Here is a 48,151-nt window from a genome sequence, read left to right on the forward strand (position 1 = left end):
CCGTCGCGGCAGCGATGGCGGGAGGGGGACCGCCCGCCGAGCGCAGCGGAGAGCGGGTGGTGGAGGGGGCGAGCTTCAGGCTCGGCGGATGGATCGGCTGTAGCGAGCTCGACGGATGGGGCTCGCCCCCTCCACCACTCGCTCTACGCCCGGCAGGCCGGGCTCGGCGAGCGGTCCCCCTCCCGCCACTGCTGCTGCAGTGGGGGAGGTGAGGCGTCAGGCCAGCAGCTTCCTCAGCACGGCGCGGTAGGGGGCGGCGATCTCGCGGCGGCGGACGTGGCGGCCGTCGGCGACGACCTGGCGGCCACGGCGCCAGACGGCGGCCACGGCCCTCGCGCCGGCGCCGAAGATCCAGGCGTCGAGGATGGCGTCGCCGCGGCGGCCGACGAGGCTCGGGTGGTCGAGGTCCAGCGCGACGATGTCGGCGGGCCGGCCGGGCTGAATCGCGGCCGCGGGGTCGGCCAGCGCCTGGGCGCCGCCGGCGAGCGCGCGGGCGAAGAGGACGGCGCCGGTGGAGGCGCCTTCGCGGTCGGCCAGGACGTTGCGGGCGCGCCGCGTGAGGCGCTGGGCGTATTCGAGGGCGCGCAGTTCCTCGGCGGCGTCGATGACGACGTTGGAGTCCGTGCCGACACCGAAGGCGCCGCCGGAGGCCAGGTAGTCCGCGGCCGGGAAGACGCCGTCGCCGAGGTTGGCCTCGGTGATCGGGCAGAGGCCGGCGACCGCGCCCGCCCTGGCGAGGCCGGCCGTCTCGTCGGCCGTCAGGTGCGTGGCGTGGATCAGGCACCAGCGGGCGTCGAGACCGCGGTCGAGGAGCCACTCCACCGGGCGGCGGCCCGACCAGGCCACGCAGTCGTCGACCTCCTTCACCTGCTCGGCGGCGTGGATGTGGACGGGGCCGCCGGTCATGGCGGTGACGGCGGCCAGTTCGTCGGGGGTGACGGCGCGCAGGCTGTGCGGGGCGACGCCGATGCGGCCGTCGGGCAGGCGCCCGGCGATGGCGGCGCTCGCCTCCAGCAGCCGGCCGAAGCCGTCCACGTCGCAGACGAAGCGGCGCTGGCCCGGCAGCGGCGGCGCCCCGCCGAAGGTGGCGTGGGCATAGAACACCGGCAGCAGGGTGAGCGCCGCGCCGGTCTCTTCGGCCGCGGCGGCGATGGCGGCGGCCATCTCGGCGCGGGCGGCGTAGGCGGCGCCGTCGGGGGCGTGGTGCAGGTAGTGGAACTCGCCGACGCGGGTGAAGCCGCTCTCCAGCATCTCGGCGTAGGCCTGGGCGGCGATGACGCGGACGTCGTCGGGGGTGAGCCGGTCGAGAAACCGGTACATCCACGCGCGCCAGGTCCAGAAGTCGTCGGCCGCCGGGCCGCGGGTCTCGGTGAGGCCGGCCATGGCGCGCTGGAAGGCGTGGCTGTGCAGGTTGGCGAGGCCGGGGACGGCGCAGGCGTGGCGGGCGTCGGCGGGCCGGGGGTCGACGTCGGGCTGGACGGTGGTGATCACGCCATCGGCGTCGATGGTGAGCCGCACCCGCTCGGCCCAGCCGGTTGGCAGCAGCGCGTGTTCGAACCAGAGCGTGGCCATCGGTCGTTCTCTCTCACGCCCCAACGTACGTCATCCCGCGACTTGTTCGCGGGACCCATGAGCTCCGTGATGCCGAAAGGCCCGGATGGCGACGCTGCGGATCACCACGCTCTCCCGTGTTCATGGGTCCCGCGGACAAGCCGCGGGATGACGTATGTGTGGGGTTAATGTCTAGACATTATTGATCGCAGCGCCAAGCATCGACTAAAGGGAGTCCATGCAGGTCGATCGGATCTGGACGAACGCGCGGCTCGCGACCCTGGCCGGGGACGGCCTGGGGATCGTGGAGGACGGCGTGGTGGCGTGCGCCGACGGGCGGATCGCCTACGCCGGGCCGGCGGCGGGCGCGCCGGGCCTCGACGGCGGCGAACGGATCGACTGCGCAGGCCGCTGGATCACGCCGGGCCTCATCGACAGCCACACGCACCTGATCTGGGCCGGCGACCGGGCGCACGAGTTCGAGCTGCGGCTGGCGGGCGCGTCGTACGAGGAGATCGCGCGGGCCGGCGGCGGCATCGTCTCGACCATGGCGGCGACCCGGGCGGCGGGCGAGGACGCGCTGGTGGCGGGCGCCCTGCCCCGCCTCGACGCCCTGATGGCCGAGGGCGTGACCACCGTCGAGGTGAAGTCGGGCTACGGCCTGTCGCCGGAGCATGAGCTGAAGAGCCTGCGCGCCGCGCGGCGGCTGGGCCAGGCGCGGGACGTCACGGTGCGCACGACCTTCCTGGGCGCGCACGCCCTGCCGCCGGAGTTCGCGGGCGACGCGGACGGCTATATCGACCTCGTCTGCGGCGAGATGATCCCGGCGGTGGCCGCCGCCGGGCTGGCCGACGCCGTGGACGCCTTCTGCGAAGGCATCGGCTTCACCGCCGAGCAGACGCGCCGCGTGTTCGAGGCGGCCCGCGCACACGGCCTTCCCGTGAAGCTGCACGCCGAACAGCTCTCGAACCTGCACGGCGCGGAGCTGGCGGCGTCGTTCGGCGCGCTGTCGGCGGACCACCTGGAGCACCTGGACGACGCGGGCGTGGCGGCGATGGCGCGGGCCGGGACGGTCGCGACGCTGCTGCCCGGCGCCTACTACTTCACCCGCGAGACCAGGCTGCCGCCGGTCGAGGCGCTGCGCGCGGCGGGCGTGCCGATGGCGCTCGCCACCGACTGCAACCCCGGCACGTCGCCGCTGACCTCGATCCTGCTGACCATGAACATGGGCGCGACCCTGTTCCGGCTGACGGTCGAGGAGTGCCTCGCCGGTGTGACGCGCGAGGCGGCGCGGGCGCTGGGGATGGCCGCAGAGGTCGGCACGCTGGAGGCCGGCAAGCGCTGCGACCTCGCGATCTGGGACATCGAACGGCCGGCCGAGCTGGTCTACCGCATGGGCTTCAACCCGCTCCATGCACGCATTCGGAGGGGCCGTTGAGCGTTGTCGTGATGAAGCCGGGCGACGTGCCGCTGGCCGACTGGCGGGCGATCTGGCGCGGCGCCGAGGTGCGGCTGGACCCGGCGTGCGGGCCGGCGGTGGCGCAGAGCGCGGCGGCCATCGAGCGCATCCTGGCGAAGGGCGCCCCGGTCTACGGGATCAACACCGGCTTCGGGAAGCTGGCCAGCGTGCGGATCGAGGCGGCGGACCTCGCGACGCTGCAGCGGAACATCGTGCTGAGCCACGCGGCGGGCACGGGCGAGGCCACGCCGGCGGCCATCGTGCGGCTGATGCTGGCGCTGAAGCTGGCCAGCCTGGCGCAGGGCGCCTCGGGCGTGCGGCCCGCGACGGTGGAGATGCTGGAGCGGCTGCTGGCGGCGGGGATCACGCCGGTCGTGCCGGCGCAGGGCTCGGTGGGCGCCTCGGGCGACCTGGCGCCGCTGGCGCACATGGCCGCGGCGATGATCGGGGTCGGCGAGGCCGACACGCCGGCCGGGCGCAGGCCGGCGGCCGAGGCGCTGGCCGCGGCGGGGCTCGCGCCCCTGGCGCTCGGGCCGAAGGAGGGCCTCGCGCTGCTGAACGGGACGCAGTTCTCGACGGCGAACGCGCTGGCGGCGCTGTTCGAGGCCGAGGGGCTGTACCGGAGCGCGCTGGTGACGGGGGCGCTGTCGACCGAGGCGGCCAAGGGCTCGGACACGCCGTTCGACCACCGCATCCACGTGCTGCGCCGCCAGCCGGGGCAGATCGAGACGGCCGATGCGCTGCGCGCCCTGATGGCCGGGTCGGCGATCCGCGCCAGCCACCTGAAGGACGACGGGCGGGTGCAGGACCCCTACTGCCTGCGCTGCCAGCCGCAGGTGATGGGCGCGGCGCTGGATGTCCTGCGCCAGGCGGCGGCGACGCTGGGCTTCGAGGCGAACGGGGTCTCGGACAATCCGCTGATCTTCGCGGATACGGACGAGGCCTTGTCGGGCGGCAACTTCCACGCCGAGCCGGTGGCCTTCGCCGCCGACATGATCGCGCTGGCGGTCTGCGAGATCGGCAGCCTCGCCGAGCGGCGGGTGGCGATGCTGGTGGATCCGGCGCTCAGCGGCCTGCCGGCGTTCCTGACACCGAAGCCGGGGCTGAACTCGGGCTTCATGATCCCGCAGGTGACCGCCGCGGCGCTGGTCTCCGAGAACAAGCAGAAGGCCTATCCGGCCAGCGTCGACTCCATCCCGACCTCGGCGAACCAGGAGGACCACGTCTCGATGGCGGCGCACGGCGCGCGGCGGCTGCTGTCGATGACGGCCAACGCGACGGCGGTGATCGGGATCGAGCTCCTGGCCGCCACGCAGGGCTGCGACTTCCACGCGCCGCTGAAATCCAGCGCGCCGCTGGAGGCGGTGCGGGCGCGGCTGCGGGCGCGGGTCCCGCACCTGTCGGACGACCGCCACGTCCACCCGGACCTGGAGGCCGCCAACGCCCTGGTGCGGTCGGGCGCGGTGGTCGAGGCGGCGAGGGCCGTCGCGCTGCCGGGTGTCGCTTGATGGACTGGCTGGAGGTCCACCGCGGCGACGCGCCGCTGATCGTCAGCTTCCCGCATACGGGGACCGAGCTGCCGACGGCGGTAGCGGCGCGGCTGATCTCGCCGTGGCTGGCCCGCAAGGACGCCGACTGGTGGATCGAGCGGCTCTACGACTTCGCGCCGGGCCTGGGCGCGACGACGGTCCGCACCGCGATCAGCCGCACCGTCATCGACGTGAACCGCGACCCGTCCGGCGCCTCGCTCTATCCGGGCCAGGCGACCACTGGGCTGTGCCCGACGACCACCTTCGACGGCGAGCCGCTCTACCGGGCGGGCGAACCGGACGCGGCGGAGATCGCCAGGCGGCGCGCGGCGTACTTCGAGCCGTACCACGCGGCGCTGGCGGGCGAGGTCGAGCGGCTGCGCGCGATCCATCCGAAGGTGGTGCTGTACGAGGCGCACGCGATCCGCTCGGCGATCCCGCGGCTGTTCGAGGGCGAGTTGCCGAACTTCAACGTCGGGACGAATTCCGGCGCGAGCTGCGATCCGGCGCTGACCGCCGCGGTCGAGGCGGCGTGCGACGCGAGCCCGTTCGGCCGGGTGACCGATGGCCGCTTCAAGGGCGGCTGGACCACGCGCCATTACGGGCGGCCGGGCGACGGCGTCCACGCGATCCAGATGGAGCTCGCCTGCCGCGGCTACATGGACGAGCCCGAGGGCCTGGCGACGCCGCTCACCTGGCCCACGCCTTACGAAGACGCCCGCGCCGCCCCGATGCGCGCGGCGCTGACGAACGTGCTGCAAGCCTGCCTGGAGTTCGCGAGATGCTGAGGTTGGCGACTCCCTTCCTCCTCGACGGAGGAAGGGCCGGGGATGGTGGTGTGCGCACGGCCTCTGCGGCTGGGCGCATGAGGCGTCGACATCTCGCGCGCCACCTCCACGAACTCAGCAGCCACACCACCACCCCCGCCCCTCCTCCGTCGAGGAGGAGGGGAGGAAGAGGGACTCAATGACCCGTCACGACCCGAACCGCGTCATCCGCCCGCCGACGGGGCCTGAGCTCACCTGCCGGAGCTGGCTGACCGAAGCGCCGCTGCGGATGCTGATGAACAACCTGCATCCGGACGTGGCCGAGAACCCGGCGGACCTGGTGGTCTATGGCGGCATCGGGCGGGCGGCGCGCGACTGGGAGAGCTACGACAAGATCGTCGAGACCCTGAAGCGCCTCGGCGACGACGAGACGCTGCTGGTGCAGTCGGGCAAGCCGGTGGGGGTGTTCCGCACGCATGCGGACGCGCCGCGGGTGCTGATCGCCAACTCGAACCTCGTGCCGCACTGGGCGACCTGGGACCACTTTCACGAGCTCGACCGCAAGGGCCTGGCCATGTACGGCCAGATGACGGCCGGGTCGTGGATCTACATCGGCACCCAGGGGATCGTTCAGGGCACCTACGAGACCTTCGTGGAGATGGGCCGCCAGCACTACGGCGGCGACCTTTCGGGCCGCTGGCTGCTGACGGCGGGCCTGGGCGGCATGGGCGGGGCGCAGCCGCTGGCGGCGGTGATGGCCGGCGCGAGCTGCCTCGCCGTCGAGTGCCAGCCCAGCCGGATCGAGATGCGCCTGCGCACCGGCTACCTGGACCGCGCGGCCGGGACGCTGGACGAGGCGCTGGCGATCATCGAACAGGCGGGCCGGGACAAGGCGCCGGTGTCGGTGGGCCTGGTGGGCAACGCCTGCGAGGTGCTGCCGGAACTGCTGGCGCGCGGGGTGCGGCCGGACCTGCTGACCGACCAGACCTCGGCGCACGACCCGGTCAACGGCTACCTGCCCAAGGGCTGGACGCTGGAGCGCTGGTTCGCCATGCGCGAGCAGGCGCCGGAGCAGGTGGAGGAGGCGGCGCGGGCCTCGATGGCCGAGCACGTCCGGGCGATGCTGGACTTCCAGAAGGCCGGCGTGCCGACCGTCGACTACGGCAACAACATCCGCCAGGTCGCGAAGGACGCGGGCGTGGCCAACGCCTTCGACGTCCCGGGCTTCGTGCCGGCCTACATCCGCCCGCTGTTCTGCCGGGGTATCGGGCCGTTCCGCTGGGCCGCGCTCTCGGGCGATCCGGAGGACATCTACAAGACCGACGCCAAGGTGAAGGCGCTGATCCCGGACAACCCGCACCTGCACAACTGGCTCGACATGGCGGCGGAGAAGATCCGGTTCCAGGGCCTGCCGGCGCGGATCTGCTGGGTGGGCCTGGGCGACCGGCACCGGCTGGGCCTGGCGTTCAACGAGATGGTGGCCAAGGGCGAGCTGAAGGCGCCGGTCGTGATCGGCCGCGACCACCTGGACTCGGGCTCGGTCGCCTCGCCCAACCGCGAAACCGAGGCGATGCGCGACGGCTCCGATGCGGTCTCCGACTGGCCGCTGCTGAACGCGCTGCTGAACTGCGCGTCGGGGGCGACGTGGGTGTCGCTGCACCATGGCGGCGGCGTCGGCATGGGCTATTCGCAGCACTCGGGCATGGTCATCGTCTGCGACGGCACCGAGGCCGCGGCCAAGCGGATCGAGCGGGTGCTGTGGAACGATCCGGCCACGGGCGTGATGCGCCACGCCGACGCCGGCTACGGCGTCGCGCTCGACGTGGCGCGGGAGACGCGGCTCGACCTGCCGGGCATCCTGGGCTGATGGACAAGCCGCTCTACGTCGCGATCCGCGAGCGGCTGGAGCAGGCCATCGTCTCGGGCGAATGGCCGCCGGGACGGCGGCTGCCGTCGGAGAAGGAGCTGGCGGCCGAGTACGGCTGCGCACGGATGACGGTGAGCAAGGCGGTGACGGCGCTGGCCGACGCCGGCCTCGTCACACGCCGGCGGCGGGCGGGGACGGTGGTGGCCGAACCGCGCCCGCGCGAGAGCCTGCTCCAGATCCACGACATCCCGACCGAGGTGCGCGCCGCCGGCCGGGCCTACGGGTTCGAGGTGTTGGACCGGGCGGAGCGCAAGGCGACCGCCGCGGACGCCGGGCGGATCGGGCTGAAGCCGGGCCAGCCGGTGCTGGCGCTGACGGTGCTGCATCGGGCGGACGGGACGCCGTTCGCGCTGGAGGAGCGGCTGATCAGCCTGCGGGCCGTGCCGGACGCCAGGGCCGAGGCGTTCGACGCCGAGCCGCCGGGGAGCTGGCTGCAGGCCAGGCTGCCGTGGACGGACGCCGAGCACCACATCCTGGCGCTGAACGCCGACGCCCGGGTCGCGGCCCGGCTGGAAGTCGACCCCGGCGCGGCCTGCCTCTGCGACGACCGGCGGAGCTGGCACGGCGGGACGGTGGTGACCCACGTGCGGCTGACCTACCCGGGCGACCGCCGCCTCGTCGCCCGCTTCCATGCGCCGGGGAGCCGCGGCAAGACCTGACCGCATGAAGATCGCCATCGTCGGCGCCGGACTGGACAGCGTCGCGCCGGCCTTCCAGCATGGTGGCGGACCTGCAACCATGGACGCCGTGCGCTTCGACTGGAACGACCTGCGCTTCTTCGCCGCCGTGCTCGAGCACGGCTCGACGGCGCGCGCCGCCAAGGCCGTGGGCGTCGACCAGACCACCTGCGCGCGCAGGATCGCGGCGCTGGAGCAGGCGCTGGGGCTCGAACTCTTCGCCCGCGATGCATCGGGCTACCATCCGACGCCGGCCGCGCTGCGCCTGAAGCCCGCCGCCATGGCGGTGGCCAAGCAGGTGGACCTCTTCGCCAGCGAGGTCGAGACCGCCACGCGCCGCACGACCGGCCGGGTGAAGGTGACCAGCGAGGAATACCTCACCCGCGCCTTCCTGGTGCCGGCGCTGCGCCGCTTCGCCGCCACCCATCCCGACGTCCAGGTCGAGGTCGACGCCAGCTCGTCGTACCGTGACCTGCAGGCCGGCGAGGCCGACATCGCGGTGCGCGCCGGCGAGGCGCCCGACGGCGCCGGCCTCGTCCGCCGCAAGCTGCGCGAAGATCCGTGGGCCGTCTACTGCACGCCCGGCTACGCCGAGGCCCACGGGGCGCCCACCGGCCTGCACGACCTGGCCGAGCACCCGCTGGTCTCGCTCGAGGCGGCGGCGCCGGGCATGCGGGCGCTGGGCTTCGAGGGCCCCGTCCGCCAGATGCTGAGCTCGGTGGCCGCCGTGCGGGCCTCGATCGAGACCGGGGCGTGCGTCGGCGCCCTGCCGCAGATCGTCGCCGAGGCGGGCCCGGAACTGCGCTTCTGTTTCGGCGTCCCCGAGTCGTCCGGCATCTGGCTGGTCTACCCCGAGCGGGTGAAGGGCGTGCCCGAGGTCCGCGCACTGGCCGCGTGCATCGCCGACGTCTTCAGGAAAGGCGCAGGCGCCGCCGCGTCCTGAGGCTCGCGCCCGTTAGGCCGAAGCCCGCGATCATCAGCGCCCAGGCCGACGGCTCCGGCACGCCGGTGGGCGCGAACGCGAAGACCACGTCGTCCAGGGCCATGATGTCCCGGCCCGGGTTGAAGGTGACCGAGGTGATCTGCCGTCCGAAGTCCGTGAAGCCCACGAATGACGCGCCCTTGAGCGCGGGGACCGGCGCCGTGCGTTCCGTGCCGTCGTCGAACGTCAGTTTCAGTCCCTCGACCTCCCCGCCCGAGAAGTAGGCGCCGAAGGCGACGATCGGATGGGCGAAGGTGAACGTCACCGGGACGCTGCTGATGAAGACGAAGTTCCGGCCGCCCGTCGTCGTGTTGCCGCCGCACTCCGCGTAGAAGCCGCAGTAGGGGCTGGTCTTGATCGTCAGCGGCCGCGCGACGGGATTGTTGCTGGTCAGGGTGGCGCCGCCGCCCACGTCGTATGTGCCGACAACGCCCGTGGGGCCGCTCTCGAAGCTGTTCACGAGGCTCATCAGGCCGGCGATCTCGGCGGCGAACGCCGCGCGGGCGGCATCCGAATTCGGCTTGTCGCCGGGGCCGGTGGCCGAGGTGTCGTAGCCCGAGTAGATGCGCACCGCGGCGTTCGAGGCGGTGGGGGCGGCCAGGACGGCAGCCGCGAGTCCGCAGGCGCCGAGCGCGCCGATCCAGTGTTTCATATGTCGTCTTTCCAAGCGTTGTGGCGACCCGGGAGGAGGCCGCTCTGGGATGACGACGACGTACCTGGACGACGGGGCCGGAAAAACCCGAGGGTCCGCCGCGTGGGGCTGCAAATCTGCAGGGGCCTTGCCGACGTACGCGCGGAAGCCTTTGGTGCGGCCTCGTCCGCGTCGCCTGTCCGGGAAGCCATGTCGCTCAAAGTGAAATCAAAGCCCTCGAAGGCGTCGAAGTTCGCGGGCATGAAGCTGATCCGCGGCGGCGAGTTCGCCATGGGCTCCGACCGCCACTACCCCGAGGAGGGGCCCGCGCGGCTGGCCGCGGTCGGCGACTTCTGGATCGACGAGCGGCCGGTGACGAACCGCGCGTTCGCCGCCTTCGTCGCCGCCACCGGCCACCGCACCCTCGCCGAGATCGCCCCCGATCCGCGCGACTATCCCGGCATGCCGCCCGAGATGGCCGTGGCGGGCTCGGCGGTCTTCTTCCGCCCCGACGCGCCCACGGGCACGGACGATCCGTCGAAGTGGTGGGCCTATGCCTTCGGCGCCGACTGGCGCCATCCCTGGGGCCCCGACAGCGCCCTCGACGGCCTGATGGACCATCCGGTCGTGCAGGTGGCCTACGCCGACGCGGCCGCCTACGCGACGTGGGCCGGCAAGAGCCTGCCCACCGAGGCCGAGTGGGAGTACGCCGCCCGCGGCGGCGTCGAGGGCGCGGCCTATGCGTGGGGCGAGGAGTTCGAGCCCGACGGTAAGCCGATGGCCAACTACTGGCAGGGCCGCTTCCCGAACGAGAACACGCTGGAGGACGGCTGGGAGCGCACCTCGCCGGTGGGGATCTTCCCGCCCAACGGCTTCGGCCTCTACGACATGATCGGCAACGTCTGGGAGTGGACCACCGACTGGTACGCCGACAACGCCGCCGAGCCCGGCCCCACCTGCTGCGCGCCGGCCCGCGCGCGCACCGTCGCCGAGCACGAGAGCTACGACCCGGCGAGCCCGCAGGTCCCGATCCCGCGCAGGGTGCTCAAGGGTGGCTCGCACCTCTGCGCCGAGAACTACTGCCAGCGCTACCGCCCGGCCGCGCGCCACCCCCAGGCCATCGACAGCCCCACCTCGCACATCGGCTTCCGCTGCATCGTGCGGCGATAGGCGGCGGCCGGGGCGGTCGAAGCGATGAGCCCTCCTCCTCGACGAGGGCCATCCTCCATGGATCCGAGCGGCCGGCAGGCCCTTGGTCAAACCGCGGAGATCGCGGAGATACGCAGAGGATTCCGGTGGCCCCTCGACCTCTCTGCGTATCTCCGCGGTCTCTACGGTTCATGAATCGGGCGGACACGCCGCCCACAACCCTATGCGATCGCTCTCCTCCTCCCCCGGGACGCGCTGCTGCGCGGCCCGCCCGAGGGCAGGCCAGGAGGGTTGGGTGGTGGTGTGGCCTCCGGGTTCGACGCCCTGGCGTTCGTTGGCTCTGCGCCCCCGGGCGACCTCGCTTCCGACGTCCTGCGCACACCACCATCCCCGGCCCTTCCTCCGTCGAGGAGGAAGGGAGACCGGGGTCGGAACCGTCTCGGCGGATCGCGCCCTAGAACGCCTCTTCGTGGAGGTCGAAGTAGGGGCGGTAGGCGACGCCGCGGCCGGTCAGGAAGCCGGCGTCGACGGGCAGGACCACGCCGGTGATGGCGCGGGCGGCGGGGCTGGCCAGGAAGTGGCAGGCCTCGGCGATGTCCTCGGGCTCGACCACCCGCTGCAGCGGCAGGTTCGCGGCGCTGGCGGCCTGGCGGTCGGCCGGGATCGGGCCGCCGCCCATGCGGTTCGACATCGGGCCGGGCGCGACGGCGTTCACGCGGAAGCCGTGGCGGCCGAACTCGAAGGCCGCGTGCCGCACCAGGCCGTCCAGGGCCGACTTGCTGGCCGCGTAGTGGACGCCCGACAGGTAGGCGATGTGGCGGCTGGCGATCGACGAGATCACCGTCACCGACGCGCCGGGCCCGGAGGCGTTGGCGGCGGCGGCCTTGACGGTCAGGAAGGCGCCGGTGAGGTTCACGTCGATGACGCGCCGCCAGTCCCGGGCGCTCATCTGCGGGATGGTGTGGCGGCTCGAGATGCCGGCGGCGCCGGCGACGGCGTCCAGGCCGCCGCGCGGCTTCGCGAAGGCCTCGACCAGCGGCAGGAACGTCGCGTCGTCGGTGACGTCGCAGACGAAGCCCTCGGCGCTGAGGCCCGCGCCACGGATCGCGTCGACCACGGCGGCGACGCCGGCCTCGCGGGTGTCGAGCACGGCGACGTGCGCGCCGGCCTCAGCGAAGCGGCGCGCGATGGCGGCGCCGATGCCGGACCCGGCGCCGGTGACGAGGGCGGTCTTCATGCGGGAATCTCTCCTTAGGCGGACAGGAACTGCTGCAGCAGGCGCAGCACGAGGTCGGGGCGGTCCAGCAGCGAGGCGTGGCCCGTCATCGGCATGGCGTGGAGCCCGGCGCCGGGGATCTCGGCGGCCATGCGGCGCGAGCCCGCGAGGTTCGGGTCCTGCTCGCCGGTGGCCAGGAAGGTCGGCGCCGCGATGCCCGCGAGGCCGTCGGTCCAGGCGGGATGGCCGGCCAGCGTGCGGGCCGACACCCGGGCGCCGTCCGGGTCGCGCCGCGCGAACCAGCGGCGGTCGACCGGCGGCGTGGCGATCCCCGCGGCGTCGCGCAGCGCCCGCGCCTCGGCGCTGCCGGCCGCGCGGACGGCCTCGGGCGCGGGCGACCCGCCGGTGGCGTCGAACAGGATCAGGCGCTCGACCCGCTCGGGCGCCTTCAGCGCCATGCGCGTGGCGATCCGCGCGCCGTAGGCCATGCCGCAGACGCTTGCCCGCGCACGGCCCGCGGCGTCCAGCACCGCCAGCGCGTCGGCGAGGTGGGTGTCGAGCGTGTGCGATTCCGGCGGCCCCGCGTCGCTGTCGCCGTCGCCGCGGCGGTCATAGCGCAGCACGCAGTAGCGGTCCGAGAGCGCCTCGGCCGCGCCGTCCCAGATCGCCAGCGCCGCCGTCCCCATGGAGCACAGCAGCACCGCCGGCGCATCCGCCGCGCCGTCGCGCCGCCAGGCGATGCGCACGCCGTCGGGGCGGGTCAGGAAGGAGTCGGCGCCGGTCATCGTCGTCAGGCTCCTGCGATCGCGACGGGTGCGGCCTCGCGCGGGGCCAGCGACTTGGCCAGCTCGGCGATCGCCTTGACCACCGGCAGCTTCCAGTGGGCCTCCGTGGTCAGCATCCAGCAGGCGTACTTGGCCGGCCAGGTGATCGCGATCTCCACCAGCTCGCCGCGGCCGAGCGGCCCCTCGAAGGCGAACCGCGGCCCCCAGGCGATGGCGTCGGACGTGCGCGCGCAGTCGGCGATGATGTCGTAGTCCTCGCAGAGGATGGCGCCGGCGTTGCGCAGCTCCTCGGGCGACATCACGCCCGCCCACTCGCGGAACGCCGGGATCGAGCCGGCGGACGCCAGCGGGAACTTCAGCAGGTCGCGCGGGGTCAGCGCGCGGCGCAGGTCCAGCGCCGGGTGGCCGGGGCGCACCACGGCGGCGCGGCGGTCCTCCACCACCTTGACCCGCATCAGCTCGCCGAACGGCCGGGCGCTCTCGTAGTAGCTGAAGACGATGTCGTAGCGGCCCTCGGCCATGGCCTGGACCAGGGAGTCGCCGTTCTCCTCCCGCACCTCCAGCTTGAGCAGCGGGAACTTCTGCACGATCGCCGGGATCAGCGCCTTGAGCGGCTTGATGCGCGAGGCGGGGCCGGCGCCCATCCGCAGCCGGCCGCTGGCCCCGGTGGCGAGCAGCGCGATCTCCTGGCGCAGCGCCGAGGCCGAACCCAGCAGCGCCGGCCCCTTGTCGGCCAGGAGCTGGCCGTAGCGGGTCGGCCGCACGCTGCCGCCGCCGCGGTCGAAGAGCTGCACGCCGAGCTGCTGCTCCAGCCGCGCGATGCTCTTGCTGAGCGCCGGCTGGGTCAGGCTGAGGTTGCGCGCCGCGTCGGTGATGGCCCCGGTGCGGCAGACCTCCACCACCTGCTCGACATGCTTCAGCTCGATGAGGTCGTCGCTGTCCCAGCCGCGGGACAGGTGGGCCTCGTCGTTCGGGGGTGTGGGCCGCGGCATCATCGGGCTCCGTTTTAGGCAATGAATTCCGGGATACCACATTCCCAGAAGGAATTTCGGCATTCCCCTGGATGCATGGACCGGCCCCAGCCGCACGCGTACCGCTCGCTCGAGGCCGCGGCAGACGGCAGGGGACCGACCGGACGTGGGCGAGGGATCGACAGTTCGAAAGCCGTGGCCGCGGCGCGCCGCGACCGCCGTCGGCCTGTGGCTCGCGACGCTGGTCCTGCTGCTGGGCGCGGCCTCGGCGGCCCAGGCGCACAACCTGCCCTACGCCCTGGTCGACCTGCGCATCGCGCCTGGCGGCAAGCTCGACATCGCGCTCCGCTGCCACCTGACGCCGCTGATCCAGGGCCTGCCGCAGGGCGCGCCCGACGACGCGGCGGTGGCGCGCCTGACGGCGATGAGCGACGCCGAGATCGCCGCACGTTCGGACGAGGTCGCCGGCCGGATCCGCGGGATGCTGAGCCTGCGCGCCGACGGCCGGCTCGTCGACGTGGCGGTCCGGATGCCGACGCCGGCGCAGATCCGCGCCGAGGCGCTGACGCCGCGCCTTAGCCCCACGCCCTCGGAGCCGATCGCGATCACCGCGCAGGCGCCGGCGGGGACCGCCGTCGTCGACATCGCGCTGCCCCCGTCGCTGGGGCCGGCGGTGCTCTCGACGCGCTATCCGGACGGCACGACCACTACCGCGCCGATCCCGGACGGCCAGCGCAGCCCGGACCTGCGGCTCGCCGGCCCGGACCCGGTGCTCGACCAGGTCGACGCCGTGCTCCGCTTCGTGCGCCTGGGCTTCGGCCACATCCTGCCCGGCGGGCTCGACCACATCCTGTTCGTCGTGGCCCTGGCGATGGGCGCGCCGCGGCTGGGCCCGCTGGTGAAGCTCGCCACCACCTTCACCCTCGCCCACTCGCTGACGCTCAGCCTGGCGGCCCTCGGGATGGTCTCGGCGCCGGCCGCCATCGTGGAGCCCGCGATCACGCTCTCGATCGCGGTGGCGGCGGCGCTGTCGTTCCGCGCGTCCTCGACCGACGTGGGCTGGGTGCGGCTGGGCGTCGTGTTCGGCTTCGGCCTGCTGCACGGCCTGGGCTTCGCCGGCGCGCTCGCCGAGACCGGCCTGCCGCGCGGGGCCGAGCTGACCGCCCTGGCCGCCTTCAACGTCGGGATCGAGCTGGCGCAGATCGCCGTCATCGCCCTGGTCCTGGCCGCCCTGCGCCTCGCCGCGCCGCTGGCGCGCGACCCGCTGCTGATCTCCCGCCCCGTCACGGCCTGCGTCGCCGTGGCCGGGCTGCTCTGGACCGCCCAGCGCCTCGTCCTCGAGTTCGCGCCGGCCACCCTCGGATGAAGGATCCCCGCCCATGACCATCTGGTCCCGCCGCCAGACCCTGGGCGCGCTCGCGCTCGCGGGCGCCTCGACCATCCCGCTCGGCTGGGCGGCGTCGCAGACCCTGCTGCAACCCGAGACGCCCGCACCCGGCGACTACATGAGCCGGTCCCTGCGCAAGCGGGTCGAGCAGTTGAAGCGCGACGTGGCGCTGGCCCCGACGACGGTCGCGACCACGCGGGCGCGGACCGAGGTGCTCTACGCCTGGATGAACGCGATGTCGCTGACGGGGCAGTACCTGCACCCGGACATCCCGCAGCTCATCACCACCATGAACGCCCCGGGCTTCCCGGAGACCGGCGAACGCGCCCGCGACCGCATGCTGGCGGCCCTGGACCAGTACATCCGCACCCTGACCGCGCTGGAGAAGAACCCGAAGCTCACGGGCACGGTGTCGGCGAAGACCGAGGGGCCCTGGTACGTCGACAGCTACGTCCAGTTCGAACAGACCTACACGGTGGGCGAGGCGCCCCTGACGGCCGGCGGCGGGATCGTGATCCCGAACCACTTCTACTTCACCTTCGCCGACCTGCAGGCCACCGACCCGCACGCCGACAACTACATCTCCTGCCGCACGTCGAACCCGGCGGTGAGGATCGTGCGCGACACCTTCCCGATCGCGGGGATGTTCTCCACGGGGCTCGGCGTCGGCGAGATGCCGCGGGTCTTCTTCAGGATCGCCGAGGGCGAGCTCGCGCCGGGCGACACGGTGACGGTCACCTACGGCGATCGTTCCGGCGGCTCGAAGGGCCTCCTGCTGTTCCAGGTCTCCAACTCGGGCGTCCGCTTCCCGTTCTGGGTGATGACCGGGAAGGACGGCCTGCTGCTGACGCCGCGCGAGGTCACGACGCCGCTGCTGGGCGGGCCGGCCGCCAGCGTCCGCGGCTTCAATCCCTCGATCGTCAAGCCGAACGAGCCGTTCGAGCTGTCGGTCCGCACCGAGGACCGCTTCCGCAACCTCGCCACCGGCGGCGCGCCGGCCTGGAAGGTGCTGCTGGACGGCAAGCCGTTCCGCGAGATCCCGGCGTCGGCCAACGCGATCACCGTCCTGCGCGACGTGAAGGTCGCCGACCTCGGCGTGCATCGCTTCCAGATCGTCTCGGCCGACGGACGCTTCAGGGGCGAGTCCGCGCCGGTGCGGGTGGAGGCCGACCCGACCGACCGCATCTACTGGGGCGAGACCCATGGCCACTGCGGCTTCTCGGAAGGCATGGGCCTCGCCGACGCCTATTTCGAGTTCGCGCGCGACGAGTCGCGGCTCGACTTCGTCAGCCTCACCGAGCACGACCTCTGGATGGACGCGAGCGAGTGGGAGCAGATGCGCACCGCCGCCCGCAAGTTCGACGCGCCCGGCCGGTTCATCACCTACATGGGCTACGAGTGGACGGTGCTGTCGGCGTACGGCGGCCACCACAACGTGATCTTCCGCAATCTTGACGGGGTGCAGCCGGTCCCGAGCCAGCTCTTCCCGGCCCTGCCCGACCTCTACCGCGGCCTGCGCAAGCACTATGCGCCCAAGGACGTGCTGGTGATCCCGCACGCCCACATGACGGCCGATGCGACGCAGAACGACGCGGCGCTGGAACCCGTGGTCGAGATCGTCTCCGAGCACGGCATCTTCGAGTGGCTGGGCAAGCGCTACCTGGCGAACGGCTGGCAGCTCGGGTTCGTGGGCGGCGGCGACGACCACCTGGGCCACCCCGGCTACAAGATGCGGCCGCTGGGCCGCTTCTACTTCGACGGCACGGGCGGGCTCGCGGCCGTCAGCGCGCCGGCCAAGGACCGCAACGTCCTCTTCGACGCCATCAAGGACCGGCGCACCTACGCCACCACCAGCGACCGGATCATCCTGAAGGCGGCGCTGAACGGCGCGCGGATGGGCGCGGTGACGCCGAGCGCGGCGCGTCGCGTGGTCGAGGGCCTCGTCCACGGCACCGGCCCGATCCAGTCGATCACCCTGGTGAAGAACGGCAAGGACCTGGCCAGCCGGAACTTCGAGGCGCCGGACGGGGCCGGCGACGGCAACATGGTCGAGGTCGGCTTCTGGTCGACGTCCGAGCCCGCCAAGCCGCTGCAGGGCTCGCGCACCGAGCGGGTCTGGACCGGCACGATCAAGGTGACCGGCGCGAAGCTGGAGGGCGCGTTCAGCCCGCAGGTCGAGGCGCTGAACTACCTCTCCGAATGGGTCCGGCCGCAGCCGGGCGCCGCCGACACCATCACCTTCCGCCTGACCACCCGCGGCTACGCCAAGGCCGTGCGCCTGAAGCTGAGCGGCGACCTCTCCAAGGCCCGGATCCAGGTGAGCCTCGCGCTCGCCGACGGGACGGACGCCGTCCACGCCGCCGACGTGCCGCCGCCCGGACAGGCCAGGGACCTCACTATCCCGTTGCCCGTCGCCGCAAGGGGCGCGGCGCCGTCCAGCGCGTCGGACGACATGATCTCCGTGCGCCAGGTCCGGCCCGCGACCGAACGCGACCGCACCTTCCGCTTCGAGGACGCGGAAGGCCCGAAGGACGGCGACAACTACTACGTCCGCGTCGTCCAGGCCGACGGCGCCGGCGCGTGGTCGAGCCCCTGGTGGGTGGGCGCGGCGCCGAAGCGCCCGGCCATCAGGAAATGAAGAGGGGAAACGAGATGACCAACGAGAGCTCTGCGTTGCGCACCCCGCCGCGCCGGTCGTGGCGTCGGGCGCTGGCCTGCGGCGCGGCGGCCGTCGCGCTGCTCGACTTCGCCGGCACGGCGGCGTTCGCGGCGGAGCCCGACGGGACCGCCGCCACCGACGTCGGCGAAGTGATCGTCACCGCCACCAAACGCAATGAGCGTGTACGGGATGTCGCCGCCTCGGTCGCTGTCACCAGCGGCGAGCAGCTCGATGCCGTGGGTCCGGTCACGAACACGGCGGATCTGGTGAGCGCCGTCCCAGGGGCGCGTTTCAACAACCTGGCCAACCCGCTGCTGAGCGAGGTGTCGATCCGGGGTTCGGGAACCCAGCGGGCCACGGGCGCCGACTCGTCCGTCGGCCTCTACGCCAACGGGGTCTTCGTCGGCTTCAGCGGCACCGGCGGCCGCAACTTCGCGCCCATCGACTCCTTCGATGTCGAGAGGGTGGAGGTCCTGTCGGGCCCACAAGGCGCCCTCTACGGGCGCAACGCCGAATTCGGCGTGGTCAACCTGATCTCCACGCGACCAAGATTCGAGACGTCCGGGGAGGTGGAGAGCACCTACACGTTCGAGACCAATCAGTGGATCGGCAAGGCGATCCTCAACTACGAACTCAACGACAACGTCGCGATCCGCCTCAGCGCGCAGGACACGGAGCAGAACAAGGGCTTCGTCTACAACCCCACGCAGGACCGCTACTACGACCACACCAGCGGTTACCTCCTGCGCGGCCAGGTCCGCTACCGCACGGACAAGCTCGATGTCACCTTCCTGGCCCAGCGACAGGACCTGCGCCTGCCGTCGTTCTGGTCAGCCTTCACCTTCCTGCCGGCCGATCCCGCCACCGGCTTCCCGGGCAACGCCAACTATCCGAAAGGCTTCGTCCAGGATCCACGAAATATCCCGTCGAACGGAAGGGTGGAGGCGAATCAGGAGGTCGACAATCTCAACCTGTCGGTCGAGTACGACCTGAGCTGGGCGCAGTTGGTCTCGACCTCGAGCTTCCGAAAGACCAACATCGAACAATTCGCGGACCCGGATATCCTCGACGTCCCGACCCTCATCGCGCTGCAACAGCAGGGCAACCGCGGCGCCTGGCCATTTTCCCAGAACGAGAACCGGGGCGAAACCAAGAGCTACTATCAGGATATCCACTTGGCCGGCGCGCCGGTCATGGACGAGCGGCTGACCTGGCTGGTCGGCCTGGAGCTGCTCCGCCAGCCGCAGAGCTCGAACCAGACCGGAAATCAGAACCCCTGCGCGACCGACCGCGCGCCAAACCTCGTGATCGGTCAGGGCGTCTGCGGCGGGACACCGACCGCGCCCACCTGCACGCCGCTGCTGGGACCGACTTGTCCCGCCCCGGTGAGCCCCTACGGCTCGGTCCGGACGAACAGCGGCGTCTACAAATCCTGGGCTCCCTATGCATCGCTGAAGTTCAAGCTGGGCGGGGGCTTCGCGATCGGCGGCGATCTTCGGTACACGAAGGACCGCAAGACGGCCTATAGCCAGACCCGGCAGCTCTACACCGGCCTGCCCTACCCGTTCCTGAGCGGCGGGGTGATCCCCGACACCGACTACAAGCTCACCGACAGCAATTGGACCTACACGGCCACGATCAGCTACACGATCCCGGGCACCGGCAACCTCGTCTACGCCAAGACCGGCACCGGTTACCGGGTCGGCGGCTTCAACTTCGCGACCTCGCCGCCGCTGATCAACCCGCCCTTCCCGACGGGCATCAACGCAGCGACCAACTACGCGCCGATCACCAACAACTACGCCTCCGAGCGCAACAAGGCCTATGAGGTGGGCTTCAAGGGCGACGTCGCGCCGCGCACCTACGTCACCTTCGCCGCCTACTGGCAGGAGACGACCGACGCGCTGGCCGCCGTCACCGACGGCTGCATGGTGACCAACGCCTGCCTGGCCGGCCCGACCAACTACGTCGTCAACGCCGGCACGGTCCACGGCTACGGGATCGAGGGACAGTTCAACACCGCGTTCGACCTCGCCGGCGGGGTGCTCACCTTCCAGTCGTCGGTGTCGAACCAGGTGGCCAAGTACCACAGGATCCCGGCCGCCGGCCCGAACGGCGAGAAGCTGAACGGCCTGCCGGTCGTCGACACCCAGATCGCCCAGAACCCGCAGTGGCTGGTCGACGCGACGCTCAACTACAAGCGGCCGATCACCGAGAGCCTGCGCGGCTTCCTGAACCTGCGCTTCCATGGCCAGTGGGGCGGCATCCAGGACCCGCAGGTCTCGGCCGTCGGCGCGTTCCGGATGGACGACTACCGCAGCATCGACCTGCGCACCGGCATGCAATACCGCGCGGTCGAGCTGGCGCTGATCGTGCGCAACCTCACGAGCGAGACCCACCGGCTGGCCCAGTTCCAGGCCAACGGCACGAACACGATCACCCGCCAGCTCGTCGCCGTGCAGTCGCAGCAGCGGCTCAGCCTGCCCCGCAGCTTCGGCGTCGAGGCCAGCTACCGCTGGTGACGCCGCACAGGTCCCTCCCCCGAGACCCTGGCCGGCGGCGCCCCCCGGGCCGCCGCCGGCCCGCTTCTTCCGGGAGCGACGTCAGGAGAAGCGCCCCGCCGGCTTGCGGCGGGGCGTTCCCGGCGGTCGGACCGACAGGGTGCGATCGATCAGGCCGCCTGGTGGGCATCGTGTCACCGAAACCCTTTGAAACCCCCTGGCCGAGACCTTCGCGCGTCAGGCGGGGACCAGCCGCCGGCGCCGCAGGACCGCGCCGGCCAGGCCGAAGCCGCCGATCATCATGGCCCAGGTCGCCGGCTCGGGAACGACGCCCGTGACGGGGTTGGTGGTCGCCTGGTAGCGAAGCACGAAGCCCTGGAGTTCGAACGGCGAGGTGTCGCCGGGATCGAAAGGCGTGAGGTTCTCGATCGTTATGCCGACGAAGAGCTGGCTGAAGCTGAACGCCGGTCCGGGGGAGAGGATCGCCGAGCCGGCGGCGCAGTTGCTGCAGGCGCTGCCATAGGTTTCCCCGGCCAGGGATCCGTCCAGCGGCTGGACGGATCCCGTGCTGATGAAGCCGAAGCCGGGCGGGAACCCGAACTGGCCGGACGTCAGCAGGTCCACCCCGAAGAAGGTGATGTCCGAGGCCGGCACGTCGAGGAACGTGTCCAGCGTCACGGTCAGATTGAAGACGTCCCCGACCTGGAGCTCGAAGGGCGCGAAGTCGTCGCCCGCCAGCAGGTCGAGGGTGTAGAATTGCGTGTCGCCCGACGTGCCGGTGGAGCCGGCGGACACGACGCCGTTGAGGTTCAAGTCGTAGACGTCCGCCTGGGCGGCTCCCGCCGCGAGGAGGACGGCGCCCGCCGCCGTGATCGCGCCCAAGCGCTGGAATAGATCGCCCTTCATCGACTGACCCTTCATACTCGTATCGCGGCCATGGGCCGCCCACTTGCGCCCGCCCAGCTCGTGACGAGGCGGTCTCAGGGGCCAAGGCGCCGTTTGCGGGCCTTACGGCTCAGCCTGGCGCGATTATTTCTTGAGATTTGGGGCCGGCCAGGACGAGCGGACCTGCGCACCGGCGTGCAGCACCGCTGCGGTCGAGCTGGCGCTGATCGTGCGCAACCTCACGAACGAGACCCACCGGCTGGCCCAGTTCCAGGCTAACGGCCCGCCTCTTTCCGGGAGCGACGTCAGGAGAAGCGCCCCGCCGGCTTGCGGCGGGGCGTTCCCGGCGGTCGGACCGACAGGGTGCGGTCGATCAGGCCGCCTGGACGGCTTCGGCCCGGCGACGGCGGGACCGCAGCCTGGCGCCGAGGCCGGCGAAGCCGGTCAGCATCAGGGCCCAGGTCGCCGGCTCGGGCACGCCGCCCCTCGGCTCGCTGCTCCCCACCACGCGGAAGTCGAGATCGCAGGAGGCGCAACTGCTGAGGCTGTTGAGGGCGTGGCCGCCGGCATAGGCGTCGTCGCCGTAGACGACCGCGACCTTGAAGCTCGAGGTGGAGAGCGCCGCCGTATAGACCGCGCCCAGCGTCAGGCTCACGCCGCTGAAGTCGGTGTCGATGATCACCGGCGCGTCCAGCGTGGACGGTAGCACGGACGGCAGCGTGAAGACGCGCGACGCCACCAGCGTCCCGCCCACGCCTTCGCCCGCATAGAGGCTGAGGGTGATCGGGTCGTTCGGCGAGTCCGGATTGATGTTGCTGTAGGCGAAGCCGATCGAGATCAGGTCGGTGTCGATGGCCGTGAAGGTCTGGCCGAGCGGCGAATAGAAGGCGATCGACGCGTCGAAGACGCCGGCGGTGTTTTCGATCACCGCAGCCTGGGCGGCGCCGGCCGCGGCGGCGGCCGCGACGGCGCCCGCCGCCGCAAGAAGGACTCTACGCATGACGTACCCCGTGCCTGCCGGCGAGACTTGGATCCGCCGGCTCGATCCTGGCGGCCCAGCGCCGCGCAACAGCAGGGGAACGCTAGGAACGCGCCCGGACGGGCGTCCTCACGCGCATCTCAAGAAGTTCTAAAGGCCGGCCGCCGGCGCCGCCCGGAAGGCGAGTTTTTCGCGCCCCCGGCGACAAGCGCCCCTGCCAGGCCTCGCCCCCCCGAAGCGGCCGAGCTTCTTGATGTCCAGGTGGATCAACTCGCCGGGGTGCTCGCGCCACGAGCCACTCAAGGCTTGTCGACCAGGAACACGGACAACCATTCGAACGCTTGGCGCGCTGAGGTCGTCATGAACGTCTCGAAGGCCCGGAGGCCCGCGAAGGGAAGGAACTTCCGCGCCAGGAAGAGGACGAGCCAAAGGGCGAGCGCCATGCCGAGCAGGCCGAGCACCGTCCGGATGACCCGCGGCGCGGCGTCCACCACCTCTTCCAGGCCATACTGGACCTGGAACGGCGCACCGCCCAGCCGGCGCTGCGAGCTGATGATTCCGAAGCTCGCCAGCAGGATCGCCCAGCGCACGACGCGGGCTCCCAGCGCCACCACGATGGCGCAGAACAGGCAGAGCGCAAGGAACCCCCAAGGGAACCCCATGCTGTGCGCCAGGCCGACGATCCAATGCACGGCGTGACCGATCAGCTCTTGCCCGAGTCGTCTTCGACGGCCGGGACGGTGGGCTTTGTGGAGACCCCAAGCGTGAGAATGTCGCCCAGCGAGGCGCGGTTCAGTACGCTCCGCAGGAACTCGTCTCGGACGTTTGGCGGAAGGTGGTGACCCTCGATGTGGCCTTCCGCGAAGAGTTCACGCATCAGCGAGATGTCGTTCTCGTAGCGCTGGCGCTCCGCGGCCGACAGCTGCTCGAGCAGGCCGCTTATCATCCCGGGATTGGTGCGCATCACCTCCGCGAACAGCGGGCGCGGGCCTTCCGCGATCAAGGCCTCGTAATGCTTGCGCGCGTCCACCTGCACGTCGCCTTCGGCCCGCTGCGCATCGATCTTCAAACCTGAAAGCCCGATAGCTGCGGCCAGCTTCGCCGTTTCCGTATCGAAGTTCACAGTGGCGCTTAGATCCAGCAACTCGAGACCCCGCTTCCCGAGCCGCTCGTCCTTGAGGAGTTCCTTGCAGGCTTGATCCACCCGGGACTGGGCCTGATCCAGGTCCTCAAGCGTCAACTTGCCCTGAGCCCCGGTCGTCGAGCCGCCGGCTCCGGCGCCGCGGCTCGCCGCCTCGATCCTTGGCCAGACGATGCCCGTGATCGTGTCCCGCGCCAGACGCGTCGATCTCTTCACGGCCACGACCGGATCGGCGATGCAGTACTGGGCCGTGAGAGCTGCATCGAAGGAGAGTCCCGGAACCCGCGTCGGAACCTTCCTGGTCTGCGTCAACCTGTGTTCGGCGACGTCGACCTGGACGAAGGAATATCCGCCGAACACGCGCTCGCTGATGGACAGGCGGTGGTCTTTGAGGCGCGTCGGCTCGCCCTTGCCGATGGCGATGAGCTCCCATCCCACCTGGGGCTCGGGAAGCTTCTGCTTGTGCTCTACGATCAGTGGGCGTTCGGGCTTGTCAGAATCGTCCGTCGTCATCGTCTTCCCCCAGGCATTCCGGTGGGCAGGGCGCGTCCACGGCGCTCGCCGAAGAAGCGGATACGGCCCTTCGCGTCGTCATCGGGCGCGGCGGCCGCCATCGCTTCGACAAGGGCCTCGAAGGCCGCGGCCGCGGAGAGCGCCCGCGCGCGCTCCAGGAGGTGGTCCAGCGAAGTCCCCACGAACTTTCGGGTCGAACGGTTGCGCAAGCCGCGCTCGAACCACGCCGCGATGGCTCGGAAGGCTGCGCCTTGCTGGAAGGCTGTCCGAAGCAGGAGAGGCCGTTCGCCGGGGCGCTCGGCCGCCAGATAGTCGATCTCCGCACGAAGGGCGTTCGCAAGATGGATCATGGGCAGCACGCACACGATCGAGCGCCGGTCCCCCTCGTCCCAGTGACGAAGGCCCTTCGCCAACTGATCCATGACGGTCTCCGCGGTGTCGGGGATGAGCGCGGCCCATGCCCAATAGAGGTCGATGGCCCGCTGGACCCGCCCGAACATCCCGACCGGATCGAGCTGCTCCGCGCGGTGGAGGATAGCGAGGGCGTCCTCCAACTGCGCGACACCCCAGGACGATCCGCAGAGCCGCACGGCGCAGGCGGTCCGCTCGCCGGGGCTATCGGGGCCCGTCCAGGCCTGAAGGAGGGTGCGGATGCGGTCGTTGGCGCGGGGCGACGAGCGCACGGCCGCGCCCAGCGCCTCCCCCGCGGCGAGCAACGACGTCTCCGTCGGCTGCTGCTCGACCCAGGGCACGATAACCGCGTCGAGCAACGGTGCGAAGGCGAACGGCGCGCACGATCCCACACCGAGACCGAAGGCGAGCGCGGTCTCCGTATCCGCCACGCGAGCTTGCTCAGTCACCCACCTGACCAGACGAGGCCTGACGTCGATGAGCTCCTGCCAGACGTAGCGGCGGGTCTGGTCGTAGCGGTTCGGATCTTCGAAGCGAACATGCTCCTCGTCCTCGCCCTCGTCGGAGGGCAGGGTTTCAAGGCGCGCTTCGACGGCGCGCAACTGGGCCGAGCGTGACTTGCCGAACGGATTCTCGTTCGAGGCCTCGGCCTTTGGCGCAAGTCGCTCGACCAAGCGGTCGCGGGCCGCGAGGATCGCTGTCAGATCCGCCCCCGGCAGGAAGGCGATCGCGATGGCGAGGCTTCGCTCGGCAAGGTCGGCATGGGCGTCGAACCAGCCCTCTGCGCTCGCGCTGGCGTCCGGCGCGGCGGCTCCCGGAGCGGCAGACCTCGCGCCGATGTCGATATCGACCTCGGACGAGCCGACGACCACACCGGTGGCGACGCCGGAATTCCATACTCCGCCCTGGTTATGGAAATTGATGACGATCTGGGCCCCCTGCGGCAGCCCGCGGTTCGCCCCGTCCTGGGGGAGCAACGACTCGATCGCGGAGACAAGCTGCTCGACGCTGTCCGGCGGCCGGGCGCGGTCATCCTTCTCCCCCGCAGGCGCCTTGGGGGTGGCGGCTTCAGGCTTGTCCATGTGCGGGGCTCGACGTCGGCGTGAGGCCTATTTGCCGATCCTGATGCTGTTGTTCGAGCCGATGACGACCCCGGTCATGGCGCCCGTGTTGAACAGCCCTTCGCGGTTGTCGACATTGATGACGGGACCGACCTGCAGGATCGTCTGGAGCTCCGCGACCTCCTCGGGGGATGCCTCCAGTTGCTGAACCAGCGCCGCTTCGAGCCGCGCCTGGACTTCCGTATCGCCGGACTTGGCTTCGAGCTCTGCCAGCGCGACGGCGGTCTCACCACGGGCGCGGAGTCGGATCCATCCGGCCACCTGCCCACTCGTCTCGACGGCTTTCTGACCAAGCTTCTCGGCCGCGCCGTTGGCCACCTGGCCAAGGAACGGCATGGCCGTCGCCACAGCAACGGCCGCAAGTTCAGCGATCCCCATCTGCGCCCCCCTGAAGTGGCAATGCGATCACCCGTCGCGCGCTCGCTTCCTCCATGACATTGCAACTTGTCGTGGCGCGGAGTCCAGGCTGAGGCAGGTCGAAGCGAGAGGAAAACTCGCTTTCAGCGCGTTATGGCCAGATTTACAACTGGAGTTGCCGGACCGAGTCGAACAAGACTGCGCCTGCGCTGCGGCGACGTTGGGCAAAGCAGCGACAAGGGACGCCTCAGCGGGACGCCCTGACGAGGACGCTGCTCGCCTCGGCCTGGCCGACGATGCGGGCGGCATCGCGCGGCAGGAGGAAGCCCTCCCGCACGAGGGAGTCGGCCGCCGCTCGCACGTGGGCGACGAACCGGTCATGCGTTCCGTAGCGCTCTTCGAGAGAGGGCCGGGGATCGCCCGTGGCGAGGCGTTCGGCCTTCGTCGTCGCGAACGGGATGAAGCCGCCCTGAAAGCCGCAGGCCTGCCCTGCGCCATGGCCTTGGGCCTGCACGTTCCATCCGAGGTACGTCCCGAGCGGGGCCTGGAGCTGCGCGGAGCGGACGCCGGAGGTCTCGTTGCCGTCGGCGTCGATGCGCGGCACGAGGCTCGGGGCCTCGCGGCGGATCGGCGGCGGCGCCTTGTCGATGACGCCGGACAGGTCGTCGGCGCGGAAGCGCGGGCCGAAGTCGTAGATCAGCAGGGGATTGAGCTTGCCGGTCGGCGACGGCGCCCCCGGAATGCGGGGAAAGCCCGCCGCGACCGCCTCGGGCGGGACGAGATCGCCGTTCGCCAGGGTCGGATAGCGGCTGGCCGGCGGGGGCGTATCGTACCGCACCCAGGCCACCGTCGCCTGGATGAGCGCCCGCACGGTGTCGCTCGACGGGTTCGGATCGGCGGGCGGGCTGCAGCCGTTCGGCGGCGGCGGCGGCGCGAGCGCGAAGCCGCCCGAACCGCCGCCGTGGGTCACCGAAGGCAGGTAGTAGCGCCGGACGTTCCGCGGCAGCGGGATATCGGCCTTGGCGTCGAAGCCCACGAGATCGGGGGACATGCGCAGGCCCCAGAACTCGGCCGAGCCGAAGATCTCCACGATCCTGGGGCAGGTGGCCGAGGCGTCGCACCGCGCGAGCAGGCTGGTCCGTCCCCGCCCGCGGGCGGCGGCGTCGTGCATGCCCCACCAGAGCACGCCGTCGCTGCCGGGCTCGTAGAGGTTCGCGGCCCCGCCGGGGACGCCGAAACGGAGGTTGAGGGGAACCTGGCGCGCAGCGATCTGCGGCACGGCCGCATCGAACACGCGCCGCCCATCCTCGGCCTGATTGAAGCCGAGGTGGATGAAGCTGCGCAGGAAGTTGCCCGACTGCGAGACGCCGGTGGCGATCGTCCAGCGGACCTGGCCCCGCACGGGGTTGGGCGTGTCCGCCGCGCCCGGCGCGTCACGCAGGAAGGCGACCAGGTCGCGAACCGCCGCAAAGCCGACGCCGAGGACCGGCGGGTCCTTGGCCGTGTAGGTGAGCTCGTAGGCGAACGTAGGGTCGAAGCCCCCCTTCAGGCAGAGCCGGTGGGGATCCGGCGCGCCGGGGAATGGCGCGCGCCGGCAATCGCCGAACGCCCAGTCGCGGGCGGCGACGACGGCGCCGCGGGTATCGTCGCGGTGCTTGCGGACCAGCCTGGCCTTCCGCGTGTCGAGCGAGAGGGGCTCGGGCCGCGGCACGCCGGCCCCGAGCCCGCCGGTCAGGGGCACGGAGGTCGCGCCCCGCGGCGGATCCACGATGCGGACGAGCACCGGGCCGGTTACGGGCGAACCGTCCGGGTGGCGCGCCACGGGCACGGTCGCGCTCTGGACGCCGGCGGCGGGTGGAATGTCGCCCTGCCAGCCGCTGATGAGGTGGAGGTGGCCGTCAGGATCCCCGCGGGCCACGCCGTTGCCGCGGTTCGGCGTGTCGTAGAAGAGCACGCCGCTGGCTCTCGTCATGTCGAGCGGCTTGGCCAGGGCGAAGGTCGCGGAATATTCGACGCGCCCGCGGGCGTTGCGGGGCGCGAGCGCCAGGTCCGTGATGATCGCGTTCCTCGCGTCCCTCGGGTCCAGTTCGCCGAGGTAGCGCCCGGTGACCAGCTCGTAGGCGCCGGCTTCGCCGAAGGTCCCCGGGATCGGGGTGCGCGATTCGATGTCGACGCGGACGACCTCGGCCTGTCCGGCGGATGCCCAGGCCAGCGCCGCGGCGAGGGCCGTGAGGGAGGGTGCGCAACGCATCATGGCCTCAGTCCGGCGCGGCGGCGGCGGAGCGGGGCTCCACCAGGCGGGGCAGCCGGCCGGCCTCCAGCGCCGCGCCGACCGCCTTCAGCCGATCGGCTGCGGGGTCGCGCCCCGGACGCGGACCCGCGTTGGTGAACGTCATGATCCGGTCGGCCGCGAAACGCGGCCACGCCGGGCGGCCCGCGCCGTTCGGGTCTCCGTTCCGCACGAACGCCGCCCAGTAGGCGTGTACCGCTTCGCCCGCCGCGCGGGCGCGAGGCTCGATCGGGATCGCCGAGACGTCGTAGGTCCGGAAGACGTAGGGCCCCTCGGTGCCATGCACCGCGCCGCCGAGCATCTTCTGCAGCGTCTCGGCGGCGACGCCGAAGCGATAGACCCAGGTGGGCGCGCGGGACGCGTGCAGGGCGGCCAGCTTCACCGAAGGCTCCACGAAGATCACGTCCGAGGGCAGAAGGGCGGCGTAGCGGTCGGGGTCCGGATAGACCGCCTTCAGGTCGGCGGGCAGGCGGTCATAGGCCGGAATGCGCGCCTTGAGGATGCTCGGCTGCACGCCGGGCGGAACTTCGAGTTCCATCGCCCCGATGAGCAGCGGGACGCGCGCCTCGCGACCGGCCTCGAACGCCGCAAGCGTCGAGGTCGGCATCACCCAGCCGTCGATGATCGGGAACTCGCCATTCAGGACCCCGAAGTTCGAGTCCGCGTCCTCCGCCGCCAGGATACGCTCGACCGGCGCCGCCCGCAGCGCCTTCGGGCCGGAAGCGGCGGGCGCGCCCCAACGCGCGGCCAGCGCCGCGCCGAGCCGCTCGGCGCCGGCGAGGTCCAGGGTGCGTTCCCGGCCCAGGCCCGACTGCACGACCGCACGGTGGAAGAGGCCGCGGGCCGGCGGCGAGATCATCAGCGCCAGCACCGAGGCCCCGCCGGCCGACCCGCCCGCGATCGTCACCTGCCGGGGATCGCCGCCGAACGCGGCGATGTTGGCGCGCACCCACTTCAGCGCCGCGATCTGGTCCATGAGCCCGAAGTTGGCGCCGGGCCGGCCGCCGGCCTCCTTCGTCAGCGCGGGATGGGCGAAGAAGCCGAGGCGGCCCAGGCGGTAGTTGATGTTGACGAGGACGACCCCCGATTCGGCGAAGGCCCTGCCGTCGACCTCCGGGGTCACGCCCGTGCCGCCGGTGAACCCGCCGCCGTGGATCCAGACCAGCACCGGCGCGGGCTTCCCGGCCCCGCGCGCCGCGGTGAAGACGTCGAGGGTCAGGCAGTCCTCGCTCTGGACGCCGGGGATCTTCGTGCTCGCCGGCTGGACGCAGATATGGCCGGGCGTCGTCGCCGGGCGGACGCCGCGCCAGGCGCGCGGCGGCTGCGGCGGCCGCCAGCGCAGGTCGCCGACCGGCGGCTGCGCGTAGGGGATCGCCCGGAAGGCCTCGACGCCGTCCGTCCGGGCGCCGGCGACGGCGCCGCTGCGCGTGGCGACAATGGGCGCGCCGGGCTCGGCCGCCGCTGCGCCGCCCGCCAGGGCGATCGCCAGGAGGCCGGCGCAGAGACCTCTGCGCCACCGCGTCCGCCACGGGCCGTCGTCCATCGTATCCTCCCCTCGGCTCTGTGGGCCGAACATGAAACCGGCTGGCCGGCCGGAGCGGCTGTCAGGTTTCGCCCTTCTCGCGCTCGGCCCGGTCCCTGGCGGCCGCCTGGGGCGCCAGGACGTCCTGCGCGAACTGGGCGTAGCGCTGCAGCAGCTCGAGTTCCGCGGCCAGGTCCTCGGGCTTCTCCCCCGCGATCAGGCCCATCGTCAGGCCGCGCAGCGCGGCGACGTGGACGCGGCTCGAGGCGGTCCGCAGTTGTTTCATCGCCGGACCGACGGGATAGCGGCGCTGCTGCGAGTCCGCGGCGCGCTGGCTGACCTGCAGCAGGCCCTTGGGCAGCCGCGGCTTCAACTCCGGGTCGGCCGCGCCGCCAAGCTGGATCTGCAGGACCGCGATGCCGCGCGGGCCGGAGAACACCTCCCAACTGATCCGGCTCATGATCCGGGCGTACTCGCGCCCGGACGACACGCCCTCGAGGTGCTGGTCGTAGAACTTGACGTCCTCCTCGAACACGTGGTCGAGGACCGCGAGCATCAGGTCGGCCTTGCTCGGGAAGTTGTGGAAGATCGACCCGCGGCTGACGCCCGCGCGATCGGCCACCGCCGTGGTGCTGGCGGCGCCGTAGCCGCTCTCCGCCAGGATCTCGATCGCCGCTTCGATCAGCTTCCGCCGCGTGGTGGCGGTCCGTTCGGCCTGGGTGCGCCGGGGCCGCTTCGGCGGCGGCTTCGTGGACCGCGCCGCGGCAGGTGTGGCGCACGTGGCTTTCGTCGGACTGCGCAAGATCACCCCGGATCGTCACTGAGCGGCGGCGCGATCCCGCCGACGCCGACAGTTACAGACTGCCTTGTACGTTTTTCAACCTGAAACAAACAAACAGACTTGTCAGCATGTTTTTTCCGGGCCTAGGTTCGGCCAAGCTCGGAAAACGAGAGACACGAGGGGGAAACCGAAATGCGCGCTCAGTTCGTGGCGTTGATGGCCGGGTGCAGCCTGGCGGCGATGGCGTCGGCGGCCTGCGCCGCCGACGAGACGACGGTGAACGAGCTCGTCGTCACCGCGGCCAAGCGGACCGAGCGGCTGCAGGACGTGCCGGTGGCCGTCACCGTGGTCGGCGAGAACCAGATGGCGCAGCAGGGCATCACCAGCGCCGTCGACCTGTCGCGGGCCGTCCCGGCGCTGAGCACCGGCGTCGACCAGTTGCGCATCCGCGGGATCGGCACCTTCTCGTTCGCGCGCACGTCCGAGGCCAGCGTCGGCTTCATCCTGGACGGCGTCTCGCTGGCGAACGCCGGCCCGGTCGCCCCGCAACTGTTCGACGTCGCGCGCGTCGAGGTGCTGCCGGGGCCGCAGGGCACGCTGTTCGGCCGCAACGCCTCGGCGGGCGTGATCAACCTGGTCTCCAACGCGCCCGATCCGGGCGCCTTCGCCGGCAGCGCCCACGTCGAGGTGGGCGAGCGCGCCAGCCGAACCGCGCAACTGATGTCCAACCTTCCCCTCGGCGCGGACGCGGCGCTGCGGCTGACGGCGTCCTATGTGCGCAAGCCGCAGCGCATCCACAACCTGCCGAACGATAGCTGGAACAACGAGGAGGCCACCAACGGCCGCGCCCGCCTCCTGTGGCGGCCGTCGCAGGACGTGACGGTGAACCTGATCGGCGACTACAGCCGCGTCCTGAACAAGGGCGGCAACCTCTTCTCCGTCTACCTTGCGACCCCCGGGAGCACGCTGAGCGCCCAGCTCGCGGCCTGCGGCGTCACGGTGAGCCGCGACAACAACGAGACCTGCATCGGCGGCGGCAACAATTCGAAGAGCGAGGCCTGGGGCGTGTCCGGCCAGGCGGACTGGACGCTCGGCGACCTGACGCTCACGTCGCTGACGGCCTTCCGCGGCTACGACCAGGCGGGCGGCGGCGACGCGGACAGCACCCTGCTGAACATCCTCGACCTCAACGGCGGCACGGCGCGGGTGCGCAACTTCAGCCAGGAGCTGCGGATCACGTCGCCGTCGGGCGGCCGGCTCGAGTACGTGGCGGGCCTCTACTATTTCAACAGCAACCAGGACTACACCGGCGAGCAGGCCGGTGGGCTGGGCCTGCTGCCGGCCCCGCTCACCCTGGGCCAGGACTTCGCCACCGAGGCGCGCAGCCGCAGCTATGCGGCCTTCGGCCAGGCGACGCTGCACGCGACGGACGACCTGCGGATCATCGCCGGGCTGCGCCTGAACCGCGAGGAGCTGCGGGCGTCCACGACGCGGGTGGTCCATCCGGGCGCCCTGAACGCGTTCGGGTCCCTGCTGCCGATCCAGGGGTCGGCCAGGGACGACAGCGTGTCCTACCGCCTCGGCGCGCAGTACGACGTGAGCGACGCGGCGATGGCCTACCTGACCTACAACCGCGGCTACAAGGGCCCGGCGATCAACGACCAGGCGGCCAGCCCCACGCTGCCCCTGATCATCCGCCCGGAAGTGCCGAAAGCCTGGGAACTGGGCCTGAAGTCCGAGCTGCTGGACGGGCGCATCGCGCTCAACCTGGCGGCCTTCCGCACCCGGATCACCGACTTCCAGACCCAGTACTACAACCCGCAACTGCCGGGGTACGTGTTCGGCAACGCCCCGTCGCTGACGACCAAGGGCGTCCAGGCCGACCTCTTCGGGCGGGTCAGCGACGACCTGTCGGTCACCCTGGGCGCGATCTACACCGACGCCAGCTACGGCAAGGGCTACCTGGTGGCCTGCTCGCAGCGGCAGACGGCGGCGCAAGGGTGCTTCCCGGTCACCGGCGGGACGGCGCAGGACGCGGCCGGAACGCGCCTTTCCGGCGTGCCGAAGTTCAAGGCGACGGGCAGTTTCGACTATCGTGCGCGGCTGACCGATGGCCTGGAGGGCTTCGTCCAGGGCGACCTCGTCTACACGACGCGCATCTACTACGGGCAGGGCTTCGATCCGCTGAACTCGACCGGCAAGCACCTGGTCGTCGGCGGCCGCATCGGCGCGCGGACCACCGACGGGCGCTTCGGCGGGGCGATCTACGTGCGCAACCTCTTCGACGAGCGCGCGCCCTACCTCACCCTGGCGCAACCGCTGGCCGGCCAGCTCGGGGAGACGAACGGCTTCGTGCAGTCGTTCGGGCCCGAGGCCTTCCGCGTGATCGGCGTCTCGCTCGACGCCAGGTTCTGAACCGGGGCGCGGGGAACAGCATCATGGACCATGACGCCGTGGCGAAGACGTCGCGACGCGCCCTGTCCGCCGCGTTGGGGGCGGGCTTCGCCAGCCTGTGGGCGCCGGCCCCGGCGCGCGCGCAGGGCCTGCCCGCGCCGGACGATCCGTTGCGCGTCGTGGCGCCCGAATACGCGCCATACTTCCCCCTGATCCGGGAAATGGCGGCGTTGCCGCCGATCAGCCGGGAGAACCTCGCGGAGCGGCGCCGGCCCGACACGCGTTTCGCCGCCGAGCCGGCCGCATCGCCGTCCGTGGTCGAGCGGATCGTTCCAGGCCCCGCCGGAGCGCCCGACGTGCGCGTGTTCGTCGTCAACGGCGGCGGGACGGGGAAGCCCGCGATCCTGCACACCCACGGGGGCGGCTTCGTCACCGGATCGGCCCGAAGCGGCTTGCGCACATTGCAGGACATCGCGCGATCGCTCGGCTGCGTCATCGTGACCGTGGACTACCGCCTGGCGCCCGAGACCCGTTTCCCGGGGGCGCTCGAAGACAACTACGCCGCCCTGAGGTGGGTGCAGAGGAACGCAGCCGAGTTAGGCGTCGACCCGCGCCGCCTCGCCGTCATGGGCGAGAGCGCCGGGGGCGGCCACGCCGCGATGCTGGCGATCGCCGCCCGGCAGCGCGGCGAGGTCCCGCTGGTCTTCCAGGCGCTCACCTATCCCATGCTGGACGACCGCACCGGCAGCACGCAGCCCACGGCGCCCCACATCGGCCGGATCCTCTGGCGCGCCGCGGACAACCGGTTCGGCTGGACGTCGCTGCTCGGCGTCCCGGCCGGGTCGGCGCGCGTGCCTCCCGGGTCGGTTCCGGCGCGCGTGCGGGACCTTGGCGGCCTGCCGCCGGCCTTCATCGCCGTCGGCGCCATCGACCTCTTCGTCGACGAGGACATCGCCTATGCCCGCCGGTTGATCGCGGCCGGCGTTCCCACGGAGCTGCACGTGTATCCCGGCGCCTTCCACGGGTTCAACGTCGCGCCGACGCCCATGGGCCGGCGCTACAACGCCGCCCTCCTGGCCGCGCTGGGGAACGCCTTCGCGACAGCGTAGGACGGGAGCGGGGAAGAGGTGGGCCGAGGGTGTGCGCCCGACCCATTCTTGCGGCGCGCGAGAGCGGCCGGTCTGGAGGACGTCGGACACGACGCCCGCCACGATGCCGGTACGGCGGCCCGGCCATGGATAGGGGGATACGGCCGGACCGCCTCGCTCTGGCCATTGGCGAAATGAGCCAGACTGAAGTTCATATATATCGTGACACGATATATTCAAGTCCACACGGCCATGTCGGCCTGACGGGTCAGCCCCGCCCGCTCCGCGGCTTCGCCTTGGTGCGAGATCAGACCTCAGCCCAGTTCCGCAGGAGGTTGTGGTAGGCGCCGGTGAGGCTGACGACCGGCGCCGCCTCCGGGCCCATGGCCCGGGACACCTCCTGGACAGCCAGGTCCATGTCGAACAGCAGGCGACGACGGGCGTCGTCGCGGACCAGGCTCTGGATCCAGAAGAAGCTGGCGACCCGCTCGCCGCGGGTGATCGCCGTGACGCGGTGGATCGAAGACGCCGGGTAGAGGATCAGGTCGCCGGCCGGCAGCTTGACGATGTGGCTGCCGTAGGTGTCGTCGACGGTGAGCTCGCCGCCGTCGTAGTCCTCGGGCTCGGACAGGAAGAGCGTCGCCGACAGGTCGGTGCGGATCATGCCGCCGGTGGCGGGGTTGCGCCGGATCGCGTTGTCGATGTGGTCGCCGAACCCGTGGCCACCGCCGTAGCGGTTGAACAGCGGCGGCAGGATCGTCCGCGGCAGGGCGGCCGAGACGAACAGCGGATTGGCGTTCAGCGCCTCGACGATGGCGCGGCCCACGTCGATCGCGGCCGGATCATCCTGCGGGAGCTGCAGGTTGCGCTTGGCCATGGCGGCCTGCGGTCCCGAGGTGAGGTTGCCGTCGACCCAGGCGGCGGCGTCCAGGGACGCCCGGCAGGCCCTGACCTGGTCCGCGGTCAGCACGCCCGGCACATGCAGCATCATTGCGGGATCGCCTCCAGCCTGTCGGCCAGGCGCCGATAGGCCTCGACCGGGGCCGTGCGGAGGAAGGCGCAGACCTTGCCCCGGAACGCCGGTGTGGCGCCGCGCCCGGACTGCTCGAACCAATCGAGGGCCGCCTGGACCTCGCCCTCGGCCGCCAGGACACGGCCGAAGTTGAACTGGCCGCGGAAGTCGCCGAGCGCGGCGGATTGACGATAGCAGGCGCGGGCGGCGGCGAGGTCGCGGGGCGTCTCCCAGCCGTCCTCGTGGAAGCCGCCCACGATGTTGATCGCCTTGGCGTGGCCCAGGGCGGCGGCCTTCCTGAACCAGGCGAAGGCGGCGGGCCGATCGGCGGGCACGCCCTCGCCCAGCATCAGGCGGGTGGCGTAGTTGTACATGCCCCAGTCGGAGCCGGCGTGGGCGGCGCGGCGGAAGAACTGGGCGGCCAGAGGCATGTTGATCGCCGTGCCCCAACCGTTCTCGTAACAGCGCCCCGCCATGTTGAGCGCCATCGGGTGGCCGGTCCGGGCGGCCTTCAGGAACCACAGCAGGCCCTCGGCGGGGTTCGCCGGAGCGCCGACCCCGTCCAGCCGGCGCTGGCCGAGCTGGACCTGGGCCTCCGCCACGCCGGCTTCGGCGACCGTGCGCAGCCAGGCCGTCGCCTCGTGCGGCGGCCGGGCCATGGCGGCGGCGACGTCGGCTGCGCCCAGTTCGTTCACGTCAAAAGCGGGCTCGGTCAAGCGCCCCTCCCGGAAAAGAAGTACGCGCCGCGACGGCGGGGGACCCCGTCGCGGCGCGCGGTCTGAGCGCGAGCAGCAGCTCAGAACTTGGCGTTCAGCGTCACGACCGCAGAACGGCCCGGCGCGATGGTGGCGTAGTGGGTCGGATAGGCCTGGGTGAAGTAGGTCTTGTCCGTCAGGTTCTGGATGTTGAGCTGGGCCGTCAGCTTGTCGTTGATGACGTAGGACGCGGTCGCGTCGAAGCGCCAGTAGGACGGCACGAACTTCTGCAGGTTCGGGTTGGTGCTGCCCTTCACCTTGGCCATGTAGTTGGCGCCGCCGCCGACGGTCAGTCGCGGCATGACCTCATAGGTGGTCCACAGCGACAGGCTGTTCCTGGGCGTGTTGGGGAAGGGCTGGCCATCGGTCAGGCCGGCGGCTGCGCCCGCACCACCGTTCCGCACCAGGACGGCGTCGAGATAGGTGTACCCGCCGAACACGTCCCACTTGTCGGTGATGGAACCCGAGGCGCCGACCTCGAAGCCGCGCACCCGGCGCTTGCCGGCCGTGGCGACCGTGCCGTCGGCCTGGGTGATGCGCACGTTGGTGGTGTTGATCTCGAACACCGCGCTGGTCAGGCTGAGCTTGCCGCCGAACACGTCCCACTTGGCGCCGGCCTCGAGGGTCTTGTTCCTCTCCGGGTTCAGGTTGGCGTTGATGGCGCTGGAGAGCGCGCTGGGATCGCTGCCCTGCGACAGGGCGTTGCCGGCCGGCGTGGCCGAGGTGGCGAACGACACATAGAGGGCGGCCGCGGCGACCGGCTTGTAGACCACCGCGCCCTGGTAGTTGAAGAGGTTGTCGGTGCGCTCGAACGTGCTGCGGGCGAAGGGCGTGGTGGTGGCGCGGGCGCTGACGAACTTGGCGTCGTAGCGATCATAGCGGGCGCCCAGGTTCACCTGCCACTGTTCGTTGATGATGATGGTGTCGAACGCGTAGATCGACTTGGTGTCGGTGCGCGCGTTGGTCGGGTTGTTCGACCGGCTGATCACCCCCAGGAAGGGGTCGTTGGGGTTGGGGTTGTAGAGGTCGGTGCAGGAATAGACGGCGATGGCCGCCGCCGAGCAGCGGTTGAAGGTCGCCGACAGCGCGCCGTTGTAGGAGAGGATGTAGCTGTCGTTCTCGCTCTCCTCGCGTGAGATCTCGATGCCGGTGGCGAAGTTGTGCGTGATTCCGCCGGTCTCGAAGGTCCCGTAGAGATCCGTCTGGTTGATGATCGACTCGACCGTCGAGACCCGGCTGTTGTGACGCCGCCAGACCAGGCCGTAGTAGAGGTTGCCCTGGCTGTCGTCGGGCTGGGTCCACAGGTAATCCTGCTTCGACTCCGAGTAGCGGGTCGTGTTGCGGAAGTGCAGGTTGCCGCTGAAGTCGTGTTCCAGCCGCACGGTGGCCATGTCCACGTTCTCCTTGCGGAAATCGCGGTCCTTCACGCCATACCAGTTGCTGCGGTCGACCTTCACCGGGCGGCCGTCGCCGGCCGTCAGGATGCGCGGGCGGCCGTCGGTGCGGGCGTTGAAGGTGGGGTTGTTGTACGGGATGCCCGTGTCCGGCACGTCGTCGGACTGCAGGTGGTAGTAGCTGATCGTCGCCCGGGTGGGGCCGCCCAGGCCGAAGGCGATCGACGGCGCCACGCCCCAGCGCTGGTTGTTGACCGCGTCGCGGCCGGCGACGCCCGCGTCGTGGACCATGGCGTTCAGGCGCACGGCCACGCCCTCGGCGATCACGTGGTTCACGTCGAGCGTGGCGCGCTTGTAGTCGGCCGTGCCGACGCCGACGCTGGCGGCGATCGAATCCGTGCGGTTCGGGACCTTGTTGTTGATGTAGATGCCGCCGCCGGCGCCGCCGCGGCCGGCATAGGCGCCGCTGGCGCCCTTGATGACCTCGACGCTCTCGGTGTTGAACACCTCGCGCGACTGGGCGCCGATGTCGCGCAGGCCGTCGACGAAGGTGCTGGACTGGGCGTCGTAGCCGCGCAGGAAGGGCCGGTCGCCGACCGGGTTGCCGCCCTCGCCGGCGCCGAAGGTGATGCCGGGGACGGTGCGCAGGGCTTCCACCAGGCTGGTGGAGCCCGTGCTCTGGATCAGCTCCTGCGGGATGACCGAAATCGACTTGGGCGTGTCGCGCAGCGGGGCCGTGATCTTGGGCGACTGGGCGTCCTTTTTCGCCGCCTCGACGTCGACGCCGCTGACCTCGGTGGCGGGCGCCGCGCCGGCGCCGTCAGCCTCCGCGGCCAGCGCGTGGGCAGGTACGAGGCCCATGCCCGCCAACCCCGCGACCGCGGCGGCGTTGAAGGCGCCGCGCGCAACGCTGCGCACGCCCGTCGAACTCGTCAGTCTCATATCGGATATCCCCAGCAGCCATGCTCCGCCCGCTACATGCGAACGATTATCATTCGCGGCCTGATAGCTTCCGTTGCCGGCCGGTCCAGCCAGGAAGCCCTAGGTTGGGAATTTGTATAGAAACCCCAATGTGCCGGTAATGTTCGGACCCGGTTCGCGCGAAATTCCCGCCCGCCACAGGGCTTCCCGGCCGCGGCCGGCGAACGGCGTCAGGCCAGGTCGGCGACGACGTAGTGGCGGCGGTCCCGGGTCAGGATCTCCATCACCACCCCGGCCTCGAGCAGGTCGGCGATGAACTTGTAGAGCGTCGATCGTGACGTTCGCAGCCCCTTCGCGACCAGACGATCGTGGAACGCCTCGACACAGATCGGCCCGTCCGCTTCCTCGAACACCACGAGCAACGCCTGACGGCGGGGGGTCAACCGCAAGCCCGCGCGGCGGCAGGACTCGAGGAGTTTCGACCCGGCGCGTCGGCCCGCCGGAAGCGGCGGCGCCGCCCGTTCCTGACGCCCGGCCAGGCCTCTCATCGGCGCACCCTTGCGGCGCGCGGCGCGATGGAGGCGCGGCTCCCATGCTGCGATGCCCCAGGCTCGGGCGTGCCGATCTGGCCGGGGCCTGTTGACCGCGCGATCCTAAGAACGATTATCATTCTCTGGATGCTAATCCCGCCCGACGGAGCGGCTCATCCCGAAACTTGGAAGGTTGGGAAGTTGTATAAGAGCCCCAATGTTGCGGTAATGTTCGCCGCGTCGGCCAAGGTCGCCGGATGAACATCCTCCTGCTCGAGGACGACCCGAAGACGTCGGCTTTCGTGGCGCAGGGCCTGGAGGAGGCCGGCCACTGCGTGAGCGTTCACACGGCCGGTGAGAACGCGTTGCGCGAGGCGCTGGATCGCCCTTTCGACATCCTCGTGCTGGACCGGATGGTTCGCGGCATGGATGGCCTGACGGTGCTCACGCAGGTTCGCGCCCACGGCTGCCAAACCCCGACCATCATGCTCACCGCGCTGGCCCGGGTCGAGGATCGCGTCGTTGGGCTCCAGGCCGGCGCCGACGACTACCTGGTGAAGCCTTTCGCCTTCGCCGAACTCGCCGCGCGCATCACCGCCCTCGCCCGGCGCCCGCCGCTTGCCGAGGCGGCCGCGGTGCTTCGCGTCGGCGATCTGGAAATGGACGTCCATCGGCGCGAAGTCCGCAGGGGCGGCCGTCACATCGACCTGCAGCCGCGCGAGTTCAGCCTGCTCGAGCAGTTGATGCGCAACCCCGACCGGGTGGTCACGCGAACCATGCTGCTGGATCGGGTCTGGAACCTCGGCTTCGACCCCAGGACCAACATCGTCGAGAGCCACATGAGCCGCCTGCGGGCCAAGCTGAGCGAGGGCTTTGCGACCCAGCCGATCCGCACGGTGCGCGGCTCGGGTTATATCCTGGCCCCAGATGATCGCTAGGTTCGCGCCGCGCAGCGTCCTGGGCCTCGGGATCGTCGCCATCGTGACGGCCGCCATCGTCATCGCGGGGGTCAACGCCGTGACCATCAGGATGGTCCACCACGAGATCGAGCGGCAGTTGGATCATCGGATCGAACTGGAGACCACGTCGCTGCAGATGGTCTACCGCAACAGCGGGTTCGACCGCGTCGTGCAGGTGGTGAAGATCCGCGACGCCTACGGGCCGCTCGGGATCACGGGCTATCTCGCGGACCTGCCGCCCCAGGGTTCCGGAATGGGCTACATCGTGGTCGACGCCGCGGGCCGGAGGGTGGCGGGGAAGATCGCCGCCGACATGCCGCCGCCCGGCTGGAGCGAGTTCCTCCGCTTCCGGCGGGCCGACGGCTCGGCCGGCAAGGCCCAGGCGATGAACGTCGCGCTGGGGAACGAGGGCCGGCTGGTGGTGTTCGCCGACCGCGCGGCGGTGCGCGAGACCGACAGGGCGCTGAAGCGGATGTTCGCCGTCGAGTTCATCCTGGTGCTCCTCATCCTGGCGGCCACGGTCGCCGGCTTCGGCCAGATCGTCCGGCTGCGGCTCGCGTCGATCCGCGACTCGGCGCGCGCGATCATGGACGGCGACCTGTCGCGCCGGATGCCCGCCCATCGCGGCGACTCCGAGTTCGACGAGCTCGCCGTCGAGCTGAACCGCATGCTGGACCGCATCACCGCCCTCATGGAGAACCTGCGCCAGGTCTCCAGCGACATCGCCCACGACCTCCGCACGCCCCTGACCCGCCTGCGCCACAGCATCGAGCTCGCGGCCGCGACGACAGACCCTGCGCTCTATCGCGAGCGGCTGGATGCGGCGCTTGAAGAGGCGGACGACGCGCTGGACCTGTTCGCCGGCCTGCTCGCCATCTCAGAGGTCGAGGGCCAGGCCAGCCGCACGCGCTTCAGGCCGGTGCGCCTGGCCGAGGCCATACGGAAGATCGCCGACGCCTATGAGCCGGCGCTGGAGACCGCCCGTGTCAGCCTCGCCGTCGACCTGGAGACCGCGACCGTCTCAGGCGACGAGATCCTGCTGCAGCGGGCGGTGGCGAACCTGCTGGACAACCTGATCGCCCACACCCCGGCGGGGACCCGGGCGACCCTGAGGCTCCGGCGCACATCCGCCGGCGCTGTGCTCTCGCTGTCAGACACCGGACCCGGCATCGCGGCCGCGGATCAGGCGCGCGTCTTCGAGCGGCTGGTCCGCCTGCGCGCTCGGGGGTCGGGCATGGCCTGGGGCTCAGCATGGTGGCCGCCATCGTGCGCGCCCACGGTGGCGAGATCGCCGCGCGGTCAGGGTCCGGGGGCTTGACCATCGAAATGGTGCTGCCCTCCAACGCGGCGACACCAGGAGCGTGAGCTTCCACCCTCACATCAGCCCGTTGGCGCCGGCCCGAGCCGCCAGTGCTCATGATCTGCGTCGCCGCGCCGCGCGACGTGATCGGGGCCGAGGACGGCGCACGGCCTAGCTAGCCGCCGCCCAGCGCCTCGTAGAGCGTGGCGCGGGCCTGGAGCTGGTCGAGGCGGTTCTGCAGGGCCGACCGCTCGGCCGTCCGCAACTGCTCCTGGGCGTCCAGGTAGGTCCGCAGAGGCACGGCGCCGGCGCGGTAGCGCACGCCGTAGAGCCGCTCGGCCTCGCGCGCCGCCTGCAACGCCGCGTCCAGGCTCCGGCCCTGGGACGCCAGGCGCGTCTGGGCCGAGAGCGCGTTCTCCACGTCGCCGAACGCCTCCAGCAGGGTCTGGCGGAAGAGGATGACCGAGCGCTCGTAGTCGGCCTTCGACACCTTCAGTTGCAGGTTCAACTGGTTGAGGTTCAGGAACGGCAGGTTGATCCCCACCCCCAGCGCCGCCACCGGATTGGCGAGCACGTTCGAAAGCTGGGTGCTCGACCCGCCCGCCGAACCGGTCAGCGTCAGGCTGGGGTAGAAGCTCGCCCGGTCGGCGTCGACCGTGGAGAGCCCCTCGCGCAGGCGCAGTTCCGCGGCCCGCACGTCGGGCCGGCGCGACAGCAGTTCGGCCGGCAGGCCTTCCCTCACCTCGGGCAATGCGGCGCGCGACAGCGCCGTCGGCTCGTCCGCCTCGCTCCAGGCCGACTGGCCGAGCAGCATGGCCAGCGCCGTGCGCGTCTCGGTCCGGGACTGGTTCAGCGCCTCCAGGCCCGCCTTCTGGCTCTCGACGCTCTGGCGCGCCTCGTTGAGCTCGATGGCCGAGACGGCGCCGGCCGCCCGCTGCGTGGTCACCAGCTTCAGGATGTCCTGCGCATAGCCGACGCTGCTTTCGCCGAGCGCGATCTGCTCGTTGAGCTGGGCAAGCTGCCAGTAGAGGTCGAGGGTCGTGCCGATCAGCGAGAGCCGCGTGGCGGCCAGGTCCTCAGCCGTGGCGCGCGCCTCCCAGCGCGCCGCGTCGCGCTCGGCGCCCAGGCGGCCGAACAGGTCGATCTCCCACGAGACCGAGGCGCTGGCGCTGTGCTGGTCGCTCTGGCCGCTTCCGACCGACGAACTCGCGCCCGCGTCGGCGTGCGGCAGCAGGGCGTCGGAGGCCAGCCCCGCCTGCAACTGCGCCCGGCGCACCAGGATGGTGGCGGCGGCCAGGTTGTTGTTCTGGGCCAGCACCTTGTCGACCAGGGCGGTCAGGCGCGCGTCGCCGAACGCCTCCCACCAGCGGTCCTGCGCCTGGCCGGCGGACGCGGCCGGCCCGGAGCCCTGCGCATACTGCGCCGGGAGCTGGACCTGCGGGGTCGTGTAGCGGCTGGTGGTGGCGCAGCCGCTGATCGCGGTGGCGCACAGGAGAAGGGTCAGGAACTTGCGCATCAGTCTCGAGCCAGGGCGACCACCGGGTCCAGCCGGGCCGCATTGCGGGCCGGCAGGTAGCCGAAGACCACGCCGATGAGGGTTGAGCAGGCGAACGCCGCCAGGATCGACAGCGGCGAGAACGCCAGGGTGAAGCCGGAGGGGAAGAGGCTGAAGACGACGCCGAAGGCCAGCGCCAGGACCACGCCGATGGTCCCGCCCAGCAGGCAGACCAGCACCGCCTCCACCAGGAACTGCTGGAGCACGTCGCTCTGCCGCGCGCCGACCGCGATCCGCACCCCGATCTCGCCGGTCCGCTCAGTGACGGACACCAGCATGATGTTCATCACCCCGATGCCGCCCACGATCAGCGAGATCACAGCGATGGCCGCGATCAGCACGGTCATGGTCTCGGTCGTCGACGTGATCGTCTGGCGGATCTGGTCGGTGTTGACGATGAAGAAGTCCTGCGTCCCGTGACGCCGGCTGAGCAGGTCGGTCACCGCCGACTGCGCGACCTGGCTGTCGGTGTCGTCGCGAACCCGCACGGTGATGCTGCGCAGGTTGGTCTCGCCCAGCAGGCGGGCCTGCAGCGAGGTGTAGGGCAGGTAGACCGAGAGGCTGTCGCCGCCCGCGCCCGGGCCGATGCCGCCCGACGACTTCTGCAGCACGCCCACGATCCGCGCCGGCATGTCGCCGATCAGGATCACCTCGCCCAGCGGCGCGGTCGTGCGGCCGGGGAACAGGGTCTTCAGCGTGTTGTCGTCGATGACGACCGACTGGGCGTAGGCCTTCACATCCGAGGCGTCGAACAGCCGGCCCTCGGCCAGCTTAAGCCCGCGCACGCGGAAGTACTGCTCGCCGACGCCGTAGACCGTGCCGGTGGCCGCGACGTTGCCGAAGCGGAGCGTGCCGCTCGACTGCACCGCCGGCGTGACGCTGTCGACGTAGGGCTGCTGCGCCAGCGCCTCGGCGTCGGAGACGACCAGGGTGCGCACGGCGCCCGAGCGCATGTCGCCGAAGTTCTTGCCCGGCATGATGTCGAGCGTGTTGGTGCCGATGGAGCTGATCTGCTGCAGCACCTGGCGGCGCGAGCCCTCGCCCAGCGCCACCACCGACACCACCGAGGCGATGCCGATGATGATGCCGAGCATGGTCAGGAAGGTGCGCAGCCGGTGCGCGTTCATGGCCAGCAGCGCCATGCGGAACGCTTCGCGGAACCGGTCGGCGGCGGCGTTCAGCACGCCCTCGCCCGGCGCGGCGACGGCCGGCGTCGGGGCCGGCCGCGCCTGCGGCTCGGCGCTGCGCTTGTCCGAGACGATCTCGCCGTCGCGGATCTCGATGATGCGGTCGCAGTGCGCGGCCACCGCGTGGTCGTGGGTGACGATGATGATGGTGCGGCCCTCGCGGTTGAGGTCCTTCAGGATCCGCATCACCTCCTCGCCGCTGCGGGTGTCGAGGGCGCCGGTGGGCTCGTCGGCCAGCACGATGTCGCCGCCGTTCATCAGCGCGCGTGCGATGGAGACGCGCTGCTGCTGGCCGCCCGAGAGCTGGCCCGGGCGGTGGTCCAGGCGGTCCGCCAGCCCCAGCCGCGCCAGCAGGCCCGCGGCGCGCTCGTGACGCGCCTCGCGGGACACGCCGGCGTAGATCGCGGGCACCTCGACGTTGGCCACCGCCGGCAGGTCGCCCAGCAGTTGGTAGCGCTGGAAGATGAAGCCGAAATACTCCCGGCGCAGTTCGGCCAGTTCGTCGGGCCCGAGCTCGGCGGTGGAGCGGCCGGCGACGCGGTAGACGCCCGCGGTGGGCCGGTCCAGGCAGCCCAGGATGTTCATCAGCGTCGACTTGCCCGAGCCCGATGCGCCGATGATGGCCACCATCTCGCCGGCCTGGATGGTCAGGTCGACATCCTTCAGCACGGTCAGGACGCCGTCCCCGGCCGGGAACTCCCGGCGCAGTCCCCGGACTTCGATCAGAGGCTCGGCCATGGTCACAGGCCGCCCAGCCCGCCCATGCCCCGGCGCATGCCGCCGGGAGCCCCGCCGTTCGGTCCGCTGGTCTTCGCCGCCGTCTGCGCCAACACGACCTGCTCGCCGGCCTTCAGGCCGGACTTCACCTCGGCGTGCGAGCCGTCGTTCAGGCCGATGCGGACCTTGCGCGGCGCGATTCCGCCGTGGTCGTCCATCACCTGGACGGCGTAGGCCCCGTCGGCGCCGGCCGAGCCCAGCGCCGCGGACGGGATGGTCAGCACGTTGCTGGCGCGGCCCAGCACGATGCTCACCTGCGCGGTCATGAAGGTGCGCAGCCGCCCGTCCGTGTTCGGCACGTCGAAGAGGGCGTTGTAGTAGATGGCCGACGACGAGGCGCTGACGTTGGTGACGCTGTCCTCGGTCTCGATGGTCTCGGGCGCCGGCTCCACGGTGCGCAGCGTCCCGGTGTAACGACGGTTCGCGTCGCCCAACACGGTGAAGTACGCGCTCTGGCCCGCATGCACCTTGATGACGTCGGCCTCCGAGACCTCGGCCTTCACGGTCATGGTGTCGAGCTGGCCCAGCTTGATGATGGTGGGCGCGGACTGCTGGGCGCTGACCGTCTGGCCCTCCTCGGTGACGATCGCCACCACCGTGCCGTCGATCGGGGCCACGATGCGCGTGTAGCTCAGGTTGAGCTTCGCCGTCTCCACGGCCACGGCGGCCTTCTGGATCTGGGCCGCGTTGGCCGCGACCTGCGAACGCGCCGCCTTCAGCGCGGCCTCGGCCGCCTCGAAGTCGGCCCGCGACGTGGCGTCCGCCGACAGCATCGTCTGCTGGCGCGTGTAGGCGAGCTGGCTCTGCGCCAGGTTGGCGTCGAGCTGCGCCCGCTGCGCGCGGATGTTCGCCAGGTCCGCCTGCGCGGTCTGCAGGGCGTTCTCCTGCGGCGCCGAGTCGATCTCGGCGATGAGCTGGCCCTTGGCGACCGTCTGGCCCAGGACGACGTGCAGCTTCTGGATCTGCCCCGTCACCTGCGCGCCGACGCTGACCAGCTTCACAGGCTCCAGCGAACCCGTCGCCATCACCGTCTGCTCGACGTTGCCCACGGCGACGGTCGCCGTGACCGGCTTCGGCCCGTCCTTGCCGAAGAGGAGGGCCTTGACCCCGAAACCCAGGACCAGGGCCAGCACGATGGCCGCCAGGATGACGGCCGCTTTCCGACGATCGATCTTCATGTCTCGCACACGCGTTTTCATCGAGGCTGGTCTTCGGCCTCGCGTGTGGCGGCGGATCGTCCGGGCGGTGTCCCACTGTGTCGGCCGAGCGGGAGTTTGTGTCGCTGTGTGTCGTGCGGCGGGAACGCGCGACTTCGGCACAAGAAACTTTCCCGCCGTGACGGCTTGCCCGGCAGAATGGCGGCATGGACGCCCAGCCCGACCACCTGCTCGTCGTCGACGACGACCGCGAGATCCGCGCGCTGCTGGCGGAGCGCCTGGCCGCGGCGGGCTACAGGGTCTCCACCGCCCAGGATGGCGCGGAGATGCGCAAGGCGCTGGGCCGCGCGGCGGTCGACCTGATCGTGCTGGACCTCAACCTGCCGAAGGAGGACGGCCTCGCCCTCTGCCGCGAGCTGCGCACCACGTCCGCGATCCCGATCATCATGCTGACCGCGCGGGGCGAGCCCATCGACCGCGTGCTGGGCCTGGAGATGGGCGCCGACGACTACCTCGCCAAGCCGTTCGAGCCGCGCGAGCTGCTCGCGCGCATCCGCAGCGTGCTTCGCCGCACGCGCGCGCTGCCGTCGAACATGGAGCCGCTGGACGCCAGGCGGGCCCGCTTCTCGGACTGGACGCTCGACTTCGAGCACCGCCACCTCATCGATCCCGCCGGCCGGACCGTGGTGCTGTCCGGCGCCGAGTTCCGCCTGCTCCGCGTCCTGGTCGACCACGCCAACCGCGTACTGAGCCGCGAGCAGTTGCTGGCCCTGGGCGCGGTCCGCCAGGGCGAGGACCGTGCGATCGACCTGCAGGTGAGCCGGCTGCGCCAGAAGCTCGGCGACGATCCCCGCTCGCCCAGCCTCGTGAAGACCGTCCGGTCCGAAGGCTACGTCCTGGCCTCGCCCGTCATCCTCGAATGAAGCCGCTGTTCCGCTTCGTGGACTCGATGGCGGGCCGGATCTTCCTGATCCTGCTCGTGGGCATCGTGCTCTCGGCGCTGCTGGCGCTGACCCTGGCCGACGGCCGACGCCGGGCCGAGGTCGACCAATTGCGGCTGGAGGGCGTGGCCGACCGCACCCAGTACGTCTGGGAGCAGTTGGGGCGCGCGCCCGAGCCGGAGCGCACGCGCCTGGCGCGCGAGGGCGCGGCCGGCGTGCGCGCCACCCTCGCGACCACGACCGCGCCGAGCGACGTGGCGCTGACCCGGCTGCTGACCGAACGCCTCGGCGCCGCCGCGCAGGCCAACGCGCAGAAGGTCGACTTCGAGACCTGCTTCCATCGGCCGGGCCGCATCCCGATGCAACGCCAGCCCGACCGGACGCTCCAGCCGCCGCAGTGCTGGCTGGTGACGGGCCGGCTCGAGGACGGCGCGCCGATCCGGCTCTCGGTCGACACCCCTCCCCTGCAACGCGACGACGCGGTCGGCCTGGACCCGCTGTTCCTGGGCGTCCTGGCGCTGGCCGCGCTCGGCCTGTCGTTCGTCGTGGCCCTCGTCGCGGCGCGGCCGCTGAACGCGCTCGCCCGCGCCGCCCGCGCGCTCGGCCGCAACCTCGACCACGCCTATGAGGGCCCGACCGGCCCCTACGAGGTCCGCGAGGCCGCCACCGCCTTCGACCGCATGCAGGCCGACCTGAAGCGCCACCTCGCCGAGCGCACCCAGATGCTGGCCGCCATCGCCCACGACCTGCAGACGCCGCTGACCCGCCTGCGGCTGCGGCTCGACAAGGTGGCCGAGCCCGCCTTGCGTGACGCGCTGATCGGCGACGTGCAGGCGATGCACGACCTGGTCCGCGAGGGCCTGGAGCTGGCGCGCAGCGAACAGGCGGTCGAGCCCCTCGTGCCGCTGGACCTCGCCTCCCTCCTGGAGAGCCTGGTGGAGGACGCCCAGGACGCCGGCCGCCAGGTGGTGCTGACGCATCGCGAGGCGATCGACGTCCTCGCGCGCCCGCTGGCCCTGCGCCGTTGCCTGGAGAACCTGGTCGACAACGCCGTGAAGTACGGCGGCTCGGCCGAGGTCGCGTCCGAACGCGGCCGCGGCGGCGTCGCGGTTCGCATCCGCGACCATGGCCCCGGCATCCCAGAGGATCGCATCGAGGAGCTCTTCCGGCCCTTCGTGCGCCTGGAGGAGTCGCGCTCGCGCGAAACCGGCGGCTCTGGCCTGGGCCTGGCGATCGCACGCCGCCTCGCCGCCCAGAACGGCGCCGAACTCGTGCTGCGGAACCACCCCGGCGGTGGCCTGGAAGCGACCCTGCTGCTGCCTTGGCCTTCGACCGCGGCGCGCTAGGTGTCGCCGAAGCCTACCGGCGAGGGGCGCCGCGGCCACGACGGCCGGACGTCTCAGTCTTGCGGCAAGGACAGGTCCGGGTCGACGGCCAGGGCGGGTTCGGGTTGGACGCCGAAGGTGTTCAGGATCATGCAGGTCTGGGTGTAGTGGCCGGCGGTGAAGACGAGGTCCATCCGCTGCTTGTCGGAGAAATGGCGGCAGAGGTCGGCCCAGCTCGCCGGGCGCACGAACTGGTCGGCGTGCAGTTCGTCGCAGGCGCGCAGCAGCGCGCGGTCGGCGTCGCGCCACTCGGACGCCGCCGGGCCCAGCTTCACCCGCGCGATCTCCTCGGCGCCGAGGCCCGCGTGGAGGGCGAGGGCCTGATGCTGCGCCCAGCCGTAGCCGGCGCGGCAAAGGAAGGCGATGCGCAGGATCACCAGCTCCTTCTCGCGTCGCGGGAGGTCGTTGGCCTGCGAGGTGATGTAGGCGCCCAGCGCCAGCAGGCTGCGCATCGCCGCCGGGGCGCGCAGCACGGTGCGGAACAGGTTCAGCGGCCGCGCACGCGGCGTCACCAGCTCCAGCACCTCGCGCTGCAGGTCGGTGAGCTCGGCGTCGGTCACGGGCGGATAGCGGGCTTCGCGCAGGCGCACGTCTGAACTCCTCCG

Annotated in this window: 38 protein-coding genes and 1 pseudogene; 17 read left to right on the forward strand and 22 right to left on the reverse strand. The window is 71.6% G+C overall.

Going from position 1 to position 48,151, the window contains the following annotated elements:
* Positions 1-216: 216 nt before the first annotated feature.
* A complete protein-coding gene (locus KF737_RS14295) occupies positions 217-1,572 on the reverse strand; it encodes a formimidoylglutamate deiminase (protein WP_296455966.1) in 1,356 nt (451 codons plus the stop codon).
* A gap of 217 nt (positions 1,573-1,789) precedes the next feature.
* Here KF737_RS14295 and hutI point away from each other — a divergent pair, with 217 nt between their 5' ends.
* The 6 genes from hutI (at position 1,790) to KF737_RS14325 (ending at position 8,853) form a co-directional block, all read left to right on the forward strand.
* A complete protein-coding gene (gene hutI, locus KF737_RS14300) occupies positions 1,790-2,989 on the forward strand; it encodes an imidazolonepropionase (RefSeq protein ID WP_296455968.1) in 1,200 nt (399 codons plus the stop codon).
* Between the two features lie 11 nt (positions 2,990-3,000).
* A complete protein-coding gene (gene hutH, locus KF737_RS14305) occupies positions 3,001-4,518 on the forward strand; it encodes a histidine ammonia-lyase (RefSeq protein WP_296456083.1) in 1,518 nt (505 codons plus the stop codon).
* Positions 4,515-5,327 (forward strand): N-formylglutamate deformylase, encoded by an 813-nt coding sequence (gene hutG, locus KF737_RS14310; RefSeq protein ID WP_296455971.1) that lies wholly within the window; start codon positions 4,515-4,517, stop codon positions 5,325-5,327. Before hutH ends, hutG begins: the two co-directional genes overlap by 4 nt.
* A gap of 178 nt (positions 5,328-5,505) precedes the next feature.
* Complete coding sequence (gene hutU, locus KF737_RS14315) at positions 5,506-7,173, forward strand: urocanate hydratase (RefSeq protein ID WP_296455973.1); 1,668 nt, start codon at positions 5,506-5,508, stop codon at positions 7,171-7,173.
* On the forward strand, positions 7,173-7,892 hold the full coding sequence (hutC, locus tag KF737_RS14320; RefSeq protein ID WP_296455977.1) for a histidine utilization repressor: 720 nt from the start codon (positions 7,173-7,175) through the stop codon (positions 7,890-7,892). The genes hutU and hutC overlap by 1 nt, the downstream gene beginning before the upstream one ends.
* Positions 7,893-7,896: 4 nt before the next feature.
* Positions 7,897-8,853: a LysR family transcriptional regulator gene (locus tag KF737_RS14325; protein ID WP_296455980.1), complete on the forward strand. Its 957-nt coding sequence runs from the start codon at positions 7,897-7,899 to the stop codon at positions 8,851-8,853.
* On the opposite strand, the gene KF737_RS14330 is transcribed toward KF737_RS14325, so the two are convergent.
* Positions 8,822-9,544 (reverse strand): PEPxxWA-CTERM sorting domain-containing protein, encoded by a 723-nt coding sequence (locus KF737_RS14330; protein WP_296455983.1) that lies wholly within the window; start codon positions 9,542-9,544, stop codon positions 8,822-8,824. The two genes, KF737_RS14325 and KF737_RS14330, sit on opposite strands and share 32 nt — an antisense overlap.
* Positions 9,545-9,733: 189 nt before the next feature.
* Here KF737_RS14330 and KF737_RS14335 point away from each other — a divergent pair, with 189 nt between their 5' ends.
* Complete coding sequence (locus tag KF737_RS14335; RefSeq protein WP_296455986.1) at positions 9,734-10,693, forward strand: formylglycine-generating enzyme family protein; 960 nt, start codon at positions 9,734-9,736, stop codon at positions 10,691-10,693.
* A 433-nt stretch (positions 10,694-11,126) separates the two neighbouring features.
* Here KF737_RS14335 and KF737_RS14340 read toward each other — a convergent pair whose 3' ends face one another.
* From KF737_RS14340 to KF737_RS14350, 3 genes are read right to left on the reverse strand one after another with little or no spacing between them, the layout of a single operon-like run.
* On the reverse strand, positions 11,127-11,909 hold the full coding sequence (locus KF737_RS14340; protein ID WP_296455988.1) for an SDR family NAD(P)-dependent oxidoreductase: 783 nt from the start codon (positions 11,907-11,909) through the stop codon (positions 11,127-11,129).
* A 14-nt stretch (positions 11,910-11,923) separates the two neighbouring features.
* Positions 11,924-12,673 (reverse strand): alpha/beta fold hydrolase, encoded by a 750-nt coding sequence (locus KF737_RS14345; RefSeq protein ID WP_296455993.1) that lies wholly within the window; start codon positions 12,671-12,673, stop codon positions 11,924-11,926.
* A gap of 5 nt (positions 12,674-12,678) precedes the next feature.
* Complete coding sequence (locus KF737_RS14350; protein ID WP_296455996.1) at positions 12,679-13,668, reverse strand: LysR family transcriptional regulator; 990 nt, start codon at positions 13,666-13,668, stop codon at positions 12,679-12,681.
* Positions 13,669-13,810: 142 nt separating this feature from the next.
* On the opposite strand from KF737_RS14350, the gene KF737_RS14355 reads away from it, so the two are divergent.
* Genes KF737_RS14355 through KF737_RS14365 form a run of 3 tightly spaced genes read left to right on the forward strand, consistent with a single transcriptional unit; the run spans position 13,811 to position 20,212 of the window.
* Positions 13,811-15,010: a HupE/UreJ family protein gene (locus KF737_RS14355; protein ID WP_296455998.1), complete on the forward strand. Its 1,200-nt coding sequence runs from the start codon at positions 13,811-13,813 to the stop codon at positions 15,008-15,010.
* A gap of 13 nt (positions 15,011-15,023) precedes the next feature.
* Complete coding sequence (locus tag KF737_RS14360; RefSeq protein WP_296456001.1) at positions 15,024-17,669, forward strand: DUF3604 domain-containing protein; 2,646 nt, start codon at positions 15,024-15,026, stop codon at positions 17,667-17,669.
* A gap of 14 nt (positions 17,670-17,683) precedes the next feature.
* Positions 17,684-20,212, forward strand: a complete 2,529-nt coding sequence (locus KF737_RS14365; protein ID WP_296456004.1) for a TonB-dependent receptor — start codon at positions 17,684-17,686, stop codon at positions 20,210-20,212.
* A 216-nt stretch (positions 20,213-20,428) separates the two neighbouring features.
* Here the strand turns inward: KF737_RS14365 and KF737_RS14370 are convergent, their stop codons facing one another.
* The 9 genes from KF737_RS14370 to KF737_RS14410 all read right to left on the reverse strand — a co-directional run bounded on the left by KF737_RS14370 (position 20,429) and on the right by KF737_RS14410 (position 30,212).
* Positions 20,429-21,097: a PEPxxWA-CTERM sorting domain-containing protein gene (locus tag KF737_RS14370; RefSeq protein WP_296456007.1), complete on the reverse strand. Its 669-nt coding sequence runs from the start codon at positions 21,095-21,097 to the stop codon at positions 20,429-20,431.
* Positions 21,098-21,449: 352 nt separating this feature from the next.
* Positions 21,450-22,076 carry a PEPxxWA-CTERM sorting domain-containing protein gene (locus tag KF737_RS14375; RefSeq protein ID WP_296456010.1) on the reverse strand — a complete coding sequence of 209 codons (627 nt, stop codon included), beginning with the start codon at positions 22,074-22,076 and terminating at the stop codon, positions 21,450-21,452.
* A 278-nt stretch (positions 22,077-22,354) separates the two neighbouring features.
* Entirely contained in the window at positions 22,355-22,747 is a 393-nt protein-coding gene (locus KF737_RS14380; protein ID WP_296456014.1) for a hypothetical protein, read from the reverse strand.
* A gap of 11 nt (positions 22,748-22,758) precedes the next feature.
* Positions 22,759-23,709 (reverse strand): hypothetical protein, encoded by a 951-nt coding sequence (locus KF737_RS14385; protein WP_296456018.1) that lies wholly within the window; start codon positions 23,707-23,709, stop codon positions 22,759-22,761.
* Entirely contained in the window at positions 23,706-25,202 is a 1,497-nt protein-coding gene (locus tag KF737_RS14390) for a hypothetical protein (RefSeq protein WP_296456021.1), read from the reverse strand. The genes KF737_RS14385 and KF737_RS14390 overlap by 4 nt, the downstream gene beginning before the upstream one ends.
* Before the next feature lie 27 nt (positions 25,203-25,229).
* On the reverse strand, positions 25,230-25,619 hold the full coding sequence (locus KF737_RS14395; RefSeq protein WP_296456024.1) for a hypothetical protein: 390 nt from the start codon (positions 25,617-25,619) through the stop codon (positions 25,230-25,232).
* 226 nt (positions 25,620-25,845) lie between these two features.
* Positions 25,846-27,852 carry an alpha/beta hydrolase domain-containing protein gene (locus KF737_RS14400; protein WP_296456028.1) on the reverse strand — a complete coding sequence of 669 codons (2,007 nt, stop codon included), beginning with the start codon at positions 27,850-27,852 and terminating at the stop codon, positions 25,846-25,848.
* A gap of 4 nt (positions 27,853-27,856) precedes the next feature.
* Entirely contained in the window at positions 27,857-29,431 is a 1,575-nt protein-coding gene (locus tag KF737_RS14405; RefSeq protein ID WP_296456030.1) for a carboxylesterase family protein, read from the reverse strand.
* 61 nt (positions 29,432-29,492) lie between these two features.
* On the reverse strand, positions 29,493-30,212 hold the full coding sequence (locus KF737_RS14410; protein WP_296456033.1) for a TetR/AcrR family transcriptional regulator: 720 nt from the start codon (positions 30,210-30,212) through the stop codon (positions 29,493-29,495).
* Positions 30,213-30,383: 171 nt separating this feature from the next.
* Here KF737_RS14410 and KF737_RS14415 point away from each other — a divergent pair, with 171 nt between their 5' ends.
* Both KF737_RS14415 and KF737_RS14420 read left to right on the forward strand, forming a co-directional pair.
* Entirely contained in the window at positions 30,384-32,606 is a 2,223-nt protein-coding gene (locus KF737_RS14415) for a TonB-dependent receptor (RefSeq protein WP_296456036.1), read from the forward strand.
* Between the two features lie 23 nt (positions 32,607-32,629).
* Positions 32,630-33,694, forward strand: coding sequence for an alpha/beta hydrolase (locus KF737_RS14420; RefSeq protein WP_296456039.1), 1,065 nt, complete (start codon positions 32,630-32,632; stop codon positions 33,692-33,694).
* A 286-nt stretch (positions 33,695-33,980) separates the two neighbouring features.
* On the opposite strand, the gene KF737_RS14425 is transcribed toward KF737_RS14420, so the two are convergent.
* The 4 genes from KF737_RS14425 to KF737_RS14440 form a co-directional block, all read right to left on the reverse strand.
* The gene (locus tag KF737_RS14425; protein WP_296456042.1) at positions 33,981-34,664 is read right to left on the reverse strand and encodes a Fe2+-dependent dioxygenase; all 684 of its coding nucleotides are present in this window, start codon (positions 34,662-34,664) and stop codon (positions 33,981-33,983) included.
* The gene (locus tag KF737_RS14430; protein WP_296456047.1) at positions 34,661-35,401 is read right to left on the reverse strand and encodes a tetratricopeptide repeat protein; all 741 of its coding nucleotides are present in this window, start codon (positions 35,399-35,401) and stop codon (positions 34,661-34,663) included. The genes KF737_RS14425 and KF737_RS14430 overlap by 4 nt, the downstream gene beginning before the upstream one ends.
* 80 nt (positions 35,402-35,481) lie before the next feature.
* A complete protein-coding gene (locus KF737_RS14435) occupies positions 35,482-37,776 on the reverse strand; it encodes a TonB-dependent siderophore receptor (protein ID WP_296456049.1) in 2,295 nt (764 codons plus the stop codon).
* 209 nt (positions 37,777-37,985) lie between these two features.
* The gene (locus tag KF737_RS14440) at positions 37,986-38,198 is read right to left on the reverse strand and encodes a hypothetical protein (RefSeq protein WP_296456052.1); all 213 of its coding nucleotides are present in this window, start codon (positions 38,196-38,198) and stop codon (positions 37,986-37,988) included.
* Positions 38,199-38,542: 344 nt separating this feature from the next.
* Here KF737_RS14440 and KF737_RS14445 point away from each other — a divergent pair, with 344 nt between their 5' ends.
* The 3 genes and pseudogenes from KF737_RS14445 to KF737_RS22480 all read left to right on the forward strand — a co-directional run bounded on the left by KF737_RS14445 (position 38,543) and on the right by KF737_RS22480 (position 40,609).
* Positions 38,543-39,223 carry a response regulator transcription factor gene (locus KF737_RS14445; RefSeq protein ID WP_296456055.1) on the forward strand — a complete coding sequence of 227 codons (681 nt, stop codon included), beginning with the start codon at positions 38,543-38,545 and terminating at the stop codon, positions 39,221-39,223.
* Between the two features lie 493 nt (positions 39,224-39,716).
* A pseudogene (locus KF737_RS22475) lies at positions 39,717-40,442 on the forward strand (sensor histidine kinase); the annotation flags it as partial.
* A 53-nt stretch (positions 40,443-40,495) separates the two neighbouring features.
* Positions 40,496-40,609, forward strand: a complete 114-nt coding sequence (locus tag KF737_RS22480; protein ID WP_367273239.1) for a hypothetical protein — start codon at positions 40,496-40,498, stop codon at positions 40,607-40,609.
* 110 nt (positions 40,610-40,719) lie between these two features.
* On the opposite strand, the gene KF737_RS14455 is transcribed toward KF737_RS22480, so the two are convergent.
* From KF737_RS14455 to KF737_RS14465, 3 genes are read right to left on the reverse strand one after another with little or no spacing between them, the layout of a single operon-like run.
* On the reverse strand, positions 40,720-42,060 hold the full coding sequence (locus tag KF737_RS14455; protein WP_296456062.1) for an efflux transporter outer membrane subunit: 1,341 nt from the start codon (positions 42,058-42,060) through the stop codon (positions 40,720-40,722).
* A complete protein-coding gene (locus KF737_RS14460) occupies positions 42,060-44,024 on the reverse strand; it encodes a MacB family efflux pump subunit (protein ID WP_296456065.1) in 1,965 nt (654 codons plus the stop codon). Before KF737_RS14460 ends, KF737_RS14455 begins: the two co-directional genes overlap by 1 nt.
* A 2-nt stretch (positions 44,025-44,026) precedes the next feature.
* Positions 44,027-45,241 (reverse strand): efflux RND transporter periplasmic adaptor subunit, encoded by a 1,215-nt coding sequence (locus KF737_RS14465; RefSeq protein ID WP_296456068.1) that lies wholly within the window; start codon positions 45,239-45,241, stop codon positions 44,027-44,029.
* Positions 45,242-45,426: 185 nt separating this feature from the next.
* Here KF737_RS14465 and KF737_RS14470 point away from each other — a divergent pair, with 185 nt between their 5' ends.
* Positions 45,427-46,143 carry a response regulator transcription factor gene (locus KF737_RS14470; protein WP_296456070.1) on the forward strand — a complete coding sequence of 239 codons (717 nt, stop codon included), beginning with the start codon at positions 45,427-45,429 and terminating at the stop codon, positions 46,141-46,143.
* On the forward strand, positions 46,140-47,507 hold the full coding sequence (locus tag KF737_RS14475) for an ATP-binding protein (RefSeq protein ID WP_296456073.1): 1,368 nt from the start codon (positions 46,140-46,142) through the stop codon (positions 47,505-47,507). The genes KF737_RS14470 and KF737_RS14475 overlap by 4 nt, the downstream gene beginning before the upstream one ends.
* A 53-nt stretch (positions 47,508-47,560) precedes the next feature.
* On the opposite strand, the gene KF737_RS14480 is transcribed toward KF737_RS14475, so the two are convergent.
* The coding region (locus tag KF737_RS14480) for a carboxymuconolactone decarboxylase family protein (protein ID WP_296456076.1) at positions 47,561-48,151 on the reverse strand (591 nt) is incomplete at its 5' end.

This window comes from Phenylobacterium sp. (genome assembly GCF_019636135.1).
GTDB lineage: Bacteria > Pseudomonadota > Alphaproteobacteria > Caulobacterales > Caulobacteraceae > Phenylobacterium.

Coding starts and splice junctions, on each gene's coding strand:
- KF737_RS14295 (WP_296455966.1), bottom strand. CDS start 1,572: ATGGCCACGCTCTGGTTCGAACACGCGCTGCTGCCAACCGGCTGGGCC.
- hutI (WP_296455968.1), top strand. CDS start 1,790: ATGCAGGTCGATCGGATCTGGACGAACGCGCGGCTCGCGACCCTGGCC.
- hutH (WP_296456083.1), top strand. CDS start 3,001: ATGAAGCCGGGCGACGTGCCGCTGGCCGACTGGCGGGCGATCTGGCGC.
- hutU (WP_296455973.1), top strand. CDS start 5,506: ATGACCCGTCACGACCCGAACCGCGTCATCCGCCCGCCGACGGGGCCT.
- hutC (WP_296455977.1), top strand. CDS start 7,173: ATGGACAAGCCGCTCTACGTCGCGATCCGCGAGCGGCTGGAGCAGGCC.
- KF737_RS14325 (WP_296455980.1), top strand. CDS start 7,897: ATGAAGATCGCCATCGTCGGCGCCGGACTGGACAGCGTCGCGCCGGCC.
- KF737_RS14330 (WP_296455983.1), bottom strand. CDS start 9,544: ATGAAACACTGGATCGGCGCGCTCGGCGCCTGCGGACTCGCGGCTGCC.
- KF737_RS14335 (WP_296455986.1), top strand. CDS start 9,734: ATGTCGCTCAAAGTGAAATCAAAGCCCTCGAAGGCGTCGAAGTTCGCG.
- KF737_RS14340 (WP_296455988.1), bottom strand. CDS start 11,909: ATGAAGACCGCCCTCGTCACCGGCGCCGGGTCCGGCATCGGCGCCGCC.
- KF737_RS14345 (WP_296455993.1), bottom strand. CDS start 12,673: ATGACCGGCGCCGACTCCTTCCTGACCCGCCCCGACGGCGTGCGCATC.
- KF737_RS14350 (WP_296455996.1), bottom strand. CDS start 13,668: ATGATGCCGCGGCCCACACCCCCGAACGACGAGGCCCACCTGTCCCGC.
- KF737_RS14360 (WP_296456001.1), top strand. CDS start 15,024: ATGACCATCTGGTCCCGCCGCCAGACCCTGGGCGCGCTCGCGCTCGCG.
- KF737_RS14365 (WP_296456004.1), top strand. CDS start 17,684: ATGACCAACGAGAGCTCTGCGTTGCGCACCCCGCCGCGCCGGTCGTGG.
- KF737_RS14370 (WP_296456007.1), bottom strand. CDS start 21,097: ATGAAGGGCGATCTATTCCAGCGCTTGGGCGCGATCACGGCGGCGGGC.
- KF737_RS14375 (WP_296456010.1), bottom strand. CDS start 22,076: ATGCGTAGAGTCCTTCTTGCGGCGGCGGGCGCCGTCGCGGCCGCCGCC.
- KF737_RS14385 (WP_296456018.1), bottom strand. CDS start 23,709: ATGACGACGGACGATTCTGACAAGCCCGAACGCCCACTGATCGTAGAG.
- KF737_RS14390 (WP_296456021.1), bottom strand. CDS start 25,202: ATGGACAAGCCTGAAGCCGCCACCCCCAAGGCGCCTGCGGGGGAGAAG.
- KF737_RS14395 (WP_296456024.1), bottom strand. CDS start 25,619: ATGGGGATCGCTGAACTTGCGGCCGTTGCTGTGGCGACGGCCATGCCG.
- KF737_RS14400 (WP_296456028.1), bottom strand. CDS start 27,852: ATGATGCGTTGCGCACCCTCCCTCACGGCCCTCGCCGCGGCGCTGGCC.
- KF737_RS14405 (WP_296456030.1), bottom strand. CDS start 29,431: ATGGACGACGGCCCGTGGCGGACGCGGTGGCGCAGAGGTCTCTGCGCC.
- KF737_RS14415 (WP_296456036.1), top strand. CDS start 30,384: ATGCGCGCTCAGTTCGTGGCGTTGATGGCCGGGTGCAGCCTGGCGGCG.
- KF737_RS14420 (WP_296456039.1), top strand. CDS start 32,630: ATGGACCATGACGCCGTGGCGAAGACGTCGCGACGCGCCCTGTCCGCC.
- KF737_RS14425 (WP_296456042.1), bottom strand. CDS start 34,664: ATGATGCTGCATGTGCCGGGCGTGCTGACCGCGGACCAGGTCAGGGCC.
- KF737_RS14435 (WP_296456049.1), bottom strand. CDS start 37,776: ATGAGACTGACGAGTTCGACGGGCGTGCGCAGCGTTGCGCGCGGCGCC.
- KF737_RS14445 (WP_296456055.1), top strand. CDS start 38,543: ATGAACATCCTCCTGCTCGAGGACGACCCGAAGACGTCGGCTTTCGTG.
- KF737_RS22480 (WP_367273239.1), top strand. CDS start 40,496: ATGGTGGCCGCCATCGTGCGCGCCCACGGTGGCGAGATCGCCGCGCGG.
- KF737_RS14455 (WP_296456062.1), bottom strand. CDS start 42,060: ATGCGCAAGTTCCTGACCCTTCTCCTGTGCGCCACCGCGATCAGCGGC.
- KF737_RS14460 (WP_296456065.1), bottom strand. CDS start 44,024: ATGGCCGAGCCTCTGATCGAAGTCCGGGGACTGCGCCGGGAGTTCCCG.
- KF737_RS14465 (WP_296456068.1), bottom strand. CDS start 45,241: ATGAAGATCGATCGTCGGAAAGCGGCCGTCATCCTGGCGGCCATCGTG.
- KF737_RS14470 (WP_296456070.1), top strand. CDS start 45,427: ATGGACGCCCAGCCCGACCACCTGCTCGTCGTCGACGACGACCGCGAG.
- KF737_RS14475 (WP_296456073.1), top strand. CDS start 46,140: ATGAAGCCGCTGTTCCGCTTCGTGGACTCGATGGCGGGCCGGATCTTC.